A 46,522-nucleotide genomic window follows, 5' to 3' on the forward strand; every position below is an offset into this window, starting at 1 on the left:
TCTCGATATGGCAGAGTATTTGGAATGGCGAGAAACTCAGGCAACGAAAGCGGTGTCTAAAGTGACTCGCATTGGCTAATTTATTTCTCTAACCGAGGGGAATTTACACACAAATATGGACTTGATCATAAAAAAATAGGTAGGGGCACATCGTATATTGTCTGCACTGTAAACTCAATACATGTGGAGTGTGTAGTTCTGATAAAACGTGCTGATGTAGCCCTCAAAAAAGTTCTCCCCAAATAAAAAACTTCTCCCAGATGGAGAAGGAATGAGGGTTAAGGTAAAGCATGAGAAAAAAGAGCGGGGAAGGCTTGAGAATAAAGGGGTTGGGAAGAAATAAGGATTAAGGGATAAGGAGGGAAAATGGGACAACTTTATTATTCAGACCAACGGTAGAATGCGGGTTTGAAGGGTGCGAAATGGAAGAACTTTTTTATGTAAGAACAGTAGTAGCTGGATGCCAAGGCATTCCGTTCATTAAGGTCAAAGAATTTTTAACAACAGCCGGTTTTAAAAGATTAATAAAAAACTTGGTTAATATATCGGAATTGCGATATAATATTGATATATTAACCAGGGGGTGTTGGTTATGCCAGTGATAAGACCAAGTTCAGATTTGAGAAATAATTATAGCGAAATATCGGAGTTCTGCCATAAATATAAGGAGCCGGTTTACATTACTAAAAACGGCCAGGGAGATTTAGTTGTCATGAGTATTGAAACCTATGAAAAACTGGTGGGTAAATTTGAATTGCATAAATTGATTGACGAGGGTATTGACGCTATGCAAAAGAAAAAAGTGAGAGCTTTTAAGGAAGCATTGGCTGATATAGAGAAAGGTTTGTAAAATGAGTGCTTATATCATTCAAATTACCGAGCCGGCTGAAAAGGATTTATTTGAAATTGGCTCATATATTTCTAAAGAACTCTTAGAACCGGAAACAGCAAAAAAGGTGATTTCAAAAATAGCCAAAGGAATTTATTCCTTAGAAGAGCTGCCATTAAGAAATGCGTTAGTGACTGATGAAAGGTTAGCTCAAAAGGGCATAAGAAAAATTATGGTGGATAACTATATTGTGTTTTACATTGTAAATGAGGAGAGCAAAACAGTTACGATTATCAGAATATTATACGGCAGAAGAGATTGGCTAAATATATTATAAATAAAACCTCTGACAGCTTACCAGCAGTTGTCGGAGTAGAAAATGCCACCAAGCTGATAAAAGATGGGCAACGCATTCGGGTACATGGAACAGAAGGATATGTAGAAATCCTAGCGGATAAAACCGCTTTATATTAACCTCCCATTATCCATATAACATGAACCTTACACGGAGCACAGTCTCAAGCCAAAGCGGTAATGTTTCAGTCTTCCTCTTTGTCCTCAGTGCCATTTGTGATTCGAATCCTTCTTTTCCGCACAATCCGGCTTTTTTCCTTGGCGCCTTTGCGGTTTAATCTTTTTTTACCTTCCCCAATCCAATAAAAGCCCAACGGCCAGCCTTTTTTAAGGCCATGCCGTTGGGCTTTAATTTATCAGTGGCTCCTACTTAGCCAGGTGATAGGATTCCAGGCTTGAAGATATTTTTTCTCCTCCAACGATGAAATCTTGTTGGACCATTCCTACACCTTTGGCATAATACTGATACATAATCGAGCTATCTTCTGAAGAAGTGCTCTTAATCTCGATGCAATTTTCAAAGGTGCCAGCCGGTGTTTATACTGTGGCGGTGTTATCAACAATTTCGAATTGGGTATTGCCGTCATTCCATTTGGTGCCGGTTTGAGTCTCATACGGAAAAGGTACTCAAGCTTAGCCATCCGAAATACAAAGAAAGTGAATCCTGCCAGCCAAAGCCATTGAGCCAAGCGCCATAATCGGGGTACTGGCAGTGTGGTGACAGGAATTTTAGATTGGGAAACATTGGGTGAAGGGCTGATTACCGTCGAAGAATTTTGCTCCGATGCCTCGCCCGAAATTGGAGACTTTGAGGAAATAACCGAATTCGAGTCCAGGGAAGAACCAGCTGTAGGAATATTAGAACCCAGATTGCATAATGCCAGTTTGCACCCAGTCTGTTTTTTACAAGGGACTTCGTAATGAAAAACCTGATGCAGGATGGACTCCATACTAGTCACTCCTCTCATCCAGTAGTTGCTTAAGCTCCTCGATATCATCTGCCGTCAGTTTTTCATCTTGGATGAACTGGACGAGCATCGGTTTAAGTGCGCCACCGTAAACTCTTTGCAGGAAAGAACGGTTCTCGACTTTCATACATTCCGACTGAGTAACCAGAGGAAAATAAAAATAGGTACGGTCAACCTCCTGAAAGCCCACAGCCTTCTTTTTGACCAGCCGGGCCAGCAGAGTCTTTATAGTGGTCGGCTTCCAGTTCGTGTTCTTTGACAGGGTCTCGATAACCTCACTGGCTGTGCACGTTTCTTTTTCCCACAGCACTCTTAAAACTTCCCATTCAGCTTCGGATCGCCGAATTGGCATGCTTTGGGGTTCTCAGATAATAAATGTGGTAACATATCCAGTGTTTTCTTTTGCTTGCTTTTCACAGGACGAAGCATGTGGAGTGTGTGGTCTTGATGTCACGTGTAATTTCTAAATAAAGGATCCAATAGAATGTTTTCAAGAATTTTACCACCTTCTTTTATTTGGTAATGAAAGACAGGTGGTCTTTGATTTGTAAGGTGGAGAGCGAGCAGAGGAAATTCGTAAAGTAGTATTTTTGCAATACGTAAAGTAGTATTTTTGCAATAATCATAGTACAATACTATACATAAAAAAAGTACAACCGCATGACGTGAATACGGGAGGTTTCATTAATTATGAAAGATATTGTAATTTCAAGAATTGGTGAACTTGTGGAAAAACTAGCAAAAGGGGATCAACAAAAGCAGGTGTGGCAGGATTTTCTGGTAGACTTTGCTGAGGTTTGCGAAAAAGCGGATTTAAAGGAAAAGATGAAGGCGCCCATTTCCAATCTCCTAGAGCATATAAGTGAAAAGGAATTGTCAGGTGGCATAGGGCTTTTGCATGAGATGTTAGACAATTTTCCTACAGTCGAGGTGTACGATGCGCTTATAGAAGTCCTCGGGAAAAAGAATGATGAAAATCTGGTAAGGATAGCAGAACTCCGTGATGTTCTTGCTGAACTTTCCACACCGATTATACAGCTGTGGCAGGATGTGCTTCTTGCTCCTGTGATTGGCACACTTGACAGTCAGAGAGCGCAGAACATGGCTGAAAAACTTCTTGAAAGCATTGCCGACACCAGGGCGAAAGTGGTAATTATCGACGTGACTGGAGTTTCTATGATAGATACGGTGGTGGGAGAATTTTTGATTGAAATGTTTTCCGCCGTAAAACTTCTTGGATGCGACGCTATTCTGACTGGGATAAAGCCGGAGATAGCCCATACTCTTGTAAAGCTAGGCATCGATTTTGATATGGTGATTATAAAGAGGGATCTGGAAAGTGCCCTAAAATATACGATCAGTAAGTTCGCTAAAGACATTGAAAAAAACCAGCATAACCAAAAAAGAGGCGATGAAGATGAGAACTAAGGTTGTGCCTACGATTGTGCTTTACGATTATCTGATTGTTCCCATACAGATCGAACTGGACGATGCAACCATAGAAAAACTTCAGATGCAGTTGTTAAATGAAATAAGCGAGAGAAAAATCCGAGGAATAATTATCGATGTCAGCATGGTAGATGTAATAGACAGTTACATATCATTTGTACTTTCTGAAACTGCTGGTATGGCCAAAGCCATGGGCTGCTATACTGTAATCTGCAAAATTCAACCACAGGTAGCGCTTACACTTGCACAGATGGGCATAAAACTGAAGGATATTTATACAACAAACACCCTGGAAGGTGCTATTGATATTCTGAACCAACTTGATTAAGTCTTTAACTGTGCTTTTGATGACGGGGTGATAATGATGTACGATAAAAGTTTTAATGACATTGATATAAATGTTCACGATTATGATATATTTTTAAAAATAAAAGATGAAAACGACATAGCAGTTTCCAGACAGATGGCAAAGAGCTTTGCCCAGAAAAACGATTTTTCACTAGCTGACGTCACAAAAATAGCCACGGTCATATCGGAACTCTCAAGAAACATATACAGGTATGCTAAAGAGGGGTATATTTATATAAAAAAGAAAGAAACGGAGCCAGATAAAGATATTTTGATAGAAATTATAGCATACGATAGAGGTCCTGGAATAGAAAATGTGGAGCGAGCCATAGCCGGAGGTTATACGACGTCGGAAAGGAGTCTAGGTTTGGGATTATCCGGTATCAGAAGACTTATGGACAGCTTCTACATAAAGTCTGAGGTGGGAAAAGGTACTGTTGTAGTGGCGGAAAAGAGGAGGCGTAAATTTTGAGCGGAGGGCTGAAGGTTGATATTGAGATGGAGGCTGACCTCTTTATATTAGAGCACAAAATCAATAAATATTTGCAAAAAAGCTGTTCAGTCATGCCTTCTGCGCCTCTTGTAGCTTTAGTGGCAAGAGAACTTGCCACTAATATTTTAAAATACGGTGGAAAAGGTTTTGTTATTCTAAAAAGAGAGGGGGACAAGCTGACAATTTCTGCTGAGGACGAAGGCATAGCAAATCGTAGAGGCACAATTTATAAACCCAAAAGAGGTCTTGGAATAGGGCTGGATGTTACTAGAAAAAACTGTGAAAAGCTCGATATTGAACATAAAACAGGTGGAGGAATGGTTGTAAAAGCAGTGTTAAGTCTTCCACAGCATCGTAAGGAAGAAGGCTTTGTTCTTCAGGTAGGGGCGGCTTCAAAACCGCATTATCTGGAGGAAGATAGCGGAGATATTACCTTTTACAAAGAGATTGGAGGCAAACATTTTCTATTTGTTGCAGATGTCCTCGGCCACGGTAAAAGGGCTGGAGCCGTTGCGAAGGAGATTGAATTATACTTAAAAAATCTTGATGAGATACATATTGAAAAAATATACGCCGGTCTTGAAAAAACATTGCAGGACACACGCGGGTGTGCAGCTTTTTTAGCTACTGTTTCCCAAAGGGTGTTCGAGTATGTGAACGTTGGCAATATAAAAGGCTGGCTTATACATTCAGGTTATGTAAGGAAATTAAATGGAGTGAATGGAGTTGTTGGAAGAACATCTCTTGAACCAAACCTATTTAAAGAAATCGTACCGACAGATTTTGTTTTAATTGTATGTACAGACGGTATAAAAAAGCGGTTTATTCAGTCGACTGACATGAAATGGCTGAAGGCGATGGGGACTAAGGAGGCAGCGGAAAAAATATTGCAGGAGTTTTCGATTAAAGAAGATGACGCAAGTATTTTAATCGCAAGGGGAGGGAAATGGCTTTGAAGGACACAGAGCATTTTGTTAAGGAATATAAAAACTATCTTTCCAAATACATTTTAAGGGGTGGTCAGGATGAAGTATTGTTTGAGGCCTACCAGAACCTAATAAAACTGCTGGATGAGTCCTCTGCCCAGGCGGCAAACCTCTTAGACATCCACAACCAGGTTTTTAAAGACGTGCTTAATATTAGAAATGATAATGATATGGTCCAGTGGATATATATAGAAAGGGCCACTGAATTCCTCACTCAGATCATAATTGCGACCGATGCTCTGCTTCTGTCCTTAAGGGAGAATGTTGAAAAGGATCCTCTGACTGGCCTATATAACAGGCTTGCCATTGAAAAAACGCTTTCAAGGGTATGGCTGAATGCTCAGGAGGCAAAAACACCACTAACTTTGGTAATGATTGATCTCGACGATTTTAAAGGTGTCAATGACCGTTACGGCCATATGGTAGGAGACGAACTTTTGCAGGAAATAAGTGGTGTTATCAAGAAGAGCTTGAGGGATGGAGATGTGGTTATGAGATTTGGGGGAGAAGAGTTTTTAATTTTGCTATCAAATACGGACGGTGCAGGAGCAGAAAAACCTCTTGAAAGGATAAGAACGCGGATAGAAGAAGGAGTATTTACAGAAAATGATATTAAAATTACCGCCAGCATCGGTGCGGCTGTGTATCCAGACAACCGTCCTTCAAGTATGGAACAGCTCATTGAATTTGCAGATGCTGCGATGTACGAGGCTAAAGCAAAAGGCAAGAACAGACTCGTCTTTTATAGCCTGCTGCACGGCAAAAAATAAGTGAAGTGGTGGATTACAAGGATGTTCTTGCTGTGAAGAGAAGAAAGAGGATTTTTAGTTTTTGATAGATATAATAGGGAGTGAATATTTGTGAGATTTTCAAATGGGGTGTTAGATCTATTTGAAGAGCTAACCTCCCGAACAGAGAAATTGGACTTGACGAACATGAAAGAAATTATCGGTAGACTGACGCAAGAATACGTCGACCGGTTTCAAGCTTTATTAGAGCAGGCGGGGCAAGAAGTAAACGAGGCGGAATTGAGGGAAACCGTGAGTGATTTGTTGGAATTGTTTTCTGGGAACCAAGACAAGGAACTCTTTAAGCGGCGTATAGAATTTGGAAGAAAATTGAGTGCTACAGAAATCCCACTGGAGCAGCTGATAAAGATTTATGGTTCTTTATTCGAACGTTTGTGCGATGAATTAACTTTTGCTTACCAATTTTCGAAAAAAGAACTGCAAAGCTTAAAGTATGGTGCTAAAACGTTGTTCATTGACTTTGGCCTGCAGTTTTGGGGATACGAGGGAGAAAAATTTAACAATTTGCGAGTGCTTTCAACTGTAGATGTTAAAACAGGCTTAATGAGCCGCCGTAAATTTGAGGAAAAGCTGCATCAGGCAATCGAATTTGCAAAGAACACAAAAACGGAATTTTCTTTATACTGTATAGACATGGACAATTTAAGGTTCATTAACGATGTTTTTGGATATATCATAGGAGATATTGTGCTTAAAAATGTGGCTGACCATTTGCTGGAGTCATTGCCTGATCTTTTTGCAGTTGCGCGCATAGGTGATGATGAATTCGGAGTTATACTAATGAATACAGGGCCTGTTGAAGCGCTGGAAAAGGCACAGGTTATATGTAAAAGTATTGCTGAGATGGAAATTAAACCTTTGGGTGACGAGGGGATTTTTGTTACAAGCAGCATTGGTGTCGCTTCGTACCCTCATCATGGACAAGCCCTAGATGATATTATGTTGGCTGCCGATGTTGCTTGCATAACTTCCAAGAGGAAAGGAAGGAACCGAGCGCAGCTTGTAGATCCGACTGACGAGAATATAAATCCTACTGTGGTCCACGAGAGAATTCTTGTTTTGCGGGAAGCTCTAAGTTCAAAAGATCACATAGTCCCCTTCTATCAGCCGATCGTAGACCTGGAGACTGGTGAGCCTATGGCTTACGAAGTGCTTGCTCGCGTCAAGAGAGGAGAAAAGTTTCTTTCAGCCGGACTTTTTGTTGATGCGGCAGAAAAGTCCGGCCTTATGAAAGAAATTGGTAAAAGAGTCATAGAACAGGCAATGAAAGAAAAAAACAGCTCATGGGCAAAAGATAAACTTTTCTTTATTAATTTTTCTATGCGTGAAGTAGAAAACAGGGAAACTATAGGATTCTTAGTCGACTTGTTCAACCGCTATGGAATTAATCCGGAGGAAATTGTGGCCGAAATTACAGAGCGAGAGACCGTCAGGGATATTAATGCTGTGCATACTTTTGCCAAGGAGTTATCAGATCTCAGGGTACGAATGGCCGTAGACGATTTTGGAAGCGGTTTTTCTTCATTTCTTTATCTTCGCTACTTTGACTGCTATTTTGCAAAGATTGAGGGTTCTTTGGTGCGTGATATAACTAGGAGCGGACGTTCAAGGATGATAGTAGAGAATATGGCAAAACTTTTACAAAGGCTATCGATAGAAGTAGTGGCCGAATTCGTAGAAAACCGTGAAATAGCTAGAATATTGAAAAACGCAGGCATCCGATACGGACAGGGTTACTATTTAGGAAAGCCATCTCCGTGCCCTGGTAACGGAAGTTAGCGCAGTACAAGGCGCATGGCAAAGATAAAATAAGTTTGGAGGGATTATTTTGAATGATTTTATTTACAAGAAGATTGAACGCTATGAAAATTTGCTGCGAGAGATGTGGACTGCATCTGAGAAATACATTGGGACGTTTTCTGTGAAACTTTTGGTGGAAAGGGTTGTGTGGGATCTTTCTAAGGAGTATAGAGAAATAGAACTGCTGCACTACAATGAGGGCATGATATCATGTGCAGAAATAGCGGCCAGTATGAAGAAAAATCCAAATCTTCCAATTGATGATATGTTCATGAAGTTTATTACCAGATATGTAGAAATTCTGTCCAGGCTCATTGGGTATGAAAATACGGACAAAATAGCGAATTGGCTGAACGAAGAATTTAGAGATATTCCTTTTGACTCAAAGGACTAGCGTTGCATTAATAAAATCTGATGATTAAAAATACTAGAAATGTTCAATTTTTAGCACGGATGGACCTTGCAACGCTAATGGATTCATAGGAGGAAGTAGAGATGGACAAATTGAAAACAGGAATAAAAAATCTTGATGGTATTCTTTCTGGGGGCATACCTGTGTATTCACTTAATATCGTTTCCGGCTCTCCGGGTAGCGGAAAAACGATATTGGTTCAAAACATTATTTTTAACAGCGCAAGGAATGGTCTTAAAAGTTTATACCTGACCACGATATCTGAATCACAATTTAAGATGGTAAGGCATTTGCAGGAGTTTGAGTTTTTTTCTGACGAGTTTCTGGGGGATAAGTTTATTTACGGTGATCTGGGGACTGTTCTTCGCAAACAGGGCACTGAGAAGATTCTTGAATACCTCACCGAAATGATCAAAAGACATGAGCCCAATATATTCGTAATCGACAGTTTTAAGGCCATAAGAGACATCTTTCCTGATGAGAAAACTTTTAAAGCTTTTGTTTTTGATCTGGCTGCGGCTTTATCGATATGGGAGATTACTGTATTTCTTATAGGCGAGTATGAAGAAATAGAACTGACACGTTTAAGTGAATTCGCCATTGCAGATGGAATTTTTCACCTATACGGGCAGGAGGAAAAGCGGTTTCAAAAAAGGTATTTGCGCATTCTTAAGATGAGAGGGACTAATTTTGAGAATGGCGAACACTTGTTTCAAATTAGCCCTGCGGGAATAGAAGTGTATCCGAGGATAAAGCCGAAGGGTAAAGAACTTCAGTATGGGGTGAGGCAGGGTAGAAAAGGATTTGGAATCACCGGTCTGGACGAAATGATGGATGGCGGATTAACAGAAGGAACGATTACACTTCTTTCAGGAGGAACAGGTACGGGTAAAACTTCTCTTGCTCTTAAATATTTACTGGATGGGGCTGAAAAAGGCGAAAATGGGCTGTTTCTTTCTTTTGAGGAGCCTACATCTCAACTTATGGATAACGCCCGTTATCTAGGATGGGAACTGGATAAATATTTGGCGGATGGTCGACTCGATATTAAATTTATTTCTCCAATAGAACTGGACGTAGATGTGCACGCTTTTGAAATACTAAACATGGTCAGGGGAAATAAGGTGGGTAGGCTAGTTATCGACAGTATATCTTCCTTTGAAAGCAGCGTATCTGATATGCAAAAGTATAAAGATTATCTATGGGCCATAGCACATCAGCTCAAAATGCGAAATATTACTAGCATATTTACGGTACTAAACGAGGACCTCTTTTCACCAGCCTCAGTAACAAAAGATCAAATATCCCTAATAGCCGATAATATAATTATGCTGCGCTATGTGGAAGAAAAGTCAAGCATTAAAAAAATTCTAGGAATCCTTAAAGCTCGTGGGACCAACCACGACAGAGATATTAGAGAATATGAGATTACCCCGAATGGAATAAATGTTCTCGGAAAATTAGATAAAGCAAATATGTTGAGATGAGGTGCAACTGAATGCCAGCAAACCTTTTGTTAAGTGTCTCGTTAAAATACTGGCAGAATTTTCAAGATACTCTTGCCAAGGTGATGGATGTAAATATTTACATCTTTGATATAAACGGCGGTTCTTTTTCCCGATTCAGTAGGGATATTGAAGTGTGTCAGAAGGTAAATAAAGGAGAAGAAAAGATCTGTAATGAGAACTGCATCCGTTTTTATAAAGATATCTTGGGTTCGTTAGAAGATAAAGGCGTATTTACCTGTCCATACGGGATAAGGCTTTATGCCTATGCCCTGGGCACATACGCACAAAAAATAGGCTACCTGATCATCACTCCTGCCAGGATAAAAGAACAGGTAGGCCTCGAAGAAGAAAATACTTTTATAACTAAGGCAAACAGTATTTACAAAACCGTCAATGAGGTTCTTAAGGCCATCCTGGAAAAAAACGTTTTAGGATTACGAAGTCTTGAACTGAACAGCATTTATGAAATCAGCCGCCTGTTGACCTCAACCATCGAATTGGAAAAGGTTATGGACCTAATAACGAATTCCCTGATTATAATATATAAGGCTGAGTTGGGGTTTGTTGGCCTTCGAGAGGGTGATAAAATTAGGGTGGCGCAGGCTAAAGGTGATCACGATCACCTGTTTGTAGGGAAGGAATGGCCGATGGTTCAACCGTTGATCGAAAAGTTCTTTTCAAAAGTAGAGCCCTCTTTTTTGAGTATTAATGAATTAAAGACATTACCGGGTCTTTCCGGTTTGGAGCTTAATTCAGAGAATAAAATCGTGGTTTATCCCCTATGGACTTCTCTGGGTGCTGTTGGTCTTTTAGGCATAGTGTTTTCTCCTGATTCAATGGATGACAATGATAAAAGAAACCTGCAGATCTATGCGAACTTTGTCGCAATAGCTTTGGCTAATGCTAAGCTCGTGAGCCGACTGGAAAGAGAGGCTGAAACCGACTTTTTGACAGGCTTCTTTAATAAACGTGCATTGCGTAACATATTGGTTAATGAACTTGAAAGAACCGTCAGGTACAGGGTTCCTTTGGCAGTTATTTTCATGGATATTGATAGCTTTAAGAGTTACAATGACACTTTTGGTCATGTAGCGGGCGATGTGGTACTGCAGAAGACTGCAGATATAATAAAAGAGTCCATCAGGACTGTGGATATTGCAGGTCGTTACGGAGGCGAGGAGTTTGTAACTATTCTTCCTGGGACAAATGAAGAAGGTGCTATTGCAGTTGCGGAAAGAATACGAAAATCTATAGAAATGTATCCTTTTCCACATCGTAAAGTTACCGTCAGCCTGGGGATAGCTTTAGCGAAAATCAGTGATTCTGTTGATTCCTTGTTTGAAAGGGCAGATCAGGCCTTATATCAAGCAAAAAGAGAAGGAAAAAACCGATTTCACCTGGATCTATCGTGACAATATCACCTTGAATTCTTGGCATTCAGAGAGGAGCTAATAAAGATATTTACTGCGGAGGACCAGATGGAATATAAAGAGTATCAACAGGATAGAAAACAAGAGAAAAATAGAAAAAAATGGGGTAAATTAGGCGGAATTGGAACTATTCTGATTATCGTGGGTGGAAAATTAAAAATTCTCCTACCTCTGCTTAAACTTTTAAAGCTGGGAAAAATCGGCGGAACGTTATGGAGCATGCTTCTCATGATCGGTGCGTATGCTTTGATCTATCCTTGGTCTTTTGCGATTGGAATTGTGATTATGCTTCTGATTCATGAAATGGGACATGTCTTGGCAGCCAAGAGGAAAGGTCTCCCAGTATCGGCACCGGCCTTTATTCCTTTTTTGGGAGCTTTAATTACTATGAAAGAGAGACCAAATAACGCCGAAACTGAAGCGTTTGTCGCTCTTGGAGGACCATTAATTGGAGGTATAGGGGCTTCTTTCGCTCTGTTACTTGGTTTCATTACAGGATATACACCACTTTACATGATCGCATGGATCGGTTTTTTTCTAAATCTGCTAAATTTGCTCCCCATTCATCCCCTTGATGGTGGGAGAATTGTAACGGCAATTTCCCGATGGCTATGGCTTGTGGGGTTAGTTGGGGGATTATTGGTCATATTATACTTAAGGGCATTTATTTTTCTCTTTTTCTGGATTTTGTTTGCTTGGGAACTATATCAAACCTATATCAGGCGTCGAAAGGAACCAAGGGAGGGGACAGCCTCTATTACGGTTTCTCGTAGACTTTTTGAAGAAAACCATGTTCCGATCCCAGGGGAAATGCATTCTCGTAGATTAGATTATCGGCAATATTGTCGTATTGAAGATCGAACTGTAATAGTTGAAGTTTATTACCCTGTACTCGGATTTGTGGGATCTTTTTCTTTTCCCAATGGAACCTTGTTGGATTGCTCTCTTTCTGGGACCCAAACCGATGATGAAGAGAATGTTATCCTTCATCTTAAATTTCGTTATTATCCTCAAAATGAGGGACAAATTACCAAAGAAGAAGCTTATTATCAAGTGCCAAAACGGGTAAGATTTTTTTATGGAGTTGCTTATTTTGGCTTAGCATTTCTTCTGGGTGCTCTTATGGTGGTAACCTCACAGATTACGATCACCCCCGCTCTATAGCCAGTTTTGGAAGCTGTTTTTTCAGTGAATGCTCCCTTCGCTTTTCCCTTTTCTTAAGTATTTGATATAATTAAATGTGGGCATTGCTAGCATCTTTTCTTAGCCTCCATCTGTTTTACATTTGACGCTCAAAACATATAGAGGTTATTTTGGGAGCTGGCAAGCCTTTTTTATTTTTTCAAATTCTGCATATTTTGCTGCAGAACACGATATTTTTATTTTGAGTAATCTTTCTGCCGACCTAAAAAATATATTTTTATAAGGAGATACAGAAAATGGAAGAACAATTTATAAAGGAGGAAGTACTAATCGGGATTATTGAATATCTCGATTGGCCCTTCTATGTGATCAAAGAAGAAAAAATCATCTCCTGCAATAAGGAAACAGTTAAATTATTAGGATACGAAAAAGAGGAAGATATCATTGGGCAACGGCCATATGATTTATCTCCTTTGATACAACATGATGGAAGTAAGTCAGAAGAAAAAGGAAGAACAATGATAAAAACAGCCATAGAAAAAGGATACCACCGTTTTCCTTGGCTTCATCAGAGAAAAGACAAAAAAATCTTTATGGCAGAGGTTTTTTTATACAGTAAGGAAGATAAATTGATGGCAGTTATTATGGATGTGGAAAAAGGAAGAGATTATATTGCAGAAAAAAGATTTATAGAAGAAAAAGTCTATCACTTGATAGAAAAGGATTTGCTCACAGGTGTATATAACAAATATTATTTTGAGAAAAAAATAAATGAAATCATTTGTCAAGCAGAAAAAAAGGGAGAAAATGTTGCACTTTTTTTTATAGATCTAGATAAATTCAAAGAAATCAATGATACAATGGGTCACGAATTTGGAGATAAAATAATACAAAAGGCGACCAACAGTATAAAAAATATACTTCCAAGAAATTGTCTCCTTGGACGATATGGAGGAGATGAATTCATGGTGTTGGCCTACCCTTTAAAAGGAAAGGATGAAGCATACCAAATAGGAAAAGAGATTATGAGAGTCTTTGAAGATCCTTGTGTGGTGGAAGATCACAAAATTTATCTTACAGCAAGTATCGGTATTGCCATATATCCTAAACATGGGAAAGATAGTTCTCAGCTTATTAAAAAAGCAGATATTTCCATGTTTTGTGCAAAAGAAGAAAAAGAAGGGGGGGACAAAATAAAGATTTATGCGGAGGATATGAGCAAGAAAATCACTGAAAAATTCCAAATTCGAAATTATATGAAAGACGCAGTAAAAAACGGAGAAATCTCGATTCACTATCAACCAATTATCGATATAAAAACCGGAAAGATACAAGGTGCAGAAGCATTAATGAGATGGGACAGCCAAACCTTGGGGTGGATGTCGCCTGAAAAATTTATTCCCATTGCAGAAGAAACAGGACAAATCGGTTATTTAGGTAAGTATGTATTGGAAAAGGTATGTCAAGATATAAAAAGATGGCAAAGTATGGGGCTACATGTTGTACCCGTAGCTGTAAATATATCTGTAAAACAATTGGAAAGCAAAAAATTTGTTTATTTGGTAAGAGAAATCATAGATAGTTACGAAATTGATACAAAATATTTAGAGTTTGAAATAACAGAAAGTGTTTCTGTAGGAAATATGTATATCATACAAAAAAATATTGATGAGATAAAAAAATTGGGAATCAATATTTCTATGGACGATTTTGGTACGGGTTATTCCTCTTTAGCGATGCTTTTAAATCTTCAAGTTGATAAAATAAAGATAGATAAAGTATTTATAAAACATATTGGAAAAGAACGGGATGAAAAAATTATCAAGACGGTTATCCAAATGGCGAAGGAAATGGGACTTAGGGTTGTTGCAGAAGGTATAGAAACGAAGGGACAAATTGATTTTTTAAAAAACTTAAACTGTGAATTGGGACAGGGATATTTCTGGGCAAACCCAATGGCAAGTAGGGATTTTGATGAGTATTTAAAAAAGACAAAGAAATGAAAAAAACCACTGCTGCCATAAAAAGAATAGAAAGTTGGCATGCAGTGGTGGTAATTTCGGATATAATATCAGGCAAAAAAGGCACCGATTCCTTTTGTAAGAATATATCCGCCAAAAATCAGCCAAACAAAGAGCATTCCTGCTAGAATAAAGGGTTTGAGGCCGACATTTTTTAGCTTGGAAAAGTTGGTTTCGATCCCGAGGGCCGCCATGGCCATGGCGAGCAGAATGGTGTCGATATTGTTAATGACGGACACGATCTCCTTGGGTAAAAGATTAAGAGAATTAAACCCTGCCACAAGCAGAAAATAAACCGCAAACCAGGGAATTACGATTTTTGACTTTTCATCAGGTTTCTTATTTTGGTCGCCCTTCGTCGGTCGGTTTTTTGTTAAAAAGTAGGACAAAATCACCAAGAAGGGGGCAAGCATCATCACCCGCGTCATTTTAACAATCACGGCGGTATCGCCTGCCACTTTGTTGACGGCACTGCCGGCGACCACTACCTGCGCCACCTCATGTACTGTCGCTCCGACGTAGATGCCGTATTCCTTGGGATCCATCAGCAAAAAGCCGTACTTAAACAAAACCGGATATAAAAACATCCCCAGCGTACCGAACAAAACCACAGTCGCGACAGCCATCGCGGTTTTGTATGGTTCGCTTTTTAGTGTGCTTTCCGTTGCCAGTACCGCCGCTGCTCCGCAGATAGATGCTCCTGAACCAATCAGCATTGAAGAATCGCGGTCAATTCCGAAAACCTTTGTACCTAAAAACCATCCGAACACGAAGGTTCCCGAGACGATAATCGCATCAAGTAGCAAAGCCTCCGCACCAACCGCAAAAACCTGCTGATAGGTGATGCGAAAACCATAGAAAACAATCGCGAAGCGCAAGATGTTTTTTGAACAAAAAATCACTCCTGGAACCCATTCGGCTGGAAGTTTATGTCTTAGGGTGTTTCCATAGATCATACCAAAAATAATTGCAATCACGAGCGGGCTAAATCCGAGTATTTCCACCCATGGCAGTTCGGCAATATACATCGCCGAGAGCGCGAACAGCGAAACGAGAAAGATACCGTTTAGCGTATTGGCCCGATTCGTTTTCGAAAAAGCCATCTTTTAATCCACTCCTTTATATCAGGGTTTTTCACGCCTACCACATATTGAAACGATACTATTTGTAAACGCATTTGTAAAATAATATAATTATATTAAAAAGATAGGTAAACACCTATGGAAGAGGGGTGATGGTGTGACGTTGCGGCACCTGCGTATTTTTATAGAAGTGTGTGACTCAGGTGGTATGACGGCTGCTGCAGAAAAGATGTATATGACTCAGCCGTCAATAAGTCAGGCAATCGCTGAACTTGAAGGTCATTACAATGTCAAATTATTTGAACGGCTGGGACGTAAATTATATATCACTGCTGCTGGGAACAGACTCCTCTCCTATGCTCGTCATATTATTAATTTGTACGAACGGGTAGAACGGGAGGTCCGTGTGATCAGTGAAAACGGTATATTAAGAGTTGGTGCTAGTGTTACCGTGGGTACTTGCATCCTAAGCGAAGTTGTAAAAACTTTTGTGAATCGTTGTTCAAATGTGGAGGTTACAACTACTGTCGACAATACCAAAGTAATTGAGGAGATGATTCTTTCAGATAAAATTGATATTGGATTAGTAGAGGGTTTTATTCATTCTCCTGACATTATTGAAGAGCCATTTTATGATGATGAACTCGTACTTATCTGTCATCCTAAACATCCGTGGGCTGTCAAGGGTTACATTGAGGCAGAAGAGCTAAGTGGATGTCCCCTTATCATACGGGAAAAAGGCAGCGGTACACGGGAATTGTTTGAAGCTGAAATGGCTGTTGCAGGATTAAAATGGAGAACAGTAGGGGTTTATAATAATGCTGAGGCGATAAAAAATGCAGTTGCAGCAGATATGGGAGTTGCGGTGATTTCACGTTTGGCAGTAGAGAGAGAAGTGCAAATGGGTGATATAAAAATTGTAGACATAAAGGGATTACAATTTATGCGAAAATTTAATCTCATTTATCACAAGAACAAATATTTTTCAAATGCGATGCGAGAGATTAGAGACATGTGCCTTCACGGGGGGATTAAAAGAAAGTAGATGCATTCGACGATGGGTATATTGGAATGAAGAATTGGATATTTGGTAAATTTTAGCATGTGAAAGTTGTTGACTCATGGTATGTCAACAACCCTTTTTTGTGTTCACAGCTTCGGGATGAGAGAAAGAAAAAAAGTTGTCGGTAAAAAATTCACAAAATTTCCACAATTACATGTTAAAATAAGTCTAGTTAAGTTATTAATAACAATTATCACTTAATAACAAATTTTTAAAGGAGTTGAGTTTTTGTGGGAGGACCTATGAGCACCTTATTTGGTTACCAATGGTTTATGATAGGATTGGCTTTCTTGATGGCAATCATTTTTATCGTCTGGTTATTGGTGGCAGCTTATAGGAGAACGAATTCAAACATCCCTCATTCTACTGAATGGTGGTTCGTATTTTTGGTCCTTTTGGCAGTTGTCATGGCATTTGCTTGGTCATTAAACAGCCAGGCTGCATACGAAAAGAGTATTGAAAAAGAAGAATCTTTTGACAAGATTATAAGAGTGTATGAATATCAGTGGGGTTTTGCTTTTATTAATGAAAAAACGGGAGAGTCATCGCGAAATTCCATTGAGGTAAAGCCGGGGGAAAAGATTCTCTTCAAGCTTTCGTCAAATGATGTCATTCATGGATTTAACATTCCCTCGGTTGGAATGATTAAAGAAATTGAACCGGGAGCCATTATGCCGGTGTCGATTGAGGCGCCAGAAAAACCGGGTGAATACATCATTCAATGTACAGAATATTGTGGTATTGGACATTATCAAATGAAAGCCAAATTAATTGTTGGAGGTGAAGCTTGATGGCTGTAAGCATTTTTAAGGGTTGGAACGGTCCTGACGTTCAGGAACAGATTGGGGAGCCGTCATGGAAACCCATGAATATTGAAGACATTACGTTGAAGAAATTGTTTTTTAGTAACGATTACCGCATGATCGGTTTAAAACATATTTTGGTTTCTTTAATCTTCTTTATTGTTGGGGGAATGGCGGCGCTATTGATGCGCACAGAATTGGCAGCTCCTGGGAAGACCATTTTGGAAGCGAATCAGTTTTATCGACTTCTTACAGCACACGGGGCAACCATGGTCTTTATGTTTATTATTCCCGCGACATTGGGGATTGCCTACTATATGCTGCCGAAATTGCTGAAGACAAATAAACTGATCTGGACAGGAGCATCACATGTAAGTTTTTGGTTGACGTTAATTGCCGGTATATTGGCATGGGTAGCCTTCTCTGACGCGTCTTGGACTTTCTATCCTCCGTTAAGCCTTCGTGTTGCGGGTGACCGTGCACCCTTGTTCTTTATTGCTGTCATGTTGATCGCACTGGCGGAATTTATCAGCGGTGCGGTGTTTTTGGCAAATACTCTAAAGAACAGAGCGATGCCTTTGAAAAAGATGCCTTTGTTGGGATGGGCGATGTTGGTTGACGGAATTATGTTGTTGCTGTCTGTTCCCGGCTTGTTCATTGTAGGTTTTATTTTGTTGACCGACTGGATGGGAGTCACCGCCCTGTTTGATCCTGCCCGGGGAGGGTCATCTCAATTGTTCATGTATTTATTCTGGTGGTATGGACATCCTGCTGTATATTTGCCCTTTTTGCCAGCAGTTGGGTTTGTATATACACTTTTGCCGCGCTATCTAAAAAGACCGATGTGGAGTTACGGTTCAGGAATCGTTGCGTTTCTGTTGTTAACGGCCTTGGGGTTTGTGGTCTTTAGACACCATTTCCAGCCGAGCAGTACTACTGCAGGTGCACTAGAAAACGCATTTTCCATCTTTACACTGTTGATCATCATCCCCAGTTCCATGCACGTATTCAACTGGATAGCCACCCTTTGGAAAGGAAGACCTAAAGGGGCTCGTACTGGTACAGCCTTCAACTTCATGATCGCTGCCATCGCCTTTATGATATATGGGGGCGTGGTTGGATTTATCAACGCACAAATCCCACTTGATGAATCATTTGTTCATGATACCTATTTTGTGGTTGGACACTTTCATGCCATGTTTCTGGGATTTGTCACCCAGATGACCTTTTCTGCTATTTATTACCTGTATCCCTATTTTACCGGAAGATTCATTAACGAACGCCTTGGAAATCTGCACTTCTGGTTGTGGCAGATCGGTATTTTTACCTTGACAACTATGTTTTATATTCTTGGAATGTTAGGTATGCCGCGACGGGTTTATGATTACCTGGATACACAAACATTGTTCAACCTACTGGCCACAGTTGGCGCTTTCCTGGTTGCTGCTGGAATGGCGGTTTTCATTTATAACTTCATCAGAAGTGCTAAGAACGGCCAGAAAGTAACTTCTGACCCCTATTCAGATAAATCTAGGGGAACTTCATCTGGGGAGGTGGCATAATGAACAGTTCCATGGGAAATTTACAGACACAAATGAATCCTCCAGATTTGAGAACACCTCGTAAGGGTTCATCAATTCTTACTTATTGGCTAGTGACTATTATAGTCATTGTGATTGCAGTACCTGTTTATGCCATAGGCTTTTCCCCTAAACTGGAATTGATTTCTCAGACAAATTTGCCTGAATATCAGGAGATGGGTTTTATCCCTAAAGAAATCATAACAGCAGAGGAAAAAGAAGAGCGGGAAGAAATTGAAAAGGAAACGGCAAACCTGAAGATTGATCAAACTATTAATCTGAGCATGTATGAATGGGGATTTGATAAATCAAACCTTAATGTGAAAAACGGCGAAGTCGTAAAGTTTATTGTAACCAATGACGGTAATATTCCACATGAATGGATGATCATGAAGGCTGAAACCATGGAAGAAGTAAAAACATGGATGGAAAATGCGGATTTTCTGCTGAAGGAACATGAAGCGCTAGTAGAAGCTGCAATGATGCTTCCCGGCCAGACGTTTGAAACCATATTTCAGGCAGAACAGCCGGGAATGTACATGTTTATGTGTATGTTTCCCTATCATATGCAGATGGGAATGATGGGAATGATCATGGTAGACAGTGATATGAACATGGGCAACAGTATGAACAGCAATGCCCAAATGAACATGAACGGTGACAGTCAAATGAACATGAACGAAATGGAAAACGATGGTGGTGGCATGAAAAAATAAACCAGTGATGAATAGGTCTTCACTGGTTTTTCTTTTTATCGCTGGTGCCCAGCTGGCTGATATTTTGTAGCTATAATTTCTGATGTTGGAGTCAACCGGCATAATTCTGTTTATTTTTTTGTTCACTGGACAGCACACTTGCTTTTTCGATGATATCTCTCATGGATAAAGCAAAAAAATGTTTTGTTTCTTCTCCAATGATCACTCCAATGGATGCAGATATTTTTATATGTTCAAACTCGAAAAAATTTGAAGCTTGTCTGACCAATTCCATTGTATCTTCCTTATTTCTTCTTGTGATGATAATAAATTCATCTCCTGCATATCGACAAAGATAGTCCTCGTTTTTAAGAAAAAGTTGAAGCTTGTTTACAAAAGTACGTAGAACATCGTTTCCAAAGGGATGCCCGTATAGTTTGTTAATTAACCCGAATTGATCCAAATCAATGAATAACAGATTAAACAGTTGTTTTTCTTTCAGGAGGCGTTCTCCAATATATTCGATGTAAGAACTTTTGTAAACCCCGGTTAAAAGATCTGTGCTTTTCCCAATTAATTCTTGTAGATTCCCTTTTGTAATGATTCCAACACACATATCTTCGGTTACCACAGGAATCCTCTCTATTTGAAACTTTTTCATCAATTCATTGGCTTCCCAGATCGTCGCTGTATAAGGAACGGTGATCACCTGTTTTGTCATTGCATCAGCGACCAGCCGGTTAGGATGGGTTAATCTAATATCCCTCGATGTAATGATTCCTACCAGTTTCCCTTGATCCATTACCAGCAGGGACCCAATTCTGAGAGAAGTCATCTTTTCTGATGCATAACGAACGCTCTTATCCGGTGAAACACTATGTATGTTTTTTTCCATTACATCGGATACAATCAATTTAACTCCACTTCCCTTTGAACAGATATGGATATTTTCATCTCCGAACGTAAAACCATATGATCTGAAGTAATACTTTCGGCTTCTTCAAGGATTATTTTTGTAATTAATTCTGCACTTAAAATATCTTTCAATGATTTGCGAATAAGAATGGCTTCAATTCGGGGATGTTCTACTTGAATCAGATCAAACTGTTCAGGTGATAGAGCCTCAGCCATTCTTCTGGCAGCTTCTGGCCCAATTGGAGCTTTTTTGCCGATAATCAGTACGTCTTGCATAGGAGGCATGTCAAATTCTGATAATTTTAAGGAAATGCTTGCTTTTCTTTGGGAAGATTTCTTTAGCATAATATTTATTCATCTCTTTCCAAAAAATTTATATAAATTGGGACTTGACGAATGATCATTACAACAATATTTATAATATCATAAAATGTTGAACAGTGACAAAAAATGTATGGAATAAACAGATGACTGATTTTAAATAATCTTGAACAAATTGTGACTCTTTTCACATAACAGTTGTGCGAATAACCATTGCAGAGTATGATGATACCAGCAGGAAGTGAGAGTGAGGGGGATAGGATGAAAGAGCAGATTCTTTTACTTGGTACGGGGTATGGTGGGATGTCTTTTTTACAGAATATCCTGCCCGATATACCTAGGTATGTTGAAATAACGGTCATTGACCGTTTGCCCTTTCATACCATTAAACCGGAATATTATGCTTTAGCTGCAGGTTCAATGGTGGACAAAGATGTGATCACCTCTTTTCCAGAGCATCCACAAATCATATATATTACTGATGAAGTTGAAGAGATTCAAGTTATGAATCAACAAGTGATTTGCAGAAACGGAACATTTCCTTACCAGAAATTAATCGTTGCATTGGGATGTGTGGACAATTATTTTCAGGTTCCGTGGGCTGAAGAATTCACGGAAAGCATTCAAACTTATCAGAAGGCCCTTAACACCAGGGAGAAAATTAAACGGTTAAAACCCAATCAATCGGTAGTGATTATCGGCGCAGGATTAACAGGTATTGAGTTTTGTTGTGAATTGAGGGAATTAAGACCTGACATAAACATAACACTTTTAGAGCAAGGACCATCAATTCTACCCACTTTGCCAAGAAAAATACAGGAATATGTTCAAGATTATCTTGAAGAGTTAGAGATAGAAATATTCACGAATATACGAGTAAGATTAATCGAGCAAAATAAGGTTCATTTTCAATTTGAAGACCAGCCTATACAATTTGACGTGTGCATATGGGCTGCCGGAATTAAAGCAAATCCGATTATTTCACCTCTAATTCCTTACAGCGGACCGGATCGCATTGGTAGATTAACCGTCAAGGAGAACTACGAACTTCCTTATAGGGAAAATATTTTTGTCATTGGAGACTGCGCCAGCTCAGCATTTGCCCCTAGTGCTCAGTTGGCTAATATACATGGTAAGCAATTGGCCCACTACTTTACCTCAGTTTGGACAGGACAGGAATATCGACCAGAGCCAATTAAACTAAAGGGTGTACTCGGATATTTGGGTAAGAAAAGGGGATTTGGGTTAATTAATGATACCGCTGTGCTTGGTCCAATTCCCCGTGTTATTAAATCAGGAATACTTTGGCTCCATAAACATCATATTGGGTAATTAACCGGCATCCAATCACTTGGCGATTCGCCAAGTTTTTTATTGTTTTCATGATCCTGATTTTTTCGATGCGTATTTTTGCGAATGCCAAGTGTTTCTCATGTTTATTTTTTGATCAGGAGGGAATAGTACAAAAAGAAAAACGCAGGACAAAACTTTTCAAACAAAAGTATTGATTTTATTTATTATTATATTATAATAATTATTGTAGAGTTATTATTTGCCAATTTATCATCCATGTTTAGGATGGCTATATATTTTAAGGAGGTTTTTTAAATGGCAAAATTTCAATTACCACCCTTACCTTATTCATTTGATGCTTTAGAGCCCCACATTGATGCTCAGACCATGGAGATTCACCATGATCGTCACCATGCAACTTATGTAAATAATCTAAACGCTGCATTGGAAGGACATGAAGAATTACAGAATAAAAGCATTGAAGATCTCATTAGTGATTTAAACAGCGTACCAGAACATATTCGGACTGCAGTCAGGAATAATGGCGGAGGACATGCGAACCACTCTTTATTCTGGGAAGTGATGAGTCCCAATGGTGGAGGAGCACCAAGCGGCGATTTGGCAGATGCCATCAACAGTACCTTTGGCAGCTTTGACAAGTTTAAAGAGGACTTTTCCAAGGCTGCTGCCACCCGTTTTGGCAGTGGGTGGGCGTGGCTTGTTGTTGACAAAAGCGGAAACCTCGCGGTTACCAGCACGCCCAACCAAGACAGCCCATTGATGGAAGGGAATACTCCCATCTTAGGATTGGATGTTTGGGAACATGCTTACTACTTAAAGTATCAAAATAAGCGACCCGATTATATTTCCGCCTTTTGGAATGTTGTTAATTGGGATGAAGTGAGCAAGCGTTACGCTAAGGCCCGCGGATAGTATTCGATGAAACGAATCCATAAATGAATCAAAAAATTCCTGCCGATAGCAACTGGCGGGAATTTTTTGATTCAAAGGGGATAAATCATAATATAATTGTGGTAATGTAGAGTAAGCACTATACCATAAGAAAGGGATTTGTTTCATGGGAAAGAATAGACTACGCTATATGCTGTTAGGTTTTATTATTGGTGTCGGCCTGTCATTTCTCCCGGACATCAGCACGGGATTAAAATTTGCCTTTCCTTTTTACGGAGCAGGGATCGGACTGTTCATTGATAACTTTTTGGCCAGAAGGCGAAATAAACCGTAGTTGCTAAGGGGTTACATCATGGAAAAACAAAGGGTATCAGAGATCTTGGAGCATTTTCCTGTGGAAGAATTTCAGGAAAAGCTGTTAAAGTGGTTTGAAAGGGACCAAAGGGATTTACCGTGGAGAAAGGATAGGGATCCTTATAAAATTTGGGTTTCGGAAATCATGCTCCAGCAGACAAGGGTGGATACGGTCATTCCTTACTATCTACGTTTCTTAAACCGATTTCCTACCCTAAATGACTTGGCAGAGGCAAGCCAAGACGAAGTCTTGAAGGAATGGGAGGGTTTAGGGTATTACTCCAGGGTTCGCCATCTTCATGAAGCAGTAAAAGAAGTAAAGGAGAGATATGGGGGACAGGTTCCAGACTCAGAAGAAGAGATAAGAAAACTAAAAGGGATAGGCTCCTATACGGCGGGCGCCATCTTAAGCATTGCCTATGGGAAGCCAGTACCGGCGGTAGATGGAAATGTCATGAGAGTGCTGTCCAGGATTTTATATATAAAAGATGATGTTCAAACAATGAAAACAAAGAAATTGTTTGAGGATTTGGCAAGGAAAATCATTTCTCCTTCCAATCCATCCTTTTTTAATCAAGCGATGATGGAACTTGGCGCACTAATTTGTACACCCAAATCGCCGTCCTGTCTATCTTGTCCTGTTGTTTCCCTTTGCAGGGGAAGAGAAAAAGGAGAACATGGAAGGTTGCCAATAAAGGGCAAAAAGAAACCTCCTGTTCCTGTCACCCTCATTTGCGGGGTTATTGTTAAAGGGGAAGAGGTATTGATTGACAAAAGGGAAAATGACGGGCTTTTAAAAGGATTATGGGAATTTCCTCAGATAGAATGCAATGAGCCAGCAAATGAGATTTTTCAATTTACCAAATATATTTGGAAAACCTTTGGCGTAAAGGCCAGACCTGAAAAATACTTGATGACGGTTACTCACACCTTTTCACATGTAAAATGGCATATTGAAGTATACCAATATGTATGTGAAGAACTAGATAAAAGGGAAGGACGGGGCAAATGGGTATCTATTCATCAGCTGAATCAATACCCTTTTTCGGTTTCTCATGGGAAAATTTGCAAAAAATTGCAATAAGCTTGGTTCCGTACAGAAAATAATGATTAGAACAAAAACAAAACAGCGGCAAATATGATCGCCGCTGTTTTGCTGTGTTTGGGTGAAATAATACCTTCTTTATTCATTATGCTATAGACCCTATTTAAAATCAATATTAATTACAACAAATTTTAATTATGTGGGATTGATTCATCTTATAAACATCAATAGATGTTTATCCCGTTACTGAAAAAAGAAAAGACCGCAGGATCAGTTTCTACGGTCAATGTATAACGAGAACAGGACAAACAAAGGAAACGAACCTGCTAACTATTTTGTATAATCTATTACATGGTTTATTATAGCAATGGAGGAAAAAAAGTAAAGGATTTTTTTGGTGCGATGATATTTGTGTGTGAACAATCCTTTTGAAAGGAGAAGAAAGATGGATATTGCTGAACTGAATAAACGAATGAAATCTCCCTTTTGGGAGTTGTTGAATCTTCAAATAATTGAAACAAATGATGAACGGGTTGTTTTGAAACTGCCTGTCCATCAGGGGTTAACCCAACCCTATGGCTTTGTCCATGGGGGAGCCATTGCCACACTCATTGATTCCGCGATTGCTAGCTTAATGACCTGTACATTAAAGCAACATGAAGAGACAGTGACCATCGAAATGAAGGTGAACTATTTATCTTCCACAAGGGATAAAGACCTTTTTGCCGAAGCCAGCTTGGTAAAAAGGGGAAAAACTATATCTGTCGCAATGGCCATTGTGAGGGATGTTGATGGGAAGGATATTGCGATAGGAACAGCTACTTTTTTCGTTAGAAAGAAGACTTAGTTTATATGGAGCATTCACTTTAGTTCAATAGATTAGTATGTTATATTAGGACCAGGTATTAATTTCTATAAGGAGTGATTTTTGATGTCTTTTCAAGGAAAGGTAGCGGTCATTACTGGAGGAACTCGGGGAATCGGCCGTTCCATTGCCGAAAAATTAGCAGATCAAGGGTGTCATTTAGTATTAAACTATTTTAGAAATCGTTCGAAAGCCGAAGAAACGAAGGAACAGCTCGAAAAAAAGGGAGTTCAGGTCCATTTGGTAAAAGCAAACATTGGAGAAAGGGATAAAATTACTGATCTATTTGAGGAAGTGGATAAAGTATTTGGCCGTTTGGACTTTTTTATTAATAATGCTGCCTCTGGGGTGATTAAACCGTTAATGGAACTGAAAGATAACCATTGGGACTGGACGATGGATATCAATAGCAAAGCTTTGCTTTTTTGTGCCCAGGAAGGGGCCAAGTTAATGGAAAGAAACGGTGGAGGGAAGATTGTAAGCATTAGCAGTTTGGGATCAATCCGGGTTATTGAAAATTATACTTTAGTAGGGGTTTCAAAGGCAGCCCTTGAAGCCTTAACCCGGTACCTGGCTGTAGAGTTGGCTCCTAAAGGGATTATTTGTAATGCGGTTTCCGGCGGTGTGGTAGATACCGAAGCCCTTCAGCATTTCTCCAATCGAGAGGAGTTGTTAAAAGAAGCCTCGGAAAAGACTCCGGCAGGTCGGATGGTTCAACCGGAAGATATTGCTCAAGCCGTGTTATTCCTGCTTTCTGATCAGGCAAATATGATCAGAGGTCAAACCATCGTGGTGGACGGAGGAATTTCATTATTGGCTTAATTGGTTTGAGCATTTTTTATAACATCTGTTGAAGTCCCATCACACCTAAAATAGAGCCTAGGACAACGAGAATAATATTTTTTTGGATGTAAGCCAACAGGAATGAAAGGGCGCCGCCTAATAGTCCGATCCAAGGTTTATCTGGATTTACGGTTAGGATTCCCGGGAAAATCAGAGCACCCAGAGCAGCGTAGGGCACATATTGAAGCCATTGATTTAGCCAATGGGGAAAATGAATCCCTGATCCGATGACCATTGGCAGCATTCTCGGTATATAGGTAACGGCAAACATACCAAAAATCAGAAACAGTATCTCCATTAATCAGACCCCTCACTTTTTTTTCTGTGTCTCAGGTATTAACGTTCCCAGCAACGCACCCAACATCGTTGCAGCAACAATGGCCCAACCGCTGGACCAATTTAAGACATATACTGCAATGGTTGCCGTGATGGCACTGAAAGAAGAAATTAAAACAATTTTTTTCGATTTCTTTAATGATGGAGTAAGAAGAGCGATAAACATAGAATACAAACCGATTCCCATGCTGTTGGCAATGGCAGGCGGAATCAATTCGGCAAATAATGCACCGATGAATGTTCCCGAGACCCATCCGAGATAGGAGATAAGAGCGATTCCGATAAAATAAGAGGTTGGAACTATTCCGTTAAATGATTTCTCCTCTTCAGATCCTACGGTTGCTACGACAAAGGTTTCATCGGTAATTCCAAAAGAACTGAGAGCAGCCATTTTTTTGCTCATCTGGACCCTTTGGGAAAGGGTTGTGCTCATTAATACATGCCTAAGATTAATAATAAACGTGGCAATGATGATTTCCAAAATACCGGTGCCCCCCTGAATGAGCTGTAGAGATATAAACTGGCTGGCGCCGGCAAAAACCCAGATAGACATTCCCGTTGCTTCCAAAAGATTAAGACCGGTTTGAGAAGCAAGAACGCCAAAGGTTACGGCAATAGGGAAATACCCAATACAGATAGGAAATCCTGCCTTTAATCCTTTTTTAAACAACGCAGACATCCTTCGTTCTCCCCAATCCCCGACATTTTCTTCGGTGAGTCTTCTTTATTTCTATAGAAGTGAACTTAAGATTCACACGTCCGCTAGTCGAGTTCGTCGAAGAAGTATTCAAGTCCGCTTCAAGACTAAAGAACAGTGCTTTCAAAAACATCTGGTCATTTCAAAGATGGAGTCAGTTTGAGGGCAAATTTCTGTTCTTTAGTCTCTACGCTGAGTACGAACTCGAAGGCTGTCCTTAGTGAATTCTTTGATATGAAAATACCTTTTCATATCAATTTGTGACCCGTAGGGTCATGGATGTTTAGTTCCGCCTATATACCAAAATGTTTGACCTGACTATTATAACACAGTTTGTATCGGAATAGATTTCCTGATTCATTGTAAATAGGTTTAAAAAAGGATAAAATGTAGGTTAGATAGAGAGATTACCCACATGGAAAGATGTGGGCTTTTTTCATAGAGAATAAAGAAAGATGAGAGATAGGGGGGTTTTTGGGATGAATATCCGTTCCTTTCGTTTGGGGGATTACGCTGAGATTACATCCATTTGGAAAGAAACCGGATTGGAACAAACTGAAACCGAGTCCTTGGATGCATTGGCAAAACAATTGGCCTGGGATAGTGAATTGGTTTTAATAGCTGAGGATCATGATAGGGTGGTTGGAGTCATTGTTGGAACGATTGATGGTACCAGGGCTTATTTTTATCGGTTAGCCGTAGACCCGGAGTATCAAAAAAAGGGAATTGGAACTCAATTGGTCAAGGCCTTGGAAAAGAGGTTTGAGGAAAAAGGAGCTAGCAGGGTTTTTATCATGGTAAACCAAGATAATGAAAAGGTCATTCCATTTTATCAGGAGTTAGGATACGAAATTGAACATTACATTACCCTGTCTAAGAAATTGTAATGGGGTGAAAAAGGTGTTTAAAAGAAAAAATAAAAAAAGAATGAAGGCTGAAAAAAAGCATTGGCCGGAAATAGAGGTAACGGCTCTCGAGATAAAAAAAGCCATTCATGAATATTATAAATCTCTGCCTAAAGGGGTTTCTCTTACGGTTTTAATTATGGAAGACAATAAGATAGATATGAATTTGCTGGCCCCTTTTTTAAATGGGATACCCAAGAAAACCTTTTATATGTCAAGGGCAACCTATGAGATTTTTGAAGAACCAGAAATTCCTGCAAATCTCGATCTAGTTCAGCAGGCAGTAGATGAATATATGAAGGAGCATTCTGATCTTCCTATTATTGATGGAGATCCTAATAAACAAGTGAGCTATTCCAAACTATCCCCCTATCTTCATGGTAAAACACCCAATATTCCAATATTTATCACTGATATAGAGAATATGGTAACCCACCAAAAACCAAAGGGGGGTTCATTTGATGACCCTTCCTAAAGTAGGGCAATCTTTTCGTATAGAAAGTTATAAACATTCGGGTCAGTTCCATCGATCATGGAATGAAACCATTCTTCTTCAAAGGGGAAGGAGTCATTTGTGTGGAGGGAATGATCAGGTTATCGTCACAGAATCGGATGGAAGAGAATGGGTAACCCGTGAACCGGCCATATGTACCTTTAGTTACGAGAATTGGTTTAATACCATTGCTATGATCCGGAATGACGGAGTTTATTATTATTGCAATATTGGATCGCCTGCTAAATGGAAAAACGGGGTGTTATTCTATATTGATTACGATTTGGATATAAAAGTATATCCCGATGGCTCCATCCAGCTTTTGGATGAGGATGAATTTGAAAGACATCGAGCAGAGATGAATTATCCCGATGACATTGTGAAAAAAGTATTACATGCTGTAGACCAACTGATGATGCTGATTCAACAAAGAAAGGGACCGTTTGCTTCTGGTTTTGTTGATGAATGGTATGAACGGTACATACAATATGCGATACATAATCAAAGAGAGTAAGCTCCTTATCGATTTCGTAAGGAGTTTTCTTACCGCCCATCCATCAGATTATGCTGAGCCTGAGCAAATTCTTTAGTCTTGAAGAGGACTTTAATAACATCTAAGTTCGAACTTGACTAGCGGACGTGTGAATCTTAAGTTCCACACATTATAGAAGTTAGGCAGGGGTTGTTACAGCAAGGGGGAGGAAAACATGGAGGTTATCTATCGGTATTTACGCTTTGTCAAACCGTACTGGAAGATGGTAGTGGGTACAATTATTATTGGGATTATCAAATTTGGGATCCCGCTCACTCTTCCCTTACTGATCAAGTTTATCGTGGATGACTTGATCATGGCCGACATCCCTGCGGAAGAAAAATATAGGCAATTATTGTGGATCATGGCTGCAATGTTTTTTTTATTCACGATTATTAGAGGGCCAGTTGAGTATTATAGGCAATATTTTGCCCAATGGACAGCCAATAAAATTTTGTTTGACATCAGGAATTTGATGTTTTCACATATCCAAAAGCTTTCCCTCCGCTATTATAATAATCACAAAGTAGGGGAAATCATTTCCAGAGTGATTAACGATGTGGAACAGACGAAGAACTTTGTGATCACAGGTTTAATGAATATTTGGTTGGATATGATTACTCTGTTCATGGCTATTGGAATTATGTTGTTCATGGACTTTAAGCTGACATTGGTGGCTGTTTCTGTTTTTCCTTTTTATGGAGCAGCCGTTAAATATTTTTATAAAAAACTAAGGTCGTTAACCAGGGCACGATCCCAGGCATTGGCCGAAATGCAGGGACATCTTCATGAGCGTGTTCAGGGAATGTCAGTCATTCGCAGCTTTGGCATCGAAGAACATGAACAGAAGCTTTTTGATAAGAAAAACCGTCATTTTCTTCAGAAAGCCATTGATCATACCGATTGGAATGCCAAAACCTTTGCGGTGGTGAATACCGTCACGGATATTGCACCCCTTGCTGTTATAGGATATGCAGCATATCAAGTCATAGGCGGAAATTTGACAGTAGGAGAAATGATAGCCTTCTATGCTTACATGGAGAGAATATATAATCCCTTAAGGAGATTAGTTAACTCATCAACAACCTTAACCCAATCTATTGCTTCCATGGACAGGGTTTTTGAATTCATTGACGAATCTTATGACATTGTAGATAACCCCAAGGCAAGGGAATTAACTACGAGTAAAGGGGAAGTGGTTTTCCAAAATGTGAATTTTCGGTATAGGGATACGGGAGAGCTAGTCCTAAAAAATATTAATCTCCATGTTTATCCTGGAAAAAAGGTAGCCTTGGTAGGAATGAGCGGTGGTGGAAAATCTTCCATTATCAGCTTGATTCCACGTTTCTACGATGTGACATCTGGGCAAGTATTCATTGACGGGATAGACATTCGGGATGTTCGGTTGAAGGATTTGCGAAAGCAGATCGGAATGGTTTTACAGGATAATATTTTATTTAGTGGTTCGGTAAAGGAAAATATTTTGATGGGAAAGCCGGAAGCTTCGATGGATGAAGTGATTGCCGCAGCAAAAGCAGCCAATGCCGATGTTTTTATTCGGGAACTGCCCCAAGGATATGATACTGAAATCGGGGAACGTGGTGTAAAATTGTCAGGCGGGCAAAAACAGCGATTGGCCATTGCCCGGGTTTTTTTGAAAAATCCGCCTATTCTTATCTTGGACGAAGCAACTTCTGCCCTTGATTTGGAATCTGAGCAATTAATCCAGCAATCCTTGGAAACATTGGCAAAGGATCGAACGGCCATTATTGTTGCCCATCGTTTATCTACTATCACCCATGCCGATTTAATCGTTGTGGTTGAGGATGGGGAGATCAAGGAACAGGGAACCCATGAAGAATTGATGATAAAGGAAGGTATCTATTCCCGACTGTACCGGGTTCAACATTTGGAGGGACGAAGTCATGAAAAAAATATTGATCATTGATCCGGATGAGAGCCATCGAAACTCATTAATTGCCTATTTGGAGAAGGAAGGTTATGAAACAAAGGGAATATCCAACGGTGCCAAGGGGTTGGAAACTTTTATAAATGAAAATTGGGATTTGGTGATTCTTGAGATTGATATCCCAGGTCTGGATGGATGGTATTTATGTGAAGAAATCAGAAATATTTCTTCGGTACCCATTATCATAATTACCGAGAGGGGTTCATCTTCGGACCGAATTTTGGGATTAGAACTAGGGGCAGATGATTATTTGGTAAAACCCGTATCCCCAAGGGAAGTGATTTTAAGAATTCGGTCCATCCGGCGCAGGTTAGAAGGAAGTTTTAAACAGATTCCCCTTGGGGGAATGGAGAGAGTGGGAGATATTCAATTGTGTCCCAATCAGCATAAAGTTTGGGTACGGGGAAGGGAAGTAAAGGTTACCAATAAAGAGTTTGATATTTTATCCTATTTTATGAAAAACTGCGGACGTGTGGTAACAAGAGAACAGTTAATTGAAGAAGTATGGGGAATTGATTTTGATGGAAATCCCCGAAGCATTGACAGCTATATTCACACTTTAAGGGAAAAATTATCGGAAAATACCGGGCAGCAAGTGATAAAAACCGTATGGGGTATCGGGTATATTTTAGAAAAGTGTCAGTGAATGAATTTGACACAAAGTTGTCACGGGTATTCTAAAAAAATTCTATATTTACCCTAAATCTTTTCAACAAATGTTTGGTAGCCTGAATAATGAGAATCATTATCGATTTCTGTCATATGCAGGAATTTATTTTTTGCTCAGTAATGATAATCATTATCAATTATACAAGGGGAGGGAGATTTTTGTTGAAAAGGTTGGCATTCACGATTGTTCTACTTACTGTATTTATCATCCCTAGCCAGGCCTTTGCAGCAGCTTCTTGGAATCAAGTGGTGGATGAAATTAGCGGGATTCTGGATGAGGCCTTGATCTTCTATGAGCAGGGGAATGTGACTGAAGGGAAAAACAAGGTAAATGACGCTTATTTCGGTCCCTTTGAGGGAGATGAGATGGAAAAGGCCGTTCGGATAAACATATCTGCGAAAAGGGCCTTTGAACTAGAGGATCGTTTTAGTGAAATTAAGAAGCTCATGGATAAAGGGGCACCTTCATCTGAGATTGTGGCGGTAATGAATGAGTTAAACGAGATGTTACGTCAGGATGCAGCCGTTTTAACTCGAAGTGAAGGTGGGTTATTGGGAGTTTTTCTCTATTCTTTATCGATTATTCTAAGGGAAGGTTTTGAAGCGATTCTCTTAATTGGAGCGTTGATCGGATACCTGCTAAAATCTGGCAATGAAGATAAGGTGAAAGTCATTTATTCCAGTGCGATCACTGCCATCATTGCCAGCTTGGCAACCGCCTTATCTATTAAATATTTCTTTGAAATAAGCGGTCAGAGCCAAGAGGCTTTGGAAGGGATTACGATGCTTGTTGCCGTTGTGGTTCTTTTTTGGGTGAGCTATTGGCTGGTAAGCAAAGTTCAAGGGGATCGATGGCAGCGTTATATTCAAAAAAAGGTACATGATTCTTTAAGCAGGGGAAGCACGATTGCTCTTTGGGCAGCGGCTTTTCTGGCTGTCTACCGGGAAGGAGCTGAAACGGTACTGTTCTACTCAGCTCTGATGGCAGGAGCCGAACCTGGTGAATATGGGATGATTGGGTTTGGGATCTTAATCGGCGCAATTCTCCTCTTTGGACTCTTTTACGCAGTGAGGTACACCAGCATCCATTTGCCGATTAAACCCTTGTTTTTAGGGACAGGTGCCCTGATGTATCTTTTAGCCTTTATTTTTGCAGGGGGAGGAATTGTTGAGCTTCAAGCCGCAGGATGGATTTCGGAAACATCGCTCAATGGTTTTCCCATCATTGGTTGGTTGGGAATTTATCCTACTTGGGAGAGCTTATCGCTACAAGCGATTCTCTTGTTGGCCGCCATCATTCCATTACTGTGGATGATGGTTCGTAAAAAGGTGAATAGGGGATATCAGTCGTAGAAGAAGGAGTTAAGAAGCGCATCGTAGTTTAAAGAAGGAGGAAGGATGTAGATGTTTAGAAAAGCTACTACTTTATTTGTATTAATGATGATGGTACTAATTCCGGTGGTTCCGGTGATTTTTGCCTTTGAGGAAGTCCCGATCGGAGAAGAACAGGAAGTTGAATATATGAAAATCGCGGCTGTTTATTTTCAGCCTGTAGAAATGGAGCCGAAGGATAATGCTGGTCTTTCCCCGGAGGAAGCGGATATTCATCTGGAAGCAGATATCCATGCGCTAAAGGGAAATCCAACAGGCTTTGGATTTGGGGAATGGATTCCTTATTTGTCAGTACAATATCGTCTGGAAAATATGGATAACGGAGAAAAGATAGAAGGAACCTTGATGCCGATGATCGCCAGTGATGGTCCCCATTATGGCAGCAATATCAAGATGGCTGGGGCAGGCAATTACAAATTAACCTTTATGATTTATTCACCGGAAAAGCAGGGGTATTTGCTTCATACCGATCCTGAAACAGGTGTAGAGGGACGTTTTTGGCAGGAACCCATTGAAGTGGAGTGGGAATTTCCTTACCTGCCGCGTCAATGGTAGATAGGCCGTAAAGGAAACTGACTAAAATGAAGAATTCACATTGGAGGGGATTTTACATATGAAAAAACCATTATTCTTCATCCTGGCGATCATTGTTCTTTTGGCCGGATGTTCTTTATCATCAGATCAATCCACTTCTACGGAACAATCCGATGGCCAAACGAATCAAAAGGGACGTAGCGGATTTCGAGAATTTCCGATTGGGGATGAGATAGAAAAGCAAGGAATGAAGATTTCGGCTGTTTATTTCCAGCCGGTGGTCATGGAGCCGAAGGATAATGCCGGGTTAGGGCCTGACACAGCAGATGTTCATTTGGAAGCAGACATTCATGCGTTAAAGGATAATCCCAATGGATTCGGCTTTGGAGAATGGGTCCCTTATCTTACCATTGATTATCGTTTGGAAAATGTAGATACAAAAGAGGTGACCGAAGGAAGCTTTATGCCGATGAATGCAGCCGATGGCCCTCACTATGGCGCCAATGTGAAAATGTCAGGTACCGGAGAATATAAACTTACCTTTACCATCTCCCGTCCCCAGGAACAGGGCCTAGTGCTCCATGTGGATAAAGAAACTGGGGTGGAGGGCCGGTTCTGGGATGAACCGATTACAGTGGAATGGACTTTTCCTTATTTAGGAAGACAGTGGTAATGAAAGGGAGTCATTCATATGCTTGAAGTCTTTGTGCATATCGTAGAAGATTTGTTTTTTCCGACAGTCGCATTAGGGATCTTATTTTTCTGGTTTAAACGTCTGAAAGGTGAGATCAGTACCTATGCAGTCGTTGGAATAACAACTATTGGCTCCTTCCTGGCCTTTTTATTGTTCTTCTTCGTTACCAAAGGCAATAGAGAGTGGATGGAAGCCGGGTTCACCCTAGCTACCATTCCTTTTGCCGGGTTTTTCATCATTTTACTGTGGATGAAGCCGGAAAAATCAAGACGATATGGGAAAATCATCGTTATATCCCTCTTGTTTATCCTGATTGTTCGATATGGGGATACTCTTTGGCTTGGGCCCTATAAATCGTACAGAATCGAGGGCTTCTGGAGTACCGAAACAGCATTGGAAGTGATGATCGGTTATATTGCCATTTTCTTGCTTGGATTTGTCCTTTTGGCCATCCAAAGAAGCTTGCACGTGATGTCCAATTCCTGGTTTCAATGGTGGTCATCCATTATTCTTGGACTTTTTCTGGTTAAAGAAATCATGACTCTGGTGCAGTTGGTTTTTCTTCTCGGATTTTTACCCATCACCAAACAAGCAGTAAGGATTTTAGCCCCATGGATTAATCAGGTCAGTCCAAATTATTTTTATGTGTACCTCATATTGGTGATTTTTCAGCTTGCTGGGTCCTGGTATGTAAAGCATCCGCTAAGAAGAGTATCTTTTGAGGGAAAAAATCCAGCAGAAAAAAGAAAGGTGAGGGCGATTCTCATAAGACACAGGAGATGGATGTGGAGCTATAGTTTGATTCTGATTCTTGTTGGTTCTGTATTTTTTGGCCACCAGATGATTTCGGCGAAGAAGCCGGATGTCTCCGATGCGAAAGAGGTAATTCCTGCTGCTGACGGCTATGTCTATCTCAATATGGAAGAGATAGGGGATGGAAAGCTGCATCGCTACCGTTATACCAATCAGGATGGGAAATATGTTCGATTTCTTGTCATTCGAAAGGGAGAGCAAAATGTTTATGGGGTAGGATTTGATTATTGTCAAATCTGCGGTCAAACTGGATACTACCAGGATGGTGACAATGTGATCTGTATCAAGTGCAATTCGATTATTAACATCAGAACCATCGGGTTCAACGGAGGATGTAATCCCCTGCCTCTGCCCAGCCAATTAAAGGATGGGAATTTGATTATTGCGGCAGCAGACCTTGAAGAAAAAATGGGATTTTTTAAATAAGGAGGCAGTAGAAAGATGTTTTTTCGAATGATGAAACAGCTATATTCCCAAGGGATAAAGGAGAAAATGCTGATTTTTGCCACCATTCTTTTTGCTGCTGCCTTGATTACCGCTATATTAACGGTCTCCTTTGATATAGGCGACAAAATGAATCGGGAATTAAAAAGCTATGGAGCCAATATTCGGGTGGTTCCTGCTGTTCAGGCTGGAATCAGCGAGGATCAACGATCAGCGAAATTAGGGAGATATATCGAAGAACAATACATAGGGAACATTAAAACGATTTTTTGGACCAATAATATTTTGGGATTTTCTCCTTATCTGTCAGGTGAATTAACGGAAGTGGGAACGGGTAGAAAAATCAAGGCTGTGGGAACCTGGTTTCAAAAGGAATTATCTCTTCCCACCGGAGAAATCATGGTCACGGGAATAAAGGATTTAAAAAAGTGGTGGGAAATTGATGGGAGATGGCCCAGTGAGCAAACCAACCCTAATGGAATCTTGGTTGGGAAGAGGTTGGCCAAAGAAATGAATTTAAAAACGGGAGACTCCTTAATATTAACCCTTTCAGCGGAGTCCTCTGAGAAATCTCTTGAAAAATCTTTCATGATTGATGGAATTATCTCAGGGGGAGGAGAAGAAGAAGAGCAAGTATTTATTTCATTGGAGCAAATGCAGGATTTTCTAAAGCTACCTGGAAAGGTGGAAGAGTTGGAAGTAAGTGCCCTGACTGTACCGGATACGGAGCTGGCAGAAAGGGCAGAGAAGAACCCAGCCCTTCTAAGTGAAGCGGATTATGAAACATGGTATTGTACGGCATTTGTAGGTGCCATTGCTTATCAGATTGAGGAAGTGATTCCGGGTACGGATGCCAAAGCCATCAGGCAAATTTCTGACTCGGAAGGGAATATTATGAAAAAAGTAGAGAAGCTAATGTTTGCATTTTCCTTGGCAGCTTTGGCCAGTGCAGCATTGGGAATATCCAATTTGATGATGACTAAGGTGTTGGAAAGACAGCGTGAAATCGGCTTAATGAAGGCATTAGGTGCTAGTAACGGAAATATTGTGGCTTTGTTCCTTGTTGAAGCGGGACTATTGGCATTGATTGCAGGCATGGTAGGTTTTTCATTGGGGTTAGGCCTTGCGCAATGGCTGGGACAGGTGGTTTTTCAATCCTTTATTACTATTAAATGGTTGGTTTTGCCCATTACCCTCGTGATTTCAGTCTTCGTGGTCGTTATTGGAAGTTTGTCCGCCCTTCGTTTCATTTCCCGGTTAAAGCCAGCCGATGTTCTTCATATCGGGTAGGGGGGAAGTATCTTGAAAAAAAGAAAAATGTTCTTCAAATTGATTCTTCGTTCCCTTAACGGAAGAAAGAGCCGGGTATTAATCGCACTATTGGCAATCACGATCGGCAATTTGGTGGTCGCCGGCCTGATCAGTGTCTACTCGGGATTGGATGAAAATATGAGCAGGGAAATGAGAGGTTATGGTGCAAATGTCATTCTAACCCCATCCGTTGAGACCGATTCTTTTATAACAAGGGAGCAAATGGAACAGGCCAATCAGTATATTCCTTCACAACAGTTGATAGGATATTCTCCTATTCTTTATGGAAAGGGAGAAATCAATGGCAAAGAGACAGATGTCGTTGGGATTAATCTGAGGCAGATGCTTTCAGTTGCTCCATATTGGAGGGTAGATGGAGAAGAAAATAGTTTATCTCCCCGGCAGGTGATGGTTGGTGTTTCTTTAGCCGAAACGGAAAGAATTCGCATAGGTGACTCGATAAAAATAAAAATAAACGGGAATTACGAGGCTGATTCTTATCAAGTGGTTGGAGTGATTTCAACGGGCGGTACGGAAGATGAACAAATGTTTATCAATCTTTCAGAACTTCAAAAGCAAATGAACCTGTCCAACAAATATCACTATATCTTATACAGTATTGTGGCAGATGAAAATGTGCTGGATCAGGTTGTAAAGGAAATCGAAGGGAAAATCAAGGGGATAAATGTAACCCCTGTTAAACAAATTGTCCAGTCAGAGGGAAAGGTTTTGGCTAAAATGATTTCCTTGGTAACCTTTATTGTTGTTCTGATCCTGGGTTCAACCTTCCTATGTGTGCTTTCTACGTTAATTGCCATGGTAACTGAAAGGAAAAAAGAGATTGGACTGAAAAAGGCATTGGGGGCATCGGAAAAGGCCATTGCCAGGGAGTTTTTAAGTGAAAGCATATTGATAGCATGTATGGGAAGTTTGTTGGGATGGGGATTGGGATGGTTTTTCGCCCAATGGGTTGCCAACACCGTATTTCAGACAGAAGTGACTTATCAGCTATATTCGTTACCGATTGTTCTATTGTTGTCATTTATTATCGTTTTGGGAGCGGCATGGATCCCTTTAAAACGTTTGTCTCAGGTTAACCCTGCAGTTGTGTTAAAGGGTGAGTAGAAGGAGGGATGGTATAGTGAGCATCGTACAAATGAAAGAGGTTTGCAAACATTATGGAAATGTAAAGGCTTTGGATCAAATCAGTTTGGATATTAAAAAGGGGGAATGGGTTTCGGTAATGGGACCTTCAGGTTCCGGGAAAAGCACCTTCCTTAACATGGTTGGGTGTATGGATCAGCCTACATCCGGTTCCATATGGATTGACGGAACAGAGATCTCTCGCTTAACCGCCAGGGAACTGACGGAGGTGCGGCGGGACAAAATTGGCCTGGTATTTCAACAGTTTCACTTGATTCCTTACTTGACAGCCGTTGAGAATGTCATGCTTGCCCAATACTATCACAGTATACCCGATGAAAAGGAAGCCCTTGAATCATTGGAAAGGGTAGGCCTAAAGGAAAGAGCCTATCATCTTCCTTCTCAATTATCCGGCGGAGAGCAGCAAAGGGTTTGTATTGCTAGAGCGTTAATTAATTATCCGGCGATTATCCTTGCCGATGAACCAACAGGAAATTTGGATGGAACAAATGAAAAAATTGTGATTGAGTTATTCAAAGAACTCCATAAGCAGGGACACACCATCATTATGGTGACCCATTCCCCTGCGGTGGGGAAACTGGCTCAAAGACAATTGCAGCTTGTTCACGGAAAATTAAGCCAATTAACTTTACAAGCTGTGTGAAAAGGCTACTGGATAAGTGAAAGTTCTATTATGAATGAAAGAAGAAGGGAATGTGTAGATGATCACATTCCCTTTTTATTCCAACTATCTGACATGGTTTATTTATTTCCGATGGATATTATTCGGTTGAGATGGACGGATCGGCTTGTTCTTTTGTAGGTATGATTTCAAGGAAATGCTTTTCAGGTTCATCGAGTAATTGTTGAATTCTATCAGCAGTTTCATACTGGTGAGTTTCTTTTAATTCCTCGATGTAAGCAGTGAGTAACTCTTGTATGTCCGCCACACCTTTTTCACTGAGAGGACGGACGGCCACCTTTGCCCCCTTGGCAATTCTCCTTTTTATGGCAGCTTCGTCTAAACCTAGTTTCGGTTGATAACGGAGATAAACAACACCACCAGTCATCCCTGCACAAATCCATGGGCCTGGATCCCCAAGAACGACAGCACGGCCATTGGTCATATATTCAAAGGCAAAGCCCTTAATATTTGCCCTCGCTCCAATGCCTCCCAGGGAATCATTAATGGGGGAAGTAATTTCTCCTCCAATCACAACGCTGGCGCCTGATAAACGAATTCCAGCCCTGGCATCCGCATTTCCTTGAACGATATATAATCCCTTTTGGGCGCCGTAGCAGAAGCCTTTGCCCACGGAACCATCAATAAATTGCTGATTCTTATTGATGGCTTTCATGACACTAACCCGACCGCCAAATCCTGTCTTACCTACACCGTCTTGAGCTCCGCCAGTTACTCTGACATGAATGCCATCTGCGTGGTAGGCGGCTAATCCATTTCCGGGTACAGACCCGTTTTCAAAATGGAGGTGGACAGAAGGAAGCTGCCTATAACTGCCATCCAGTCTGGGCTTTACCCGTGCTCCAGAATAATCGCTAGCCAGAACCCTCTGATCTCCAAGGACATTTGAAAACGTGTGGGTAATGGGTCTTTCAGTGGAATAATAAACAGGTCCGCTCTGGTTCGATTGCTCTGCTCCTGCGGCCACCAAAACCGCTGAGCTTGCTGTATCCTTTTTATCAGCCCATACCAAATTGACAGGCTCATAGGGTTTTGCTTCAAGCAAGGCAGACAGGTCCAATTGGTCCAATCCTCGAACTTGATGTAGCAAATCTGATCTTCCCACAAGATCTTGGGTATTCTCAAATCCCAAGTTAGCTGTGATTTGGCGCAGCTCTTCTCCAAATGCAGTGAAGAGGGTCTTTAAATTTTCAACAGCCTGTTCAAATTGTCTCGGAACGAATCGGCGAAGTCCTTTTTCTTTGGCTTCTTCAATGGAATCAATTTGTGTTGCAATACCTACGTGGCAGGTATCCAGATGACACCCTCTGCAAGTCGTACAACCTACGGCAATCATGGATAAAGTACCGAATCCGACACGATTAGCTCCAAGCAGAATTAATTTCATGACATCTAAACTGCTTTTTACGCCTCCATCAGCCCAGATTTCCACCTTGTCACGCAACCCGGCTTCAATGAGAGCGTTATGGGCTGCTTTCACACCAATTTCAACGGGTAGTCCTACATGCTGAATCGCATGAGTTCTGGCAGCACCCGTTCCGCCGTCAAATCCGCTCAAATTGATAAAGTCTGCACCAGCTTTGGCAATTCCTACGGATATCGTTCCAATATTAGGAACAATGGGTACCTTCACGGCTACTTTAGCTTCCCGATTTGCGGTTTTCATCTCATATATGATTTGGGCCAAATCCTCAATGGAGTAAATATCATGGTTGTTAGAAGGAGAGATCAGATCCGAACCGGGAACAGCATTTCGTGCTGCAGCGATTTTTTCCGTTACTTTTGATCCGGGAAGATGTCCTCCTTCACCCGGTTTTGCCCCCTGACCAATTTTAATTTCTAAAAGATTGGTGGAGTTGCATAATTCAATATTTACGCCAAATCTGCCGGAGGCAATTTGTTGACCCCTTGTTTTGGGGTATTTGCCAAGCATATCTTTAATTTCTCCGCCCTCACCGTTTAAGCTGATCATGTTAAGCTGGTCTGCCGCTTCTGCGTATGCACGGAAAGCAATTTCATTTTGGGACCCAAAAGACATGGAACTAATGATAAACGGCAAAGAATGATGACCTACGCCAATATTTACCTTGGACAGGTCAAGGGGCGCTGTTTCCTTCTGACGCTTCTCATAGTTAATATCAGCCAAATGACGGATAGAAATCGGATTGTTGATCTCCTGTTCATCCAATTTTTCCTTATATTCGTGATATGAAATCATCCCCTGAGCTAATTGACCAATTGATTTCCAAATACGGGGGAACAAATGGAATGTTTTTGCCGGCTTCGAGTCTTCATCCTGATAATCCTTATGGCGCAAGCGGCTGTCCTCTTCAAGCTTCTTCCAATCCCTGCTCAATTGATCCGACCCGCAGAAGTTTACAATGTCCAGAACTTCAGCAATTTCCTGATGAAGGCCAATGGCAGAAAATAAACGGCTGTATCCCCTTAATTCATGGATACCGATGGTTGAAATCACTTTTTCCATTCCTTTTTTCAGGGCAGAAAACAGGTTTTTCACCGATCTTAGCCCATCTTTTCCCTCCACGGTGGCAAAAAGGAGATAGGGTGATACAATATCTGCACCCAAACCAAGGATGATCACAATGTCATGCAGATTGCGGATTGCTCCCGAACGGATAAGAATACTGGTTTGACGTCTCAGATTGCCATTTCCTTTTCCCTTTGCCTTCAATGCTTTATCCACTTTGGATACAGCAAGATGGGGGTCAATCCAGTACTTTCCGTTCCTGTGAACTCCCGTATCCTCTAAAATGAGGAGGGTTGCTCCGTTTTCTACGGCGTCGATGGCATCCTGGGCCATTTTTTCCAAGGATTCTTTCATTGGCAACTCATCTGTAAAATGAGTGGATAAAGTGGCAATTTGATTTCCGTTTTGTTGGAAGAAATGGAGGACCTGTTCATAGCTTAAGGTATTTAATTCCTTGGAAGCCTGTTGTCCGGTTGTACCTTCAAGCAGAATAGGAGACAACAGTTCCAATCTACGAGCAGAACCTGATATTTCTTCCATCAAAGGAGGCCTGTTTCCAAGAACGGCTCTGGTGGAGAAGTGTTCCATTTCCCTGTCACGGTCAATGGCAGGGTTGGTTACGACGGCTACACTTTCCTTTATAAAATCAGCAATATTTTGTCTTTCGTTAGAAAGGGCTGCCAGGGGTCCGTCATAGCCTAAGGAGTGAATGGGTTCTGCACCGTTGGAAGCCATTTGTTCAGCCAATTGAATATGCTCCCTGTCCCATCCGAATGCACTGTACATTTGGTTTGAGACATCAATTTTATCATGTTGGACATCCACCTCCACTTCTACTGGAGGTTGTATATGGTATCCCAGCCCCGAAAAATCCACCTTTTCTTTTACTCTTTGAAGAACAAGATTCTGCAGATCGGAATGGTGGATGACTTGTACTTCGTTTTCTTTCAAAATAATTCCTACTTTTTCGCCAGGAGCCAGTGGCTTAGGTTCACTCACCATATCATAGACGGATATAATTCCTTGTTCTGAAGAAAAATAATAGGAATCATCGCATTCCAGCATCCAAAGAGGGCGCAAACCAAGGGCATCCACACTAAATACGCATTCGTTGGAATAGCGGGATACAATTCCTGCAGGACCCTGTGAAAAATGTCCCCAGGTTTGTCTTAAGTACACATATAAATCCTGCAATTCAGGACGTAAATTTTTCATTTCATTTATAATTGGAGGGAATGCCATTTCCATAGCTTCAAATAGAGTCATTCCATATCGGTGAATGAAGGTTTCAATGGTTCTATTTAAATTTTGAGAATCGCTTCCACCTTCAACTAAGGGCACGTTTAACATCGCTGCTTCATCCTGAAGTTTGCTGATTGTATTAATTTCCCCGTTGTGTCCCAATAAAGAGAAAGGTTGGACCCTGAAGAAATTAGACAAAGTGTTGGTGGAATAACGGTTGTGCCCAATAGTAACCGCCGATTGAAATTCAGGACGCTTTACATCATTGAAGTATTGGGGAAGGATATTGGCTGCCCCCATCACTTTATATATGACAGAATGATTGCTAAAGGATGCCACATGAACATTAAACTTTTCTTCGATGGCAACATGAAGTTCAAAGATGTGACTTTCTGTTGACTTTCCGTTGGTATTATCACATTTTGCTGCAATCTGCCAAAAACTTGGTTCATCAGATGAACCATTTTTCCCTAAAACAGAGGAATTAACTTCATCGGTTCTTTCCAAAAGAATAGAAAAATTGGCATCAGCGAACATATTTTTGATTTGTTCTTTTACCCGAGGGATATCTTCTGAACGGGGAATAAAAATGTGAGCAACTGAAAAACCCTTCTCATATGCAAGCTCTGCAGGGATGTTGTTTTGAGCTAAATATTGAGCCCACAGAGAACGGGGGATATCGGTTAAAATTCCGCATCCATCTCCTTCTCCATCAATAAACCCAGAACGATGCTCCATTTTTATTAATGCATCAATGGTTTTAAGAACGTTTTTATGGGTGGGTTTATTATTTTTTTCAATAATAGCGACAATCCCACAGCTATCATGTTCTTCAGACAGCAGATTTTTAAATCGGCTAATGTTTCCTTTTTTCATGCAATTCGGTCAGTTGTAAAGCTGACCTCTCACCTCCTATATAAAGTATTCAATATGAGCAATAGACGAAAATAAACGGTAAAAGGTTGGAAAAGAAATAATGCAACAATATTGTATATTTATGCAAAATAAATGAAACAAACAGCAAAAAACAATAAAAATAACAAATGGATACGATAGGCCTTTAACGTGCAAAAAAGTAAATTAATTATAGAATAACACGAATTTTCACCCACCACAATATCCATTTGTGTTATTATTCAAATGAAAGCGTTTTTATACTGATTTCTAATGATTAATAATTTTTGACAAAAAAATGAGACTGCAAAAAAACCGAACAATATTGGTGCATAATACCAGTTTAATTCGTGAAATAACTTTTGGACGATATGAATGGAACTAAGATTTGCAGGTCTGCAGGTTGAGCTCGTTTTCCTTTAAGTTAAATGTTGGAATGCATGTTGAACCGCTTCAATGGTATGTTCGATATCTTGTGGTGTATGGGCTATGGTGATAAACCAAGCTTCATATTTGGATGGAGCAAGACAAACCCCTTGGTTTAACATCAGGTGAAAAAATTGTGCAAATTTTTTTCCATCGGATGCTTTGGCATCATCATAATTTTTGACCGGACGGTCAGAAAAATATAGGGAAAGTGCTCCCTTCAAGCGATTGACCTGAATGGTTTGATTACATTTATTCGCCGCATCCCAAATTCCTTCTTCTAAGCGTTTTCCAAGGGAATCGAGATACTCATAGGTTCCCGGTTGTGACAGGACTTCAAGACAGGCAATACCGGCTGAAATGGAAGCCGGATTTCCAGCCATCGTACCAGCCTGATAGGCAGGGCCAAGGGGAGCAACTTTTTCCATAATGTCTTTTCTTCCGCCATATGCCCCGATGGGAAGGCCTCCTCCTATAATTTTTCCAAGGGCAGTTAAATCCGGTTCAACCCCGAGTAAATTCTGAGCACCTCCATAGGTAAATCGAAATGCGGTAATCACTTCATCATAGATGACCAATGCTCCGTATTGGTGGGCCAAACGATTGATTTCAGACAGAAAATGATCTTCCGGCATGACAATCCCGAAGTTTCCTACAATAGGTTCCACCAGAATACAGGCGACCTCATTTCCCCATTTATCAAGAGCTTGAGAAAGAGGCTCTAATTGATTAAAGGGGACGGTAATCACTTCATTGGCAATACTCTGGGGAATCCCGGCACTATCCGGAATGCCAATGGTGGATGGTCCTGAACCGGCGGCCACAAGGACCAGATCAGAATGGCCGTGGTAGCATCCTGAAAATTTAATCACTTTATCTCTTCCTGTATAGGCCCTAGCCACCCGAATGGTGGTCATGACGGCCTCTGTTCCAGAATTGACAAAACGAATTTTTTCCATTGAAGGGATTGCCTCTCTAAGAAGACGGGCCATTTTGATTTCCAAAGGTGTGGGAGTGCCATAAAGAGTACCATTTTCCGCTGCTTTACAAATGGCTTCCGTAATATGCGGATGGGCATGTCCGGTAATAATAGGGCCATAAGCTGCTAAATAATCAATATACTGGTTTCCGTCTACATCCCAAAAATAAGCTCCCTTCGCTTTTTTCATAAAAACAGGGGCCCCACCGCCAACTGCCTTAAATGAGCGAGAGGGGCTGTTTACTCCTCCTACGATGCATTCTAAAGCTTCCTGATACAATTCTTCCGACCGATTTCTGTTCATTTATATCCCTCCATCTTGAGTATATGGACGGAATTAAAGATTCCCACGTCCGCTAGTCGAGTTCGTCAGGAAGTGATCCATGTCCGCTTCAAGTCTAAAGAACGGAGCCCTCAAAAACATCTTGGTATTTCCAAAGGCGGAGTCAGTTTGAGGGCTAATTCCCGTTCTTTAGACTTTCCGCTTAGTACGAACTCGAAGGCAGTCCTTAGTGAATTCTTTAATTCCGTATCTATAGTTCCCGATTTTGTCCATATATTGTAACAAAAGAAGGGGTTGTCATCCAATATGAAATAAGTATAGAATGGTACGATGATTGGAGATAAATAGGGTTAATATGGATTGCTAGGTTTTAAATTGAATTGTTAGAGGTAAAGTTAAGGAGGATAAAAACTGTATGGGTTTGGAAAATAAAGTGGCAATTGTTACTGGAGCGTCCAAAGGGATTGGAAAGGCGATAGCCGAAGCTCTAGCAAAAAGGGCGGTTGATGTGGTTTTAGTTGCCAGGAATGGTGAAGAGTTGAAGAGGGTTGCCGCTGACATTGAGTCCCTTGGTAGAGAAGCTGTTCCTGTGGTAGCGGATGTTACTGTTGAAGAAGATGTCCATCGTGTGGTGGAGAATACATTAACTCATTTTGGGAAGATTGATATTCTTGTTAATAATGCTGGAATTGGCTTCTTCAAATCAGTGAAGGAAACCTCTTTAGAAGAGTGGAAAAGGCTGATTGATACTAATCTCACTGGTACTTTTTTATTTTCCAAGGCAGTGATTGGCCCGATGGCTGAAAGGGGACAAGGCTATATTGTAAACATTTCCTCGGACATTGGAAAGTGGACTATCCCCAATGCAGCTGCCTATTGTGCCAGCAAATATGGAATTCAAGGATTCTCCGGAGCCCTAGCCAAGGAAGTGAGAAAATTAGGGATAAGGGTGGGCGTCATTAATCCGGGAGCAACAGATACGTACTTTAATCATTCAAAACCTGGGGTTCCTGAGAAGGAGAATTGGTTGAAACCGGAAGATGTGGCAGATGCCGTGGTTTATATGGTAAGTGCACCAAGACATGCGGTGGTTGATGAAATCATGATTCACCCAATTGTGCAGCAATATTAAGACGCATTAGCGTCTTTTTTTCTGACGCGCGCCTAGCCAAGCTAGGTATAACTAGCCGGTGCGAGTCCGGTCGAGGTAAGAGCCAAGTCGCCTCGTAGCTGACAGGCAACTGGTGGGGAAAT

The 46,522-nt window shown here is 40.6% G+C and carries 45 protein-coding genes and 1 pseudogene; 37 read left to right on the forward strand and 9 right to left on the reverse strand.

All coding sequences use genetic code 11. From position 1 onward, the window contains the following. Nucleotides 1-592: 592 nt before the first annotated feature. The 3 genes and pseudogenes from L1765_RS10375 to L1765_RS10385 form a co-directional block, all read left to right on the forward strand. Complete coding sequence (locus tag L1765_RS10375; RefSeq protein ID WP_236406991.1) at nt 593-850, forward strand: type II toxin-antitoxin system Phd/YefM family antitoxin; 258 nt, start codon at nt 593-595, stop codon at nt 848-850. A 1-nt stretch (nt 851) separates the two neighbouring features. Next, the gene (locus L1765_RS10380) at nt 852-1,166 is read left to right on the forward strand and encodes a type II toxin-antitoxin system RelE/ParE family toxin (protein ID WP_236406994.1); all 315 of its coding nucleotides are present in this window, start codon (nt 852-854) and stop codon (nt 1,164-1,166) included. A 17-nt stretch (nt 1,167-1,183) separates the two neighbouring features. Continuing rightward, nucleotides 1,184-1,303 (forward strand): annotated as a pseudogene (locus tag L1765_RS10385) (PEP-utilizing enzyme); the annotation flags it as partial. 323 nt (nt 1,304-1,626) lie between these two features. On the opposite strand, the gene L1765_RS10390 reads toward L1765_RS10385, so the two are convergent. Next, the gene (locus L1765_RS10390; RefSeq protein ID WP_236406998.1) at nt 1,627-2,133 is read right to left on the reverse strand and encodes a hypothetical protein; all 507 of its coding nucleotides are present in this window, start codon (nt 2,131-2,133) and stop codon (nt 1,627-1,629) included. A 1-nt stretch (nt 2,134) separates the two neighbouring features. Next, a complete protein-coding gene (locus L1765_RS10395) occupies nt 2,135-2,503 on the reverse strand; it encodes a BlaI/MecI/CopY family transcriptional regulator (RefSeq protein ID WP_268928846.1) in 369 nt (122 codons plus the stop codon). Nucleotides 2,504-2,841: 338 nt separating this feature from the next. Here L1765_RS10395 and L1765_RS10400 point away from each other — a divergent pair, with 338 nt between their 5' ends. The 11 genes from L1765_RS10400 (at nt 2,842) to L1765_RS10450 (ending at nt 14,532) form a co-directional block, all read left to right on the forward strand. Beyond that, nucleotides 2,842-3,579 (forward strand): STAS domain-containing protein, encoded by a 738-nt coding sequence (locus L1765_RS10400; RefSeq protein ID WP_236407003.1) that lies wholly within the window; start codon nt 2,842-2,844, stop codon nt 3,577-3,579. Then, nucleotides 3,569-3,928 (forward strand): STAS domain-containing protein, encoded by a 360-nt coding sequence (locus L1765_RS10405; RefSeq protein ID WP_236407005.1) that lies wholly within the window; start codon nt 3,569-3,571, stop codon nt 3,926-3,928. The genes L1765_RS10400 and L1765_RS10405 overlap by 11 nt, the downstream gene beginning before the upstream one ends. 36 nt (nt 3,929-3,964) lie before the next feature. After that, nucleotides 3,965-4,420 (forward strand): anti-sigma regulatory factor, encoded by a 456-nt coding sequence (locus L1765_RS10410; protein WP_236407006.1) that lies wholly within the window; start codon nt 3,965-3,967, stop codon nt 4,418-4,420. Next, a complete protein-coding gene (locus L1765_RS10415; protein ID WP_236407008.1) occupies nt 4,417-5,397 on the forward strand; it encodes a SpoIIE family protein phosphatase in 981 nt (326 codons plus the stop codon). The genes L1765_RS10410 and L1765_RS10415 overlap by 4 nt, the downstream gene beginning before the upstream one ends. Then, nucleotides 5,388-6,197, forward strand: coding sequence for a GGDEF domain-containing protein (locus L1765_RS10420; protein WP_236407010.1), 810 nt, complete (start codon nt 5,388-5,390; stop codon nt 6,195-6,197). The genes L1765_RS10415 and L1765_RS10420 overlap by 10 nt, the downstream gene beginning before the upstream one ends. A 90-nt stretch (nt 6,198-6,287) precedes the next feature. Beyond that, nucleotides 6,288-8,015: a putative bifunctional diguanylate cyclase/phosphodiesterase gene (locus L1765_RS10425; protein ID WP_236407012.1), complete on the forward strand. Its 1,728-nt coding sequence runs from the start codon at nt 6,288-6,290 to the stop codon at nt 8,013-8,015. Nucleotides 8,016-8,064: 49 nt separating this feature from the next. Further along, entirely contained in the window at nt 8,065-8,430 is a 366-nt protein-coding gene (locus L1765_RS10430; protein ID WP_236407015.1) for a hypothetical protein, read from the forward strand. Nucleotides 8,431-8,531: 101 nt separating this feature from the next. Next, nucleotides 8,532-9,935 carry an ATPase domain-containing protein gene (locus tag L1765_RS10435; protein ID WP_236407017.1) on the forward strand — a complete coding sequence of 468 codons (1,404 nt, stop codon included), beginning with the start codon at nt 8,532-8,534 and terminating at the stop codon, nt 9,933-9,935. Between the two features lie 11 nt (nt 9,936-9,946). Continuing rightward, complete coding sequence (locus tag L1765_RS10440) at nt 9,947-11,368, forward strand: diguanylate cyclase (RefSeq protein WP_268928848.1); 1,422 nt, start codon at nt 9,947-9,949, stop codon at nt 11,366-11,368. A 66-nt stretch (nt 11,369-11,434) separates the two neighbouring features. Beyond that, on the forward strand, nt 11,435-12,550 hold the full coding sequence (locus tag L1765_RS10445; protein WP_236407021.1) for a site-2 protease family protein: 1,116 nt from the start codon (nt 11,435-11,437) through the stop codon (nt 12,548-12,550). A 344-nt stretch (nt 12,551-12,894) separates the two neighbouring features. Further along, complete coding sequence (locus L1765_RS10450) at nt 12,895-14,532, forward strand: putative bifunctional diguanylate cyclase/phosphodiesterase (protein ID WP_236407023.1); 1,638 nt, start codon at nt 12,895-12,897, stop codon at nt 14,530-14,532. A gap of 68 nt (nt 14,533-14,600) precedes the next feature. Here L1765_RS10450 and L1765_RS10455 read toward each other — a convergent pair whose 3' ends face one another. Then, complete coding sequence (locus tag L1765_RS10455; RefSeq protein ID WP_236407025.1) at nt 14,601-15,653, reverse strand: YeiH family protein; 1,053 nt, start codon at nt 15,651-15,653, stop codon at nt 14,601-14,603. Between the two features lie 136 nt (nt 15,654-15,789). Here L1765_RS10455 and L1765_RS10460 point away from each other — a divergent pair, with 136 nt between their 5' ends. From L1765_RS10460 to L1765_RS10475, 4 genes are all read left to right on the forward strand, one after another. Continuing rightward, the gene (locus L1765_RS10460; RefSeq protein WP_236407026.1) at nt 15,790-16,677 is read left to right on the forward strand and encodes a LysR family transcriptional regulator; all 888 of its coding nucleotides are present in this window, start codon (nt 15,790-15,792) and stop codon (nt 16,675-16,677) included. A 260-nt stretch (nt 16,678-16,937) separates the two neighbouring features. Next, nucleotides 16,938-17,486 carry a cytochrome c oxidase subunit II gene (locus L1765_RS10465; protein WP_236407028.1) on the forward strand — a complete coding sequence of 183 codons (549 nt, stop codon included), beginning with the start codon at nt 16,938-16,940 and terminating at the stop codon, nt 17,484-17,486. After that, complete coding sequence (locus L1765_RS10470; RefSeq protein WP_236407030.1) at nt 17,486-19,060, forward strand: cytochrome c oxidase subunit I; 1,575 nt, start codon at nt 17,486-17,488, stop codon at nt 19,058-19,060. The genes L1765_RS10465 and L1765_RS10470 overlap by 1 nt, the downstream gene beginning before the upstream one ends. Then, nucleotides 19,060-19,794, forward strand: a complete 735-nt coding sequence (locus L1765_RS10475) for a plastocyanin/azurin family copper-binding protein (protein WP_236407033.1) — start codon at nt 19,060-19,062, stop codon at nt 19,792-19,794. The genes L1765_RS10470 and L1765_RS10475 overlap by 1 nt, the downstream gene beginning before the upstream one ends. Nucleotides 19,795-19,885: 91 nt before the next feature. Here L1765_RS10475 and L1765_RS10480 read toward each other — a convergent pair whose 3' ends face one another. Both L1765_RS10480 and L1765_RS10485 read right to left on the reverse strand, forming a co-directional pair. Next, nucleotides 19,886-20,668, reverse strand: coding sequence for a GGDEF domain-containing protein (locus L1765_RS10480; protein WP_236407035.1), 783 nt, complete (start codon nt 20,666-20,668; stop codon nt 19,886-19,888). A 14-nt stretch (nt 20,669-20,682) separates the two neighbouring features. Next, nucleotides 20,683-21,033 carry a hypothetical protein gene (locus L1765_RS10485; protein WP_236407039.1) on the reverse strand — a complete coding sequence of 117 codons (351 nt, stop codon included), beginning with the start codon at nt 21,031-21,033 and terminating at the stop codon, nt 20,683-20,685. Between the two features lie 237 nt (nt 21,034-21,270). Between L1765_RS10485 and L1765_RS10490 the strand changes: the two genes are divergently transcribed. The 6 genes from L1765_RS10490 to fabL all read left to right on the forward strand — a co-directional run bounded on the left by L1765_RS10490 (nt 21,271) and on the right by fabL (nt 26,300). Continuing rightward, entirely contained in the window at nt 21,271-22,341 is a 1,071-nt protein-coding gene (locus tag L1765_RS10490; protein WP_236407041.1) for an NAD(P)/FAD-dependent oxidoreductase, read from the forward strand. 276 nt (nt 22,342-22,617) lie between these two features. Continuing rightward, nucleotides 22,618-23,235 (forward strand): superoxide dismutase, encoded by a 618-nt coding sequence (locus tag L1765_RS10495; RefSeq protein WP_236407042.1) that lies wholly within the window; start codon nt 22,618-22,620, stop codon nt 23,233-23,235. A 169-nt stretch (nt 23,236-23,404) separates the two neighbouring features. Further along, the gene (locus tag L1765_RS10500) at nt 23,405-23,548 is read left to right on the forward strand and encodes a hypothetical protein (RefSeq protein ID WP_236407096.1); all 144 of its coding nucleotides are present in this window, start codon (nt 23,405-23,407) and stop codon (nt 23,546-23,548) included. 18 nt (nt 23,549-23,566) lie between these two features. Further along, nucleotides 23,567-24,652 (forward strand): A/G-specific adenine glycosylase, encoded by a 1,086-nt coding sequence (mutY, locus tag L1765_RS10505; protein ID WP_236407044.1) that lies wholly within the window; start codon nt 23,567-23,569, stop codon nt 24,650-24,652. A gap of 376 nt (nt 24,653-25,028) precedes the next feature. Continuing rightward, on the forward strand, nt 25,029-25,460 hold the full coding sequence (locus L1765_RS10510; RefSeq protein WP_236407046.1) for a PaaI family thioesterase: 432 nt from the start codon (nt 25,029-25,031) through the stop codon (nt 25,458-25,460). Nucleotides 25,461-25,544: 84 nt separating this feature from the next. Beyond that, nucleotides 25,545-26,300 carry an enoyl-[acyl-carrier-protein] reductase FabL gene (gene fabL, locus L1765_RS10515; RefSeq protein ID WP_236407048.1) on the forward strand — a complete coding sequence of 252 codons (756 nt, stop codon included), beginning with the start codon at nt 25,545-25,547 and terminating at the stop codon, nt 26,298-26,300. A 16-nt stretch (nt 26,301-26,316) separates the two neighbouring features. On the opposite strand, the gene L1765_RS10520 is transcribed toward fabL, so the two are convergent. Further along, nucleotides 26,317-26,619 (reverse strand): AzlD domain-containing protein, encoded by a 303-nt coding sequence (locus L1765_RS10520; RefSeq protein ID WP_236407050.1) that lies wholly within the window; start codon nt 26,617-26,619, stop codon nt 26,317-26,319. A 12-nt stretch (nt 26,620-26,631) separates the two neighbouring features. After that, nucleotides 26,632-27,336, reverse strand: a complete 705-nt coding sequence (locus L1765_RS10525) for an AzlC family ABC transporter permease (RefSeq protein ID WP_236407055.1) — start codon at nt 27,334-27,336, stop codon at nt 26,632-26,634. A 497-nt stretch (nt 27,337-27,833) separates the two neighbouring features. On the opposite strand from L1765_RS10525, the gene L1765_RS10530 reads away from it, so the two are divergent. The 12 genes from L1765_RS10530 (at nt 27,834) to L1765_RS10585 (ending at nt 38,917) form a co-directional block, all read left to right on the forward strand. Further along, the gene (locus L1765_RS10530; RefSeq protein WP_236407056.1) at nt 27,834-28,241 is read left to right on the forward strand and encodes a GNAT family N-acetyltransferase; all 408 of its coding nucleotides are present in this window, start codon (nt 27,834-27,836) and stop codon (nt 28,239-28,241) included. A gap of 40 nt (nt 28,242-28,281) precedes the next feature. Then, complete coding sequence (locus tag L1765_RS10535; protein ID WP_236407060.1) at nt 28,282-28,734, forward strand: DUF3939 domain-containing protein; 453 nt, start codon at nt 28,282-28,284, stop codon at nt 28,732-28,734. Next, a complete protein-coding gene (locus L1765_RS10540) occupies nt 28,721-29,266 on the forward strand; it encodes a DUF402 domain-containing protein (RefSeq protein ID WP_236407063.1) in 546 nt (181 codons plus the stop codon). The genes L1765_RS10535 and L1765_RS10540 overlap by 14 nt, the downstream gene beginning before the upstream one ends. Before the next feature lie 193 nt (nt 29,267-29,459). Next, nucleotides 29,460-31,232 (forward strand): ABC transporter ATP-binding protein, encoded by a 1,773-nt coding sequence (locus L1765_RS10545; RefSeq protein WP_236407068.1) that lies wholly within the window; start codon nt 29,460-29,462, stop codon nt 31,230-31,232. Then, complete coding sequence (locus L1765_RS10550; protein ID WP_236407071.1) at nt 31,210-31,899, forward strand: response regulator transcription factor; 690 nt, start codon at nt 31,210-31,212, stop codon at nt 31,897-31,899. The genes L1765_RS10545 and L1765_RS10550 overlap by 23 nt, the downstream gene beginning before the upstream one ends. 182 nt (nt 31,900-32,081) lie before the next feature. Further along, complete coding sequence (locus L1765_RS10555) at nt 32,082-33,275, forward strand: FTR1 family iron permease (protein ID WP_236407074.1); 1,194 nt, start codon at nt 32,082-32,084, stop codon at nt 33,273-33,275. Between the two features lie 51 nt (nt 33,276-33,326). Further along, nucleotides 33,327-33,869: an iron transporter gene (locus L1765_RS10560; RefSeq protein ID WP_236407077.1), complete on the forward strand. Its 543-nt coding sequence runs from the start codon at nt 33,327-33,329 to the stop codon at nt 33,867-33,869. A gap of 58 nt (nt 33,870-33,927) precedes the next feature. Continuing rightward, complete coding sequence (locus tag L1765_RS10565) at nt 33,928-34,521, forward strand: iron transporter (RefSeq protein WP_236407079.1); 594 nt, start codon at nt 33,928-33,930, stop codon at nt 34,519-34,521. A gap of 18 nt (nt 34,522-34,539) precedes the next feature. Then, nucleotides 34,540-35,781 (forward strand): Fe-S-containing protein, encoded by a 1,242-nt coding sequence (locus tag L1765_RS10570; protein ID WP_236407081.1) that lies wholly within the window; start codon nt 34,540-34,542, stop codon nt 35,779-35,781. A 15-nt stretch (nt 35,782-35,796) separates the two neighbouring features. After that, complete coding sequence (locus L1765_RS10575; RefSeq protein ID WP_236407083.1) at nt 35,797-37,089, forward strand: ABC transporter permease; 1,293 nt, start codon at nt 35,797-35,799, stop codon at nt 37,087-37,089. Between the two features lie 12 nt (nt 37,090-37,101). Then, nucleotides 37,102-38,235: an ABC transporter permease gene (locus L1765_RS10580; protein WP_236407085.1), complete on the forward strand. Its 1,134-nt coding sequence runs from the start codon at nt 37,102-37,104 to the stop codon at nt 38,233-38,235. Nucleotides 38,236-38,251: 16 nt separating this feature from the next. Then, complete coding sequence (locus tag L1765_RS10585; protein ID WP_236407088.1) at nt 38,252-38,917, forward strand: ABC transporter ATP-binding protein; 666 nt, start codon at nt 38,252-38,254, stop codon at nt 38,915-38,917. Between the two features lie 118 nt (nt 38,918-39,035). On the opposite strand, the gene L1765_RS10590 is transcribed toward L1765_RS10585, so the two are convergent. Together L1765_RS10590 and L1765_RS10595 are read right to left on the reverse strand one after the other, a co-directional pair. Then, on the reverse strand, nt 39,036-43,562 hold the full coding sequence (locus L1765_RS10590) for a glutamate synthase-related protein (protein WP_236407089.1): 4,527 nt from the start codon (nt 43,560-43,562) through the stop codon (nt 39,036-39,038). Between the two features lie 437 nt (nt 43,563-43,999). Further along, nucleotides 44,000-45,289 carry a glutamate-1-semialdehyde 2,1-aminomutase gene (locus L1765_RS10595; RefSeq protein ID WP_236407091.1) on the reverse strand — a complete coding sequence of 430 codons (1,290 nt, stop codon included), beginning with the start codon at nt 45,287-45,289 and terminating at the stop codon, nt 44,000-44,002. 394 nt (nt 45,290-45,683) lie between these two features. On the opposite strand from L1765_RS10595, the gene L1765_RS10600 reads away from it, so the two are divergent. Beyond that, nucleotides 45,684-46,400, forward strand: a complete 717-nt coding sequence (locus tag L1765_RS10600) for an SDR family oxidoreductase (protein WP_236407094.1) — start codon at nt 45,684-45,686, stop codon at nt 46,398-46,400. Nucleotides 46,401-46,522 lie beyond the last annotated feature (122 nt).

It is taken from the genome of Microaerobacter geothermalis, assembly GCF_021608135.1.
Classification (GTDB): Bacteria; Bacillota; Bacilli; order DSM-22679; family DSM-22679; genus Microaerobacter; species Microaerobacter geothermalis.

What these genes read in the sequence shown, in the direction of transcription:
- L1765_RS10375 (WP_236406991.1), top strand. Translation starts at nt 593, where the DNA reads ATGCCAGTGATAAGACCAAGTTCAGATTTGAGAAATAATTATAGCGAA.
- L1765_RS10380 (WP_236406994.1), top strand. Translation starts at nt 852, where the DNA reads ATGAGTGCTTATATCATTCAAATTACCGAGCCGGCTGAAAAGGATTTA.
- L1765_RS10390 (WP_236406998.1), bottom strand. Translation starts at nt 2,133, where the DNA reads ATGGAGTCCATCCTGCATCAGGTTTTTCATTACGAAGTCCCTTGTAAA.
- L1765_RS10395 (WP_268928846.1), bottom strand. Translation starts at nt 2,503, where the DNA reads ATGCCAATTCGGCGATCCGAAGCTGAATGGGAAGTTTTAAGAGTGCTG.
- L1765_RS10400 (WP_236407003.1), top strand. Translation starts at nt 2,842, where the DNA reads ATGAAAGATATTGTAATTTCAAGAATTGGTGAACTTGTGGAAAAACTA.
- L1765_RS10405 (WP_236407005.1), top strand. Translation starts at nt 3,569, where the DNA reads ATGAGAACTAAGGTTGTGCCTACGATTGTGCTTTACGATTATCTGATT.
- L1765_RS10410 (WP_236407006.1), top strand. Translation starts at nt 3,965, where the DNA reads ATGTACGATAAAAGTTTTAATGACATTGATATAAATGTTCACGATTAT.
- L1765_RS10420 (WP_236407010.1), top strand. Translation starts at nt 5,388, where the DNA reads ATGGCTTTGAAGGACACAGAGCATTTTGTTAAGGAATATAAAAACTAT.
- L1765_RS10435 (WP_236407017.1), top strand. Translation starts at nt 8,532, where the DNA reads ATGGACAAATTGAAAACAGGAATAAAAAATCTTGATGGTATTCTTTCT.
- L1765_RS10440 (WP_268928848.1), top strand. Translation starts at nt 9,947, where the DNA reads ATGCCAGCAAACCTTTTGTTAAGTGTCTCGTTAAAATACTGGCAGAAT.
- L1765_RS10445 (WP_236407021.1), top strand. Translation starts at nt 11,435, where the DNA reads ATGGAATATAAAGAGTATCAACAGGATAGAAAACAAGAGAAAAATAGA.
- L1765_RS10455 (WP_236407025.1), bottom strand. Translation starts at nt 15,653, where the DNA reads ATGGCTTTTTCGAAAACGAATCGGGCCAATACGCTAAACGGTATCTTT.
- L1765_RS10465 (WP_236407028.1), top strand. Translation starts at nt 16,938, where the DNA reads ATGAGCACCTTATTTGGTTACCAATGGTTTATGATAGGATTGGCTTTC.
- L1765_RS10470 (WP_236407030.1), top strand. Translation starts at nt 17,486, where the DNA reads ATGGCTGTAAGCATTTTTAAGGGTTGGAACGGTCCTGACGTTCAGGAA.
- L1765_RS10475 (WP_236407033.1), top strand. Translation starts at nt 19,060, where the DNA reads ATGAACAGTTCCATGGGAAATTTACAGACACAAATGAATCCTCCAGAT.
- L1765_RS10480 (WP_236407035.1), bottom strand. Translation starts at nt 20,668, where the DNA reads ATGGAAAAAAACATACATAGTGTTTCACCGGATAAGAGCGTTCGTTAT.
- L1765_RS10485 (WP_236407039.1), bottom strand. Translation starts at nt 21,033, where the DNA reads ATGCTAAAGAAATCTTCCCAAAGAAAAGCAAGCATTTCCTTAAAATTA.
- L1765_RS10490 (WP_236407041.1), top strand. Translation starts at nt 21,271, where the DNA reads ATGAAAGAGCAGATTCTTTTACTTGGTACGGGGTATGGTGGGATGTCT.
- L1765_RS10495 (WP_236407042.1), top strand. Translation starts at nt 22,618, where the DNA reads ATGGCAAAATTTCAATTACCACCCTTACCTTATTCATTTGATGCTTTA.
- L1765_RS10500 (WP_236407096.1), top strand. Translation starts at nt 23,405, where the DNA reads ATGCTGTTAGGTTTTATTATTGGTGTCGGCCTGTCATTTCTCCCGGAC.
- mutY (WP_236407044.1), top strand. Translation starts at nt 23,567, where the DNA reads ATGGAAAAACAAAGGGTATCAGAGATCTTGGAGCATTTTCCTGTGGAA.
- fabL (WP_236407048.1), top strand. Translation starts at nt 25,545, where the DNA reads ATGTCTTTTCAAGGAAAGGTAGCGGTCATTACTGGAGGAACTCGGGGA.
- L1765_RS10520 (WP_236407050.1), bottom strand. Translation starts at nt 26,619, where the DNA reads ATGGAGATACTGTTTCTGATTTTTGGTATGTTTGCCGTTACCTATATA.
- L1765_RS10525 (WP_236407055.1), bottom strand. Translation starts at nt 27,336, where the DNA reads ATGTCTGCGTTGTTTAAAAAAGGATTAAAGGCAGGATTTCCTATCTGT.
- L1765_RS10530 (WP_236407056.1), top strand. Translation starts at nt 27,834, where the DNA reads ATGAATATCCGTTCCTTTCGTTTGGGGGATTACGCTGAGATTACATCC.
- L1765_RS10535 (WP_236407060.1), top strand. Translation starts at nt 28,282, where the DNA reads ATGAAGGCTGAAAAAAAGCATTGGCCGGAAATAGAGGTAACGGCTCTC.
- L1765_RS10540 (WP_236407063.1), top strand. Translation starts at nt 28,721, where the DNA reads ATGACCCTTCCTAAAGTAGGGCAATCTTTTCGTATAGAAAGTTATAAA.
- L1765_RS10545 (WP_236407068.1), top strand. Translation starts at nt 29,460, where the DNA reads ATGGAGGTTATCTATCGGTATTTACGCTTTGTCAAACCGTACTGGAAG.
- L1765_RS10550 (WP_236407071.1), top strand. Translation starts at nt 31,210, where the DNA reads ATGAAAAAAATATTGATCATTGATCCGGATGAGAGCCATCGAAACTCA.
- L1765_RS10560 (WP_236407077.1), top strand. Translation starts at nt 33,327, where the DNA reads ATGTTTAGAAAAGCTACTACTTTATTTGTATTAATGATGATGGTACTA.
- L1765_RS10565 (WP_236407079.1), top strand. Translation starts at nt 33,928, where the DNA reads ATGAAAAAACCATTATTCTTCATCCTGGCGATCATTGTTCTTTTGGCC.
- L1765_RS10570 (WP_236407081.1), top strand. Translation starts at nt 34,540, where the DNA reads ATGCTTGAAGTCTTTGTGCATATCGTAGAAGATTTGTTTTTTCCGACA.
- L1765_RS10575 (WP_236407083.1), top strand. Translation starts at nt 35,797, where the DNA reads ATGTTTTTTCGAATGATGAAACAGCTATATTCCCAAGGGATAAAGGAG.
- L1765_RS10590 (WP_236407089.1), bottom strand. Translation starts at nt 43,562, where the DNA reads ATGAAAAAAGGAAACATTAGCCGATTTAAAAATCTGCTGTCTGAAGAA.
- L1765_RS10595 (WP_236407091.1), bottom strand. Translation starts at nt 45,289, where the DNA reads ATGAACAGAAATCGGTCGGAAGAATTGTATCAGGAAGCTTTAGAATGC.
- L1765_RS10600 (WP_236407094.1), top strand. Translation starts at nt 45,684, where the DNA reads ATGGGTTTGGAAAATAAAGTGGCAATTGTTACTGGAGCGTCCAAAGGG.